The sequence below is a fragment of the Paenibacillus sp. TC-CSREp1 genome, from assembly GCF_050171015.1.
GTDB classification, from domain to species: domain Bacteria; phylum Bacillota; class Bacilli; order Paenibacillales; family Paenibacillaceae; genus Paenibacillus; species Paenibacillus silvae.
Genome location: NZ_JBNOKM010000028.1, coordinates 1 through 54,619, shown reverse-complemented (window position 1 = coordinate 54,619; position 54,619 = coordinate 1). Strand labels below are relative to the sequence as shown.

Here is a 54,619-nt window from a genome sequence, read left to right as displayed (position 1 = left end):
GCCCGTACCATCAAGGAAGGACTCAAACGTCTGCAGGAGCAGATGTTTATTGACAGACAGATGTAGGAACCGCCTGTATAGGCTTCTAATGGATGAGGTGAAACAACATGTTAACCAGATTCATTCCAAATCTCTTTACCCTGGGTAATCTGTTTCTTGGAATGCTGGCCATCTTGCTTGCAATCAACGAAAAATACAGCCTGGCTGCGATTTTGGTTATCATTGCGATGCTGCTGGATGGTCTGGATGGACGGGTAGCCCGGGCATTGAATGCGCAAAGCGAATTTGGCAAGGAGCTGGACTCCTTGTCGGATATGGTTTCTTTTGGTGCAGCACCGGCCCTGATTATTTTTATGGTGTCATTCCAGGATGCAACGCCCATCTTCGCCTGGATTGCAACGGCTGCTTTTCCAATCTGCGGAGCCATACGTCTGGCGAGATTTAATGTACGGCCGGGCATTCCCGGGTATTTCACAGGTTTACCGATTCCGGCCGCGGGTGGCGTACTTGCAACGCTCTCCCTTTTCCATAAGGATATCGGCCCCATCTCCATGATGATTGCTACGCTGCTGTTATCATATCTGATGGTAAGCTCGCTGAAATATCCCAATTTCAAAAAGGTCGGACTGCCTCGAAAGGCGATCTGGATCGCCCCGTGGGTTATACTGCTGGCGGTCGGGCTGGCTCTCCTTTTCCCGGATCAGCTGTCCAAGCTGATTTTTATTCCGCTCGTGCTGTATGCCTTGTATGGCATGAAGCACAGTGTACGAATCGCGGCTTCTCGCAATCGTGCCAAAAAACGCAAGGGAGAGAAATCTTCCCGCTCCGACAGCTAACTTATGCGAGTTGTACACGAGCTTAACAAATCACGAAACACAAAAAGCACGTACTTTTCCTGAACGGAGAGTACGTGCTTTTTGCTGTGTGCTTATGCTGATACATAACCAACCGAGTATATAATCATGGAGCTAAGACAAGTTGAACATGCCAAGCGTCGAACATTTCTGTGATTCGTGATTCACAACCTCTTCCATGTTAATGTCCAGCAGATTGCAGAGTGCAGACATATAGAACAGGTTCCGCCCTAATTCGGAACTGATGACCTCTTTGCAATTTTCACACAATTCACCTTCCACATGTGTTTCCAGCGAACCTTTGGCTTGAGATATACCACTTTCGGGGGCGTACTGCTGTTTGGTGGCGTGCAGCTCAATGCAGCCGCATTCGGTAATGGCTTTGGACACAGCGCGGTTAACAGAGGCTCCGGCTTGTCCCGTTTTGGACAGTACATCAATCAGGCTGCGATGGCGCAGCAGCAGTTCGGAAACTTGATCCTGAAAAGCCTGTAAACTTAGCGTACTCATTTTGCCACTCACCTCTGGATATGAATTGAATTCATTATATGCCAATAAAAGTCTTACTTTCAACTGACGAATGCAACATTTCCAAAAAGTTCTTGCGGACGGGATTAGCTTTTCGGGAATTGGATCATACTGGATATGAAGATAAAGATTGATTGAGGAGGTGCAGGAACTCATGTGGAGAAAAGGCATTTTAACTTTTACTGGATTGTGCGGCGCATGGTTCGGGTACACGGCTTATCATCTGGCAGGCAAATCTATTCCCTGGATGGCTGAATGGATTCAGTCAGCAGGATTGCTGGGGGCTGGTGTATCTACACTGCTGGGAGCGGTACTTTTTATGTCCGTATGTACGATTGGCGGCACCATGATGGCAAACAGACTGCATAGCGGGATTGATTCCCTGGCTAAAATACCGATGAACGAGCTGGCTGCTGGTGCGGCAGGCATCGTGGCCGGTCTTCTGGCTTCTTTGCTGCTGTATCCTTGCCTTGCCTGGCTGGGAACCGCAGGAGAGGTGCTGCAGGTGGGGCTGACTGCCATTGCTGCTTATTCAGGGTACAGTCTGGCTATGGCCAAGAAAGACGATCTGGGGGCATTCTGGAAGTCGGGACGATGGGGCCATCCTGAAGTGGACGAGGAACGACGCATGGAAGAGCATAAAATTTTGGACACCAGCGTCATCATTGATGGACGAATTGCGGATATCTGCAAGACCGGTTTCATTGAGGGAACGATTGTCATTCCTGAATTTGTGCTGGAGGAGCTGCAGCATATCGCGGATTCATCGGATCTGCTCAAGCGGAACCGCGGGCGGCGCGGACTGGACATTTTGAACAAAATCCAGAAGGAGCTTGATGTGCAGGTACTGATCTATGAAGGGGATTTTGAAGAAATTTCCGAGGTAGACAGCAAGCTCGTGAAGCTTGCCAAGGTGCTGCAGGGCAAGGTTGTGACCAACGACTTCAACCTGAACAAAGTGTGTGAGCTACAAGGTGTATCGGTGTTGAACATCAATGATCTGGCCAATGCGGTGAAGCCGGTAGTGCTGCCAGGAGAAGAGATTATGGTGCAGATTATCAAGGATGGCAAGGAGCACGGGCAAGGTGTAGCCTATCTGGACGATGGTACCATGATTGTGGTTGAAGGTGGACGGGAGTACATCGGCATGATGATGGAAGTGCTGGTGACCAGTGTGCTGCAGACATCTGCGGGACGAATGATATTTGCCAAGCCGAAACTGTTGGAAAAAGCCCAATAAAGGGGTATGATGAGTAGTGTATCGTAATGAGCTATAATAGGTGATGTATTATGAATTATAGACTCCAGACGATAAACTGACAGACAAGGCAGGGATTGCGGCATGGATAAAGGTTGGGGCGTTGTCATTGTAGCGGCAGGCCGGGGAACCCGTATGGGCACAACCGAGAGCAAACAATTTCTGCTGCTGCAGGACAAGCCCGTTTTCATACATACGCTTGAAGTATTTGCGGCGCTGGACGAGATTCGTGAGATGGTTCTGGTTACGGGTGCTGCAGATGTTGAACGATGCCTGGAATGGGTAAAAGAATACCAGCTGGAATCGCGTGTCCGCGTAATCCCCGGAGGGAAAGAGAGACAGCATTCGGTCCATGAAGGCCTGCGGGCGTTAGGAACCGATTGGGTGCTCGTTCACGACGGGGTACGTCCTTTTGTGCACCGTGAGCAGATCAGGGACTGCATGGCTGCCGCCGCTTCGGGCGGAGCAGCTGTGCTGGCCGTGCCGGTGAAGGATACGATTAAACAAGTGAATGCGGAAGGCATCGTTACAGCAACGCCGGACCGCAGCAGTCTGTGGAGCATTCAAACCCCGCAGGCTTTTCGTCTTTCTTCCTTGCTGGAGGCTTACGATACGGCAGAGCGGGACGGGTTTCTGGGAACGGATGATGCCATGCTGGCCGAGCGCCAGGGAATGTCGGTCAAGGTTGTGGAAGGCAGTTACACCAACATCAAACTAACGACGCCTGAAGATTTACAGTATGCCGCGTTTTGGCTTGGGGGAGAGAAGAAGCGATGATACGTGTAGGACAAGGATTTGACGTGCACCAGCTGGTGGAGGGAAGACCGTGCATTATTGGCGGGGTTACGATTCCTTATGAAAAAGGACTGCTGGGCCACTCGGACGCAGACGTGCTGCTGCATGCGATTAGTGATGCGATTCTTGGTGCACTTGCACTCGGGGATATCGGCAAGCATTTCCCGGATACCGATCCGGAATTTAAAGATGCGGACAGCTTGAAACTGCTGGAGCATGTATGGCAGCTCGCGAAGGATCGCGGCTATAAGCTCGGTAATATTGATTCAACGATTATTGCCCAGAAGCCCAAGATGGCACCTTATATTCCGCAGATGGCTGAAGTGATTGCGAAGGCGCTGGAAGCCGATGTGACACAAGTGAACGTGAAGGCAACAACGACAGAGCAGCTCGGGTTCCCTGGACGGGGAGAGGGCATTGCAGCCCAATCGGTTGTGTGCCTGGTACGTGTGTGATATCATCAACGAATTAGAGACGGAGGGGATCATATGAGCGCAGAAATTCGGGTGCGCTACGCACCAAGCCCAACGGGACACCTGCATATCGGGAATGCCCGTACGGCGCTGTTTAACTACTTGTATGCCAAACATAATAACGGTAAATTCATTATTCGTATCGAGGATACGGACGTGAAACGCAACATTGCGGGTGGCGAGGAAAGCCAGCTGAAATACTTGAAATGGCTCGGCATCGAGTGGGATGAGAGTATTGATGTAGGCGGGGACTACGGACCATACCGCCAGACGGAGCGTCTCGATCTGTATCGCAAATATACACAAGAGCTGCTGGACAAAGGTCTGGCATACCGCTGCTACTGCACGGAAGAAGAGCTGGAACAGGAGCGCGAAGAGCAGTCGGCGCGTGGAGAAACCCCGCGTTATTCCGGCAAGCACCGTGACCTGACACCGGAGCAGATTGCAGCATTTGAAGCGGAAGGCCGCGTGGCGAGCATTCGATTCCGTGTACCGGCAGACCGCACATATACATTCGACGACATGGTCAAAGGTACGATTTCGTTCAACAGCAAGGAATCAGGCGACTTTGTCATTGTGAAAAAGGACGGCATTCCCACGTACAACTATGCGGTTGCCGTGGACGATCACTTGATGAAGATCTCCCACGTGTTGCGGGGGGAGGATCATATCTCCAACACACCGCGTCAGCTGATGATCTATGAAGCGCTTGGCTGGGAGCCGCCGCAATTCGGTCATATGACGCTGATCGTGAACGAAAACCACAAAAAACTGAGTAAACGGGATGAATCCGTCATCCAGTTTATTGAACAGTATGATCAGCTGGGCTATCTGCCCGAAGCGATGTTCAACTTTATCTCCCTGCTTGGCTGGTCGCCGGAAGGAGAAGAGGAAATCTTTTCACAGGAGCAGCTGATCTCCATTTTCGATACAAAGCGTCTGTCCAAGAGCCCGGCTGTCTTTGATACACACAAGCTGGCGCATCTGAACAACCATTACATCAAACATGCTGATCCTGCGCGCATTGCCGAGATGGCGATCCCGCATCTGCAAAAAGCAGGACGTCTTCCTGCCGAGCTGTCCGCGGAGCAAAAAGAATGGGCGTATACGCTTGTACATCTCTATCAGGAGCAGATGAATGCAGCATCCGATATCGTAGAGTTGTCGGAAGTGTTCTTCCGTTCTGAGGTTGTGCTGGAGAGTGAAGGAGCTGCGGTGCTTGCTGAAGAGCAGGTACCAGCGGTGCTGAAGGCATTTGCTGACAAGGTAAAGGAGAGCGACGAATTTACACCGAGCAAAATGGCTGCGCTGATCAAGGAAGTGCAGAAGGAAACAGGCTTCAAGGGCAAACAGCTCTTTATGCCAATCCGTGTGGCCTTGACGGGACAGACTCATGGACGTGACCTGAATCAGACGATTGTATTGCTGGGCAGAGACACGGTCACCCAGCGCTTGTTGGCACAGGTGACAAGCGCGTAAATCGTGTAAATGTGAAACCTCATAAGTGGATATCATGAGTTACACGAAAACGGAGAGGACAGAAAAAAACTGGAAAAGCGGAGCTACAAGCTTTCTGCAAGAAAGCTGCATCGGAAGCATATGCTGTGCCTTTATCACCGGATTTTTCCCTTTGGAAAAGGGAATCAAAAAAATCTGGGGATAACAGCGATTGGAAGGTTATTCTGTCATTGGAGTGCTTGTGTGAATATTCATTAGCTCAACTTATGTAATTGGATTCTGCTGGTTGTCAGTGTGAAGGCTTTTCGCTATAATAGCAACACAAGGTTGAATTGTCATAATACGTTCATATAGAACAGCAAAGACCGGGAGAAGTAAGCTGACCCGGACAAATCCAGAGAGGATGGCCCCGCACGCCCGGACAGAGAACAGACCTGTTTGGCTAGCGGTGGCTGCGAGCCGTCCATTGTCCAGCAGTCTGAAATGCACCCGTGAGCTGCACCGTCGAATCCGGCCCCGCCTCAGTTAACAGTACAGAGGAGAACGTCAGGATAGATGGCGACGACTGGTTCCCGTTACCGAGCCGCCAGAGGGTTTGTTTTATTCAGGGATCATCATGAATGAACTAAACCAAGCAGAGTGGGACCGCGATTAACGCCTCTGCAGCTTCGTGCTGCAGAGGCGTTTTTTGTTTTGGCGAGTGCGCAGTACACTACCAAGGAACACGCCGTCCGGCATACCCGGAGGACGAGAACCGGAACAAGAGGGGAACGAGCATGTTCAAAAAGATCAGATCAGATATCCAGACGGTCTTTGAAAATGATCCAGCCGCCCGGAGTTGGTTTGAAGTTGTATTTACGTATTCAGGGCTGCATGCGATATGGGCCCATCGATTCGCGCACTATCTATACAAACGAAGATGGTACTCGCTTGCCCGGTTTATATCTCAGGTTAGCCGGTTTATGACAGGCATCGAGATTCACCCTGGAGCTACTATCGGTGATCGTTTGTTCATTGACCACGGAATGGGTGTTGTCATTGGAGAAACCTGTGAGATTGGCGACGATGTTGTAATCTATCAAGGCGTAACCCTGGGAGGGACAGGGAAAGAAAAAGGAAAGAGACACCCGACAATTGGCAATAATGTGGTTATCTCATCCGGTGCAAAGGTGCTGGGATCGTTTCGCGTAGGAGATCAAAGCAATATCGGTGCGAACTCCGTTGTTTTAAAGGAAGTGCCGGCGAACAGTACAGTCGTAGGTATTCCGGGACGAATCGTCAAGCAGGATGGCCGGCGTGTGGACCGTCTGAACCAGCAGCTGCCTGACCCGGTTGTTGATTCTCTGCGCAGCATGCAGCGTGAAATTGAACGGCTGCAGGAGGAAGTGCGCACAATGCAAAATACACGCGAATCCGAGAAATGCACATAAGATGATTGATGCACATTCGCTGATGCATGCACATTGAATAGGTATACAGTACAGCAGTTCAGGATGAAAGGAAAAGTGACCATGACGCTTCAGATTTATAATACGATGAGCCGTACCAAAGAGGATTTTGTTCCGCAAGAGCCCGGCAAGGTGAAAATGTACGTATGCGGACCAACCGTATACGACTACATTCATATCGGGAATGCCCGTCCAGTAATCTTTTTCGACACCGTTCGCGGGTATCTGGAGCAGACCGGACATGAAGTGAATTATGTCGTAAATTTCACGGATGTGGATGACAAGCTGATTCGCAAGGCCGAGCAGCTCGGCACTGACGTTCCGCATGTGGCAGAGAAATTTATTGCCGCGTATTACGAAGATTTGGAAGGGCTTGGCATTCCTAAAGCCAGCAGCAACCCGAGGGTAACCGAGAATATGCCGCTGATTATTGATTTTATAGGTGAACTTGTTGAAAAAGGTTTCGCTTACGAAAATGGCGGTGACGTATATTATCGAACAGGCAAGTTCGAGAAATACGGACAATTGTCGAAACAGAACCTGCAGGAGCTGCAGTTCGGTATCCGGATCGGTGTAGACGAGCGCAAGGAGCATCCGGAAGACTTCGTGCTTTGGAAGGCAGCTAAGCCTGGCGAAATTTTCTGGTCCAGTCCTTGGGGCGATGGTCGTCCTGGCTGGCATATCGAGTGCTCCGCCATGGCAAGGGAATACCTGGGGGATACACTGGATATTCACGGTGGAGGTCAGGATCTGCAGTTTCCTCACCATGAGTGCGAATGCGCGCAATCCGAAGCAATTACGGGCAAACCACTCGCAAATTACTGGATGCATAACGGGTTTATTCGCATTGATAACGAGAAAATGTCGAAATCTCTCGGTAACGGCGTTTTGGTGAAGGATCTGCGAAGCCAGTACAAGCGTGAAGCCATCCGTTACTTCATGTTGTCTACTCACTATCGTAACCCGCTCAATTTCACTGAGGATACGATGGAGCAGGCGCAGAACAGTGTGGATCGCATCGCCAATGCGGTAGGCAACCTGAAGCATCGCCTGGGTGCCGTGACCATAAATCAGCAGATTCCTGAAGAATTCGCAGCAAGGCTGGAAGGTATTCGACAGCAGTATCATGAAAAAATGCAGGATGACTTCAATACACCGGATGCAATTACGGCGCTGTTTGAATGGGCGGCAGAAGCGAACCAGCTGCTGCAGCAGGATGTGGTCAATGCCGCCGAGATTCATGCATTGCTGGAACTGTTCGATGAACTGAATGCGGTGCTGCGAATCTATACAGACGTGGAGCCGGAACTTTTGGACGAAGAGATTGAACATTTGATTCAAGAGCGCGTGGAAGCACGCAAATCCAAAAACTGGGCCCGCGCAGATGAAATTCGTGATGAATTGTCTGCTCAAGGCATCCTGCTGGAAGATACGGCTCAGGGAATGAGATGGCGGCGTAAATGAGCGAGGAAAAAGAGAATATTTTGTCTCAATCTGTCGAGAGAACAGCTAATGATGTGCAGAGTGAAGGGACGTATCAGATGAATGCGCAGGAGGGCGGATGGTTTCCTTATCCTCCTTCCCGGCCTGCACGGTTGATTCCGCCAATTGCACTGGCCTATATCGGTGATGCGGTATATGAGGTTGCGGTGAGGCAGTATCTGTTATCCAAAGCGAACATGCGTCCTAACCATCTGCACCGCAGTGCAACAAAGCTGGTATCTGCCAAGGCTCAAAGCCGCATACTGACAAGTATAGAGGCCGCATTGACGGAAGAGGAGCTGGACGTGGTGCGGCAGGGGCGCAATGCTAAGTCGGGCAGTGTTCCCAAAAATGCGGATGTGCTGGAGTACAGACACGCTACGGCGTTTGAATGTCTGATCGGTTATTTATACAGCAGCAGTCAGCATCATCGAATGATTGAGCTGATTGGGCTGGGGATTGAGCAGGCAGAACAGGCATCTGCATCAACGTCCAAATAGCTGCGGTGACTATTTTATATAACAAGCAATACAGAGAGGAACGAACAAGGATGGAAGAAGAATGGATTGCCGGTAAACACTCCGTAACGGAGGCGCTGCGTTCTGGCCGGACCATTAATAAAATATGGATTGCCGACACGGCGCAGAAACATCTGACGCAACCGATCATTGCGGAGGCCAAAAAACAAGGGATCGTCATTCAGCACGTGGACAAGCGTAAGCTGGATCAAACCGTTCCCGGTATTCAGCATCAAGGTGTTGTTGCCCAGGCAGCTCCGTATGCTTATGCTGAGGTTGAAGATATTTTGCAAGCAGCCAGATCCAAAAATGAACAACCGTTTATCCTTTTGCTGGATGAAATTGAAGACCCTCATAATCTGGGCTCCATCCTGCGTACGGCAGACTGCACTGGAGCTCACGGTGTCATTGTACCCAAGCGGCGTTCAGCTTCGGTAACGGCAACGGTATCCAAAACATCTGCAGGCGCAGCAGAGTATGTACCCGTTGCTCGGGTAAGCAATCTGGCGCAAACGATTGATCGTCTCAAAGAAGAGGGCGTATGGGTCGTGGGGACGGATGTTACTGCACGCGAGGCTGTCTTTGGCAACGGTGTATTTACAGGTCCTGTGGCCCTTGTTATTGGCAACGAAAACAAAGGCATGGGGCGCCTCATTCGTGAGAAATGTGACGTGTTGGTCAAACTGCCGATGCAAGGTCAGATTAATTCCCTGAACGCTTCCGTGGCAGCGGGGGTTGTCATGTATGAAGTGCTCCGTTCCCGCCAAGCGCAGGAATAGATGATATGGCTGATTCCCGTGATGTGCTTCTTGTAGACGGGTACAACATGATTGGCGACTGGCCGGAATTATCCAAATTGGCTGAAAGCGGGCTGGAAGAGGCGCGAAACAGACTGCTCTTTCGGCTTGCAGACTACCAGGCTTTTTCCGGCAGGCGTGTCATCGTTGTGTTTGACGCCTACCTTGTGCCAGGACTCGGTAAATCCTTTACACAGAGCAAAGTTCAAGTTCATTTTACAAAGGAAAAAGAGACGGCAGACGAATGCATTGAGAGACTCGTTCGGGAACTAAGCATGCGAAGACGCCAAATCTATGTAGCTACTAGCGATATGGTAGAACAACATGTTATTTTCGGCCAGGGAGCGCTGCGTGTATCTGCGAGAGAACTGCTGATTGAAGTGGAGCAGAATGAAAAGGAGCTTCAGCAGCGGCTTGCGGAGGATCAGGCGAGATCAACTCGCAATACAATCGGGGGGAAATTAAGCCCTGAAATTTTGAAGCAGTTTGAGCGCTGGAGACGAGGCTGACAGCGGATTTCTTACAAATTTTACAATATTGAAACTATTGACAATTATGTTATACCTGTTCTTTTTTAGGGATGGCGTGGTTGACGGTGGCAGGTACGATCATATATACTGTTCGTATATTTCATAGAGTAGAGTAACGGGGTACCTTGCGTTGCAGCCGGAGGGATTGTCTGTGAGTGTCGACCTCAAAGATATCATGTTATCAAAGTATGATTACCAAAGTGACGAAGACATTGTCGAAGCGGTCCGTGAAGGCGAGAGCGAAGCGCTGGAGTTTTTGATCAACAAGTATCGCAACTTTGTACGCGCCAAGGCAAGATCTTATTTTTTGATCGGAGCTGACCGGGAAGATATTATTCAAGAAGGAATGATTGGCCTTTATAAATCCATCCGTGATTTCAAAGGGGACAAGCTTGCTTCTTTCAAGGCGTTTGCCGAATTGTGCATTACAAGACAGATTATTACGGCGATCAAGACAGCCACACGACAGAAGCATATTCCGCTGAATTCTTACGTATCTCTGGACAAGCCCATTTATGATGAAGAGTCTGATCGTACGTTACTCGATGTGATTTGTGGAACACAGGTCAGTGATCCGGAAGAATTAATTATTAACCAGGAGGAGTTCGTTGGCCTGGAAGATAAAATGTCCGAGATTTTGAGTGACCTGGAACGTAAAGTGCTGATGTTGTATCTGGACGGAAGATCCTATCAGGAGATAGCAGTTGATCTGGATCGTCATGTGAAGTCCATTGATAATGCATTGCAGCGTGTGAAGCGCAAACTTGAAAAGTACCTGGAAGTTCGAGATAATTGAACAGAGGTTGTTGTCGTTGACGGAAAAGGCTCGGTGTTTGAGTCTTTTTTTATTGTCTGGAGTTTATATTGTTAAGGATTGATAAATACTAGTAATCGCTCGGTTCATGCCGGAGAATTGAAAAAATCAGAGATGAGAGACACGGTACGTGTAGTGCGGAATTAATACCCAATGATGAAAGGTTATTCTTTCATTGACATGCTTATACCCTTGTGATAAAGTGTTTTAGGTAGGCCTATTTTACGGCTTTTTTTTCAGGATCAATTTAGAGACTCTGCTCAGTGCGGAAGTCTTCGGGAGGTGTACATCATGCGGGTAATTATTACTTTGGCTTGTACAAACTGCAAACAAAGAAATTACACTACGACAAAAAACAAGCGTAATCACCCCGACCGCATGGAGATGAAGAAATTTTGCAAGTTTTGTAACGAGCAGACTTCTCATCGCGAAACCAGATAGTTTGTGGGAGGTGTAGTCGGCGTGAAACGTAGTTTCAAATCTCTGATTTCCTTTTTCTCTGAAAGCTGGGCTGAACTTAAAAAGGTTCGCTGGCCTAATCGTAAAGAGCTGACGAACTACACGTTAATCGTACTTGGTACTGTTGTGGTTATGACGCTGTTTTTTTGGGTCGTAGATATCGGCATCTCCGCTGTGATCGAAGCGATTATTTAAGAAGGGTCCCAGGTGGCTTGATATGGAAAAAAGATGGTACGTCGTTCATACCTACTCAGGGTATGAGAATAAGGTCAAAGCCAATTTGGAAAAACGCGTAGAGTCCATGGGCATGGAAGACAAGATTTTCCGCGTTCTTGTTCCGATGGAAGAAGAAGTGGTAAACAAAGACGGTAAGAAAAAGACCGTTATGCGTAAAGTTTACCCCGGATATGTCTTGGTCGAAATGGTTCAGACGGATGACTCTTGGTATGTTGTTCGCAATACGCCAGGTGTTACCGGATTTGTCGGCTCGACAGGTTCCGGCTCCAAACCAACAGCCTTGTTGCCAGAAGAAGTGGAACAAATTCTGAAGCACATGGGTATGGTTGAGCCTAAGCCTAAAATTGAATTCGATATTAAGGAATCCGTACGCATTAAAGTCGGTCCTTTTGCGAATTTTGTGGGCTCCGTGGAAGAGATTTTGGTAGACAAAAGCAAGCTGAAAGTACACGTCAACATGTTTGGACGGGAAACACCGCTTGAGTTGGAATATACGCAAGTGGAGAAGATATAGTTTCTTCAAGTTTCTTGTGGGAGGGCTGTGAGGCCCGTTAACCACTATTTTGCAAGGAGGTGTCAATCATGGCAAAAAAGGTAATCAAAATGGTAAAACTGCAGATTCCAGCAGGTAAAGCAAATCCAGCACCACCAGTAGGTCCGGCATTGGGTCAAGCGGGTGTCAACATCATGGCATTCTGTAAAGAATTCAACGCTCGTACAGCTGATCAAGCGGGATTGATCATTCCAGTTGAAATCTCTGTATTCGAGGACCGTTCCTTTACATTCATCACTAAAACTCCACCTGCAGCAGTTCTGTTGAAAGTGGCAGCGAAAGTTGAAAAAGGATCCGGCGAACCGAACAAGAAAAAAGTTGCTACCGTTAAACGTGATGCGGTACGTCAAATCGCGGAAACAAAAATGCCTGACCTGAATGCTGCTGACGTTGAGTCTGCAATGCGTATGGTCGAAGGTACTGCCCGCAGCATGGGTATCACCATCGAAGACTAATTTTCACACGAAACATGGCTTCGTAAAGCCGGCCGATTCGCGGCCGGTCAATGTGGGAGGTATATCCGCTAAAACCACAAAGGAGGAATAAAACATGGCTAAACACGGTAAAAAATACCTGGAAGCTGCCAAGCTGATCGACAGCGAAGCAACTTACGAGCCTTCAGAAGCGGTTGAGCTTGTGAAAAAGGCAGCTACTGCAAAGTTCGATGAGACTATCGAAGCAGCAGTTCGTTTGGGCGTAGACCCTCGTAAGCAAGACCAGGCAGTACGTGGTGTTGTTGTCCTGCCACATGGTACAGGTAAAACACAGCGCGTATTGGTATTTGCAAAAGGTGACAAAGCGAAAGAAGCGGAAGCGGCTGGCGCGGACTATGTTGGTGATGCAGACATGATCAACAAAATCCAACAAGGCTGGTTCGAATTCGACGTCTGCGTAGCGACACCGGATATGATGAGTGAAGTAGGTAAATTGGGCCGTCTGCTCGGCGGTAAAGGCCTGATGCCTAACCCTAAAGCCGGAACGGTAACTTTCGATGTAACTAAGGCTGTTCAAGAAATCAAAGCCGGTAAAATCGAATATCGTCTGGATCGTGCAGGTCAAATTCATGCACCGATTGGTAAAGCTTCTTTCTCTTCCGAGCAACTGAATGAGAACCTCAAAGCTCTCATGGACGCTCTGAACCGTGCTAAACCGGCGGCAGCAAAAGGTGTTTATCTGAAGAACGTAAGTCTTTCTTCTACGATGGGCCCTGGCGCACGCGTGAACGCAGCAGCTTTTAGATAATATCTCTTGACAAGGTTCTCCTTGTTCTGGTATGATATAAAAGTTGTGAGTCCGAGTGACTGACCGTTGACATTTGAATATGCTTGCCGTAGACAGTAGGTGCCATATGGCTTAATTTCCTACCGAGGTGTGATTATACAACTTGAAACGATGCAAATCGGTTGCGAGTATATATCAAGCCTTCGTGATTCTACGGAGGCTTTTCTTAATGGGATAAATTTGATCAGGAGGTGTACAGATTGGCAAACGCAAAAGTGATTCAAGCAAAACAAGAGTCCGTTGATGCAGTAACAGCAAAATTGCGCGAAAGCGCGACAACAGTTGTTGTTGACTACCGCGGATTGAACGTTGCCCAAGCTACTGAACTGCGCAAGCAGCTTCGTGAAGCTGGTGTAGAATTCCAAGTGCTGAAAAACACATTGCTTCGCCGTGCGACTGCTGCAGCAGAATTGACAGAACTCGATAGCGTTCTGACAGGCCCTACTGCAATTGCATTCAGCGGAGAAGATGCTGTAGCTCCAGCCAAAATTCTGAACGACTTCGCGAAAAAGAACGATGCACTGAAATTGAAAGGTGCTGTCGTAGAAGGTCGCGTAATTGGAGTAGAAGAAGTTAAAGCGTTGGCAGAACTGCCATCCCGCGAAGGTCTCCTCTCCATGCTCCTCAGCGTGCTTCAAGCCCCTATGCGCAACTTCGCGCTTGCGGTTAAAGCCGTTGCAGAAAAAGAAGAGCAAGGCGCGTAAGCTACTTGATCTGAATACTGCGTAGCAGTAATGAAATACAAAAAATAAAATTATATATGGAGGTTCAATCATGAGTAAAGAGCAAATCTTGGAAGCAATCAAAGGCATGACTGTACTGGAACTGAACGATCTTGTTAAAGCAATCGAAGAAGAATTCGGCGTAACTGCTGCAGCTCCAGTAGCTGTTGTAGGTGGCGGCGCAGCTGCAGCTGAAGCTGAGCAATCCGAATTCGACGTAATCCTGGCTAACGCTGGTGCTTCCAAAATCAACGTTATCAAAGCAGTTCGTGAAATCACTGGTCTTGGCTTGAAAGAAGCAAAAGAACTGGTTGACAACGCTCCAAAACCACTGAAAGAAAAAGTGGCTAAAGAAGAAGCAGACGCAATCAAAGCTAAGCTTGAAGAAGCTGGCGCTACAATCGAAGTTAAATAATTTAGCTTATCCAAGCTGAATGAACAAAACAACAAACCCCTTGACTTATATCAAGGGGTTTGTTGCTGTAAATGTAACTATGGAAAGTGAGTGAGGGCATGTCCAATCATTATTATTCGGACAAACCGCAAGCAGCACATGATCGCAAGGCCGCGGAAGCGGTGCTTCGTGGATTCAGTCTGCGACTGGTGACGGATGCTGGTGTTTTTTCCAAGAACGGAATCGACTATGGTAGCAGAGTGTTGATTGATGCGATGGAACTGCCGTCAGGCGCTCAGGTTCTCGATGTGGGATGTGGTTATGGGCCGATCGGGCTTACAGCAGCAAAACTTGTACCGGATGGACATGTCACCATGATCGATATCAACGAGAGAGCGGTTGAGCTTTCCAGGGAAAATGCTAAAGGCAATGGCGTTGCTAATGTTACGGTTATGCAAAGCAATCTACTAACTGAAGTGAAGCAGCGGGATTTCGATGTGATTCTGACTAATCCGCCTATACGAGCAGGCAAAGAAACGGTTCACACGATCTTTGAGCAGGCGTATGAGCATTTGAAGGTTGGCGGGGCGTTATGGATTGTCATTCAAAAGAAACAAGGTGCACCTTCTGCGAAAGCAAAGCTGGAATCGTTGTTCTCGCGAGTGGAAGAAGTGACAAAGGATAAAGGCTATCGGATCTTCAAAGCGGTAAAGGAAGAGTAGTGAAATCTATCAGAGGCTCTTTTGGATTTGTAAAGTAAGCAGGGGATCATTTTTTTTGCAATAGGACTATTGACTTGAAATTCAAGCCGTGGTATAGTTGTAAAATGTCAGTATTAAGATGCCCTACTTGGCTTTAGCTAACTAAAAATGTCAACCTTTTTTACGCCGAACCGGGCTTATTATGCCTATGTTTGGCGTATAATATGTACATTTTGGGCAAACTGGGGATATGAATGATTTGGAAAGACATCCGCCGATCAAAGTTGCTCTTTTATCGAACGACATTTCGAATAAGGGCTTTTCTTTATTTGCGGGTGCATTGCTTTGCTCTGTATGTGTACCATTATAAGGTTACAAACAGAGGTTCGCAACGAAATTTTTAAAGTGAGTAGACATTGAGGGGTGAGTTTAAGTTGGCAGGACATCTTGTTCAATATGGTCGACGCACTCGGCGCAGTTATGCACGAATTAACGAGATACTCGAAGTTCCGAACCTGATTGAAATCCAACAAAAATCGTACGACTGGTTTTTGGAGGAAGGGTTGCGCGAAATGTTCCAGGATATCTCGCCGATTCAGGATTTCACAGGCAACTTGATTTTGGAATTTATCGATTACAGTCTCGGAGAACCGAAGTATACAGTAGATGACGCGAAAGAGCGTGACGTTACTTATGCAGCACCGCTTCGGGTCAAAGTCCGGCTCATTAATAAGGAAACCGGAGAAGTCAAAGAGCAGGAAGTATTCATGGGAGATTTCCCGCTGATGACCAGCACCGGCACATTCATTATTAATGGTGCGGAACGGGTTATTGTCAGCCAGTTGGTTCGCTCTCCTAGCGTTTACTTCAGTACAAAAGTAGATAAGAACGCCAAAAAAACGTATACCGCTACAGTAATTCCTAACCGCGGCGCTTGGCTGGAGCTGGAGATGGATGCGAAGGACGTTGTTTATGTCCGGATCGACCGTACACGTAAAATTCCGGTTACGGTTCTCCTGCGTTCCCTTGGTTTTGGTACAGACGCTGAGATTCTGGATTTGCTCGGTAATGACGAATATATCCGTAACACGCTGGACAAAGACAACACGGACTCCACGGAGAAAGCACTCATTGAAATCTATGAGCGTCTTCGTCCGGGTGAGCCGCCAACGCTGGATAACGCGAAGAGCTTGCTCGTTGCACGTTTCTTTGATCCAAAACGTTATGACCTCGCAAACGTAGGTCGTTACAAAATCAACAAAAAGCTGCACATCAAAAACCGTTTGTTTAATCAGCGTCTCGCTGAGTCACTCATCGACGCTGAAACGGGTGAAATCATTGCAGAAGCAGGTCAAATGGTTGACCGTCGTTTGCTCGACGAAATCATGCCTTACCTGGAGAAAAGCGTTGGTTTCCGCACATATCATGTAGGTAACGGCGTTTTGGATGCCAATGATATCCCGATGCAAACGATTGATGTATTTTCACCAATTGAAGATGGTAAAGTGGTTAAGCTGATTGCCAATGGTGACATTGACAAGTCCGTAAAAAACATTACGCCAGCCGACATCATCTCCTCCATCAGTTACTTCCTGAACTTGCTGCATGGCATCGGTAGCACGGATGATATCGATCACTTGGGTAACCGTCGTCTGCGTTCCGTGGGTGAGCTTCTGCAGAACCAGTTCCGTATTGGTTTGTCTCGTATGGAGCGTGTGGTTCGTGAAAGAATGTCCATCCAGGATGCAAACGTCATTACACCACAGGCTTTGATCAACATTCGTCCAGTCATCGCGTCCATTAAAGAGTTCTTCGGAAGCTCCCAATTGTCACAGTTTATGGATCAAACCAACCCGTTGGGTGAGTTGACGCATAAACGTCGTCTGTCCGCACTCGGACCGGGCGGTTTGACACGTGAGCGTGCCGGCATGGAAGTCCGTGACGTCCATCCATCCCACTATGGCCGGATGTGTCCGATCGAGACACCGGAGGGACCAAACATCGGTTTGATCAACTCCCTGTCGACTTTTGCACGCGTGAACGAATATGGCTTTATCGAAGCTCCTTATCGTTGGGTTGATCCGAAAACCGGTGTCGTAACCGAGCAGATCGATTACCTGACAGCAGATGAAGAGGACAACTACGTTATCGCTCAGGCGAATGCGAAGCTGAATGAAGATAACACCTTTGCTGAAGATGCGATCATTGTACGTTACAACAAACAGTCGGATAACATCCTTACGATGCCGAGTGATCGAGTGGACTACATGGACGTATCGCCTAAACAGGTTGTATCTGTCGCTACAGCGCTTATTCCGTTCCTTGAGAACGATGACTCCAACCGTGCCCTCATGGGATCAAACATGCAACGGCAGGCGGTTCCGCTCTTGATTCCTAAAGCTCCGCTTGTAGGAACAGGTATGGAACACAAAGCCGCGAAAGACTCCGGTGTATGTATTGTTGCCGATTATGACGGAATTATTGAACGTTCTTCCGCGAACGAGATCTGGCTCCGTCGTGTAGAAGAGGTAGACGGTCAGGAAGTCAAAGGCGATATCGTTAAATATAAATTACACAAATTTATGCGTTCGAACCAAGGAACATGCATCAACCAACGTCCAATCGTGAAAAGAGGCGCTGTTGTCAAAGCTGGCGACATCCTTGCTGACGGTCCTTCGACGGAAATGGGCGAGCTTGCACTTGGACGTAACGTTGTAGTTGCCTTCATGACTTGGGAAGGTTACAACTATGAGGATGCGATCCTGCTCAGCGAAAAACTCGTTAAAGAAGATGTATACACATCTATCCATATCGAGGAATATGAGTCGGAAGCTCGGGATACCAAGCTCGGACCTGAAGAGATCACACGCGATATCCCTAACGTTGGGGAAGAAGCGCTGCGTAATCTGGATGAGCGCGGTATTATCCGCATCGGTGCTGAAATTGCAGCTGGCGACATTCTCGTTGGTAAAGTTACACCGAAAGGGGTAACTGAGCTGACTGCAGAAGAACGTCTCTTGCACGCTATCTTCGGTGAGAAAGCACGTGAAGTTCGTGATACTTCCCTGCGTGTGCCTCACGGTACAGATGGTATCGTCGTCGATGTGAAAGTCTTTACCCGTGAAAACGGAGATGAACTGCCACCAGGTGTGAACCAGCTCGTTCGTGTTTATATTGCCCAAAAACGGAAAATCTCCGAGGGTGATAAAATGGCGGGACGTCACGGTAACAAAGGGGTCGTGGCCCGCATCTTGCCGGAAGAAGATATGCCTTTCCTGCCAGACGGCACACCAGTTCAAATCGTTCTTAACCCGCTGGGCGTACCTTCTCGTATGAACATCGGTCAAGTACTCGAAGTTCACTTGGGTATGGCCGCAATGCAGCTTGGTATCCACGTAGCAACACCTGTATTCGACGGAGCGAAGGAGTATGACGTCTTCGATACGATGGAAGAAGCAGGTATGCAGCGTAATGGTAAAACTGTGCTGTATGACGGACGTACTGGTGAAGAGTTTGAACGTGAAGTTACTGTAGGTGTCATGCACATGATCAAACTGGCACACATGGTTGACGATAAAATCCATGCCCGTTCCACAGGTCCTTACTCACTTGTTACGCAACAGCCGCTGGGTGGTAAAGCCCAATTCGGTGGACAGCGTTTCGGGGAGATGGAGGTATGGGCGCTTGAGGCATACGGTGCCGCTTATACTCTGCAAGAAATCTTGACCGTTAAATCCGATGACGTTGTTGGTCGGGTGAAAACGTACGAGTCCATCGTCAAAGGGGAGAACGTCCCGGAGCCAGGTGTTCCTGAATCGTTCAAAGTATTGATTAAAGAGCTGCAAAGCTTGGGTATGGACGTTAAGATTTTGAGTGAAGATGAGCAAGAGATTGAAATGAAAGAAATGGACGATGAAGATGACGCTGCGAGCGATAAGCTCAGCCTCAACCTTGAGGGTGCAGAGGTCGGAGCTGAATAATTGCTTCGGGCGCATGATGACCGGCGTTTTTCATCAGGCTCACGTCTTGCTCCGGCTTCGGCCGGAGCGGGCGTAACCTAGAATACAGGAATTGGTTAAGGAGGGTTGCTCCTTGTTGGACGTCAACAATTTCGAATACATGAAGATCGGGCTTGCTTCCCCAGAGAAAATTCGTTCTTGGTCCCGCGGAGAAGTGAAAAAACCGGAAACGATCAACTATCGTACGTTGAAACCGGAAAAAGAAGGGCTGTTCTGCGAAAAGATTTTTGGCCCTACAAAAGACTGGGAATGTCATTGCGGTAAATACAAACGCGTTCGTTATAAAGGCGTTGTCTGTGACCGCTGTGGCGTTGAAGTAACACGTGCGAAAGTCCGTCGTGAACGGATGGGCCATATTGAGCTTGCTGCTCCGGTATCGCATATCTGGTACTTCAAAGGTATTCCGAGCCGTATGGGTCTCGCTTTGGATATGTCTCCGAGATCTCTCGAAGAGATTATTTATTTTGCATCTTATGTTGTAACTGATCCAGGAGAAACTCCACTGGAGAAAAAACAGCTGCTGTCCGAAAAAGAATACCGCAGCTACCGTGAAAAATACGGTTATGGCTTCCAAGCTGGCATGGGTGCAGAAGCAGTTAAAAAATTGCTTCAAGACCTTGACGTGGAGAAAGAGCTTGAATTCCTGAAAGAAGAGCTCCGTACTGCACAAGGACAACGCCGCAACCGTGCAATCAAACGTCTGGAAGTGATTGAAGCTTTCCGTAACTCTGGCAATAACCCGGAGTGGATGATCATGGATGTACTTCCTGTCATTCCGCCGGAGCTTCGTCCGATGGTACAGCTGGATGGTGGACGTTTCGCTACGTCTGACTTGAATGATCTGTATCGCCGTGTAATTAACCGGAACAACCGTCTGAAACGTCTGCTTGACCTGGGCGCGCCAGATATTATCGTGCAAAATGAAAAACGGATGCTGCAAGAAGCGGTTGACGCTTTGATTGATAACGGTCGTCGTGGACGTCCTGTTACAGGTCCGGGTAACCGTCCTTTGAAATCTCTCAGCCACATGCTGAAAGGTAAACAAGGTCGTTTCCGTCAAAACTTGCTCGGTAAACGTGTTGACTACTCCGGTCGTTCCGTTATCGTTGTCGGACCTTACCTGAAAATGTATCAGTGTGGTCTGCCAAAAGATATGGCACTTGAGCTGTTCAAGCCTTTTGTTATGAAAGAGCTTGTGAATAAAGGGCTTGCCCACAATATCAAGAGCGCGAAACGTAAAGTTGAGCGTGTAAGTCCTGAAGTATGGGATGTTCTTGAAGAAGTCATCAAGGAGCATCCGGTTCTTCTGAACCGTGCCCCTACGCTTCACCGTCTCGGGATCCAGGCGTTCGAACCGATCCTGGTTGAAGGTAAAGCGATTCGTCTTCACCCGCTCGTATGTACGGCGTACAATGCCGACTTTGACGGTGACCAAATGGCCGTGCACGTTCCGTTGTCTGCTGAAGCTCAAGCGGAAGCACGTATCCTGATGCTGGCATCAGGCAACATTTTGAACCCGAAAGACGGTAAACCGGTTGTAACTCCTTCTCAGGATATGGTTCTTGGTTCTTACTATCTGACCATGGACAACAAGGAAGAGAAGGGTACAGGTATGGTTCTGCGTACGGTCAATGAGGCTGTATCTGCATACCAACGGGGTACTGCTGGACTGCATGCACGTGTAGCTATTCCGGTTAAGGCACTTGGTAAAACAAGTTTCACCGAAGAGCAGCAAAAAGGCATGCTGTTAACAACAGTGGGTAAAATTATCTTTAACGAAATTTTCCCTGCAAGCTTCCCTTATATCAATGACGCGACTCGTGCAAACCTGTATCAAGGTACTGCTGATCACTTCTTTGTATATGAAAAAGGGGCTGACCTGAGAGAAGCAATCATGAATGCTCCTCAAGCAGGCGGTGTCGGCAAAGAATATCTGGGTTCCATCATCGCACGCTGCTTTGAAATTTATCACACAACCGAAACAGCGGTTATTCTCGATAAAATCAAACAGCTTGGGTTCACATACTCTACACGAGCAGGTATTACTGTAGCCGTGGCTGACGTTGTCGTTCCAGATGAGAAAACAGAGATTCTGAAACAGTCCGAGGAGAAAGCACAAATCGTTACGAATCAGTACCGTCGTGGTCTGATTACGAATGAAGAGCGCTATGACCGCATCATTGATATCTGGTCAAAATCCAAAGATGACATCACGGACATCCTGATGAAATCCATGGATCGTTACAACTCGATTATGATGATGGTTGACTCCAAAGCCCGGGGTAACAAATCACAAATCACTCAATTGGGCGGTATGCGTGGTCTGATGGCCAACCCGTCTGGTCGAATTATCGAACTCCCAATCAAATCGAACTTCCGTGAAGGTCTGACAGTACTCGAGTACTTTATTTCCACTCACGGTGCGCGTAAAGGTCTTGCAGATACAGCCCTGCGTACAGCCGACTCAGGTTACCTGACTCGTCGTCTCGTAGACGTTGCCCAAGACGTAATCGTGCGTGAGGACGATTGTGGTACAGATAAAGGCTTCACCGTTAGCCGTATCCAGGATGGTAAAGAGGTTATTGAGGATCTCTATGACCGTATTGAAGGCAGATATTGCTTCGAGACTGTTCGTCATCCGGAAACAAAAGAAATTATCGCTGGCCGCAATGAACTGATCGATTCTGACAAAGCAGAAGCGATTATCAAAGCTGGCGTAACCAAATTGCAAATTCGCTCCGTTCTCAGCTGCCGTGCAAGCCATGGTGTCTGCAAGAAGTGTTATGGTCGCAACCTTGCGACAGGTAAACACGTGGAGATTGGTGAAGCAGTTGGTATCATTGCAGCACAATCCATTGGTGAGCCGGGAACACAGCTGACGATGCGTACGTTCCATACCGGTGGTGTAGCCGGAGACGATATCACGCAAGGTTTGCCGCGTATCCAGGAGCTCTTTGAGGCTCGTAATCCTAAGGGTCAAGCGACAATCAGTGAGATTGATGGTGTGGTTAAAGAAATTCGCGAAGCGAAAGACCGTCGTGAAATCGAAATTCAAGGTGAAGCAGAATCCAAAGTGTACTCCGTTACTTACGGTTCCCGTGTACGCGTAAGCGAAGGCATGGAAATTGAAGCGGGTGACGAGTTGACAGACGGTTCTATCGATCCAAAAGAAATGCTGCGCATCAAAGGCGTACGCGGCGTACAGAACTACATTTTGCAGGAAGTACAGCGCGTATACCGTAACCAGGGTGTAGAAATCAATGATAAACACGTTGAAGTTATGATTCGTCAGATGCTGCGTAAAATCCGTATCGTGGATGCGGGAGATACAACGCTGCTGCCAGGATCATTTGTTGATACGTATGAGTACGAAAGAGCGAACAAAATTGCGATTCTTAGTGATAAAGAGCCAGCGGTTGCCAAACCAATCCTGCTCGGTATTACAAAAGCATCCCTTGAAACAGACTCCTTCCTCTCTGCGGCATCGTTCCAAGAAACGACACGTGTATTGACAGATGCAGCGATCAAAGGTAAGGTAGACCAATTGCTGGGTCTGAAGGAAAATGTTATCATTGGTAAATTGATTCCTGCAGGTACGGGTATGAACCGTTATCGCAGTATCAAGTTTGCTGAGCCGGAGGATGGCCAATCTTCGGTAGAAGAACTGGAACCAGTTTCGGTAGACTAACATCAACTCTTTTGATCTGAAATGATTAAGGATGTGTATGTCTGGGCGCTTCGCTAGTGTCAAACTGGTGGAGTAACCCTGGCATACACAAACTTTTTAAAATCTTTTAGGATTAGCATTGACAATGCTTGCGCTAGATGCTAATATATCAAAGGTGCGTGGGCAGCTGATTGTAAATGGTCCTATTCGGAGGAATGTATGATGTCTAATGAAAAAGGCTTGCAAGATGCTCATGTCAAGATTGGTACCAAACAGACCATGCGGACGGTGCAGACAGGAATGGCTTCTGAAGTCTATGTCGCAGAAGATAGTGATCCGCAGCTCACTTCCAAAATCATTGCCTTGTGTGAACAGCACAATGTAAAGTACACGAAAGTGGACACAATGAAAAATCTCGGCAAAGCTTGCGGGATTGGAGTGGGGGCAGCAATGGCTGCTGTCGTAAAATGATAGGGTAAGGAACGTTTTTGTCCGAGAACATTTAATGGATTCTCCAAGGCAAAAACTTTTCATTTGTCTTTTTATGAACCGCCTGGGTCTGTGGGCTTAGCGTATAAGGTTTATAAAGAAACATGAATAATTGAGGAAGGGGGTGGCAATCACATGCCAACTATTAACCAACTGGTTCGTAAAGGACGTCAAGCAAAAGTTGAAAAGTCTAAATCACCAGCTTTGCAAAAAGGGTTCAACGCTTTGAAACGTGAATCCACTAACATCAGTGCCCCACAAAAACGTGGTGTCTGCACTCGTGTAGGTACAATGACGCCTCGTAAACCGAACTCTGCACTTCGTAAATATGCCCGTGTTCGTTTGACGAACCGTCTCGAGGTTACTGCTTATATCCCGGGAATCGGACATAACCTTCAAGAGCACAGTGTGGTATTGATCCGTGGAGGTAAAGTAAAAGACCTTGCAGGGGTTCGTTATCACATCGTTCGTGGAGCACTCGATACTGCAGGTGTTAACAACCGTATGCAAGCTCGTTCTAAATACGGCGCGAAACGTCCAAAAGCTAAAAAAGCCTAAATCACTATAAGCAGGTAGCCTGATAGCCTTCTGGCTTAGGTCTGGAAGGTACAGGGTCTGCTGAACAAGAAAGAAAGGGGGATATCCATGCCACGCAAAGGTCCAGTTACGAAAAGAGACGTGTTGCCAGATCCGGTATACAACTCCAAGTTGGTTACTCGTTTGATCAACCGCATCATGCTCGACGGAAAACGCGGTGTTGCTCAAAGCATTCTGTATAATGCGTTCAAGTTGATTCAAGAACGTACGGGTAATGACCCGATGGAAGTATTTGAAGCAGCAATCAAGAATATCATGCCAGTCCTGGAAGTTAAAGCTCGCCGTGTCGGCGGTGCCAACTACCAAGTACCAATCGAGGTAAAACCAGAGAGACGTACTTCTTTGGGATTACGTTGGCTCGTGAACTACTCCCGCAACCGCGGTGAGAAAACAATGGAAGAGCGTTTGGCGGCTGAGATCATCGACGCTTCCAACAACACAGGCGCTTCCGTTAAGAAACGCGAAGATACACACAAAATGGCTGAAGCGAACAAAGCGTTTGCTCACTACCGTTGGTAGGATTCAGTTCACAATAAAAAACTTCAATTTTGAAGGGAGACCCATTTCATGGCTAGAGAGTTCTCCTTGAAAAATACACGTAATATCGGGATCATGGCTCATATTGATGCGGGTAAAACCACGACAACTGAGCGGATCTTGTTTTACACAGGACGTACGCACAAAATCGGTGAAGTTCACGAAGGCGCTGCGACAATGGACTGGATGGAACAGGAACAGGAGCGCGGGATTACAATCACTTCCGCTGCGACTACCGCTGCTTGGAAAGGTCACCGCGTAAATATCATTGATACCCCGGGACACGTTGACTTCACTGTTGAAGTTGAACGTTCCCTTCGTGTATTGGACGGAGCAGTAGGTGTATTCAGTGCGAAAGAAGGCGTTGAGCCTCAGTCTGAAACTGTATGGAGACAGGCTGACAAGTACGGCGTACCTCGTATCGCATATGTAAACAAAATGGATATCATCGGTGCTGACTTCCTGAACGTTGTATCCGACATGCGTGATCGCCTTCAAGCGAACGCTGTTGCGATTCAGCTTCCAATCGGCGCTGAAAATGATTTCAAAGGTATCATTGATATCGTTGCTCAAAAGGCTCATATGTACAAAGATGACCTGGGACAAGATATCGAAGTTACCGAAATTCCTGCGGAATTTGCAGATCAAGTTGAAGAACTCCGCAATGAATTGATTGAGCGTGTTGCAGAACTCGACGAAGATTTGACTATGAAATACCTGGAAGGCGAAGAGATCACTGAAGATGAGATCAAAGCGGCTCTCCGTAAAGGTGTAGTAGAAGTTAAAATCTTCCCGGTTATCTGTGGTTCCTCATACCGCAACAAAGGTGTTCAACTGATGTTGGACGCTGTAATCGACTACTTGCCAGCTCCTATTGACGTTCCAGCGATCAAGGGTATCCTTGAAGATGGAACTGAGGCAGTTCGTAAGTCTTCCGATGAAGAGCCATTCTCTGCATTGGCCTTCAAAATCATGACTGACCCTTACGTTGGTAAATTGACATTCTTCCGCGTATACTCCGGTGTACTTCAATCCGGTTCTTATGTATTGAATGCAACTAAAAACAAACGTGAGCGTATCGGTCGTATCCTTCAAATGCACGCAAACAGCCGTCAAGAGATCACTGAAGTTTACTCCGGTGATATCGCAGCAGCTGTTGGTTTGAAAGATACAGGTACAGGTGATACACTATGTGATGAGAAACACCCGGTTATCCTGGAATCGATGAACTTCCCTGATCCGGTAATCGAAATCGCTGTTGAACCTAAAACCAAAGCTGACCAAGATAAAATGGGTGTGGCTCTCGGTAAGTTGACAGAAGAGGATCCAACTCTTCGCGCTCATACTGACGAAGAAACAGGCCAAACAATCTTGGCAGGTATGGGTGAGCTTCACCTTGATATCATCATCGACCGTATGCGTCGTGAGTTCAAGGTAGAAACTACTGTGGGTAAACCACAAGTAGCTTACCGTGAAACATTCCGTAACCCAGCGCGCGTTGAAGGTAAATTCGTACGTCAATCCGGTGGTCGTGGTCAATACGGTCACGTATGGGTTGAATTCGAACCTCTCGAGCCGGGCACAGGCAGTCAGTTCGATAGCAAGATTGTCGGTGGTTCCGTACCAAGAGAATACATTCAGCCTGCACTGTCAGGAATTGAAGAGCAAATGAAAAACGGTGTACTTGCGGGCTTCCCGCTGGTAGACGTTAAGGCTACAATCGTAGACGGATCTTACCATGATGTCGATTCCAACGAGATGGCATTTAAAATTGCCGGTTCGATGGCGCTCAAAGCAGCAAAAGACAAATGTGGTCCGGTTCTGCTTGAGCCGATCATGAAAGTAGAAGTAACAGTTCCGGAAGAGTACATGGGCGACGTTATGGGTATGTTGAACTCCCGTCGTGGCCGCATCGAAGGTATGGATTCCCGTAGTGGAGCTCAAATCATCCGTGCTAAAGTACCTTTGTCTGAAATGTTCGGTTACTCTACAACTCTTCGCTCCGGTACTCAAGGCCGCGGCGTGTTCTCCATGGAACTCTCCCACTATGAAGAAGTTCCTAAGAGCATCGCTGAAGAGATCGTTGCCAAAACAAAAGGCACCGAGTAGTTTTCTCACACTGAATGCTTGTGCTTGAAACCTGGTTTGAAGCACCGCATTCAGTGAAAACATAAAATTATAAATTCTAAGGAGGCCACGTTCAAATGGCAAAGGCTAAATACGAACGTACTAAACCACACGTTAACATTGGTACTATTGGTCACGTCGACCATGGTAAAACAACTCTGACTGCTGCAATCACAACTGTATTGTCCAAAACTTACGGTGGTGCTGCTGTAGCATTCGACCAAATCGACAAAGCTCCAGAAGAGCGCGAGCGCGGTATCACAATCTCCACAGCACACGTTGAGTACGAAACTGACACTCGTCACTACGCTCACGTAGACTGCCCAGGTCACGCCGACTATGTTAAAAACATGATCACTGGCGCGGCACAAATGGACGGAGCAATCCTGGTTGTATCCGCAGCTGACGGCCCAATGCCACAAACTCGTGAGCACATCCTGCTCTCCCGTCAAGTAGGCGTACCATACATCGTTGTTTTCTTGAACAAATGTGATATGGTTGAAGACGAAGAGTTGTTGGAATTGGTTGAGATGGAAGTTCGCGACCTTCTGAACGAATACGAATTCCCAGGTGATGACACTCCAATCACTCGTGGTTCCGCTCGTGAAGCTCTGCAAAACCCTGATGGTGAGTGGGCTCAAAAAATCGTTGAGATGTTCAAAGAAATCGACACTTACATCCCACTGCCTGAGCGTCAAACTGACAAGCCTTTCTTGATGCCTGTCGAGGACGTATTCTCCATCACTGGTCGTGGTACCGTTGCTACAGGTCGTGTAGAGCGTGGTACTGTTAAAGTCGGCGAAGAGGTTGAGATCGTTGGTATCGTAGAAGAAACTAAAAAATCCGTAGTTACGGGCGTTGAGATGTTCCGTAAATTGTTGGATTCCGCACAAGCGGGTGACAACATCGGTGCGTTGCTGCGTGGTGTTGATCGTACTCAAATCGAGCGTGGTCAAGTACTTGCTAAACCGGCATCTGTTAAACCACACACAGAATTCACTGCACAAATCTACGTTTTGACTAAAGAAGAGGGTGGCCGTCACAAGCCTTTCTTCACTGGATACCGTCCACAGTTCTACTTCCGTACAACTGACGTAACTGGTATCATCAACTTGCCAGAAGGTACTGAAATGGTAATGCCTGGTGACAACATCACGGTTACTGTTCAACTGATCTCTCCAATCGCGATCGAAGAAGGAACTAAGTTCTCTATTCGTGAAGGTGGACGTACAGTTGGTGCGGGTTCCGTAGCAACAATCCAAAAATAATTTGGCTGTAGCCAATTATCTATAAGCAACAGTGTACTGGAACGAGTAACATTGTATTGTAACGAAGCTTCGGAAGAGTTCTTTATCCGACATCGGATAGAGAACTCTTTTATTATGTCAACGTTTCGGAACCTGCGTCATCTAAAATGGACAAAATTCATTTTATAGATTGATAGGTTAGGCAGCCTGGATATTTCAAAAACATCGTACTAAACAGCGTCTTTTCATTAGAAAAGATTTGTTTATATGTTTTTTTTAAATATGCTTGCAATACGCCCATCTTTTCTATATAATAATGAATGTTGTTCTTGTGACGTTGCGATGATGTGAGAGGTTACTGACACACCCGGCCCCTTTGCCATGGGAGAGTGGTCAGAAAATTTTCACGGAGTATGTCCGATAAAAAATTGGGCGATAGAAGGAGGGACTAAAATGGCAAAGCAAAAAATTCGTATTCGTTTGAAAGCTTACGACCACAGAATTCTTGATCAATCCGCGGAGAAAATTGTTGAAACAGCAAAACGTTCCGGTGCTGGTGTATCCGGTCCGATTCCGCTTCCTACTGAAAAACAAATCATTACTATTCTTCGTGCGGTGCACAAGTACAAGGATTCTCGGGAGCAATTCGAGCAACGCACTCACAAGCGTTTGATCGACATCGTTAACCCGACTCCACAAACTGTGGATGCCTTGATGCGCTTGGATCTGCCGTCCGGTGTAGATATCGAAATCAAACTGTAATATATAGCAACAAACAAGACCACGTATAAAGGAAAAGAGGTGTCAACATGAAAGGTATCTTAGGAAAAAAACTTGGAATGACTCAAGTGTTTACCGCTGAAGGTAACGTAGTTCCAGTAACGGTTATCGAAGCAGGCCCTTGTGTTGTTTTGCAAAAGAAAGATCTTGAGAACGATGGCTACGAAGCAGTTCAAATCGGTTTCTCCGATAAGAAAGAGAAAAATGCTAACAAGCCAGAAGCAGGACACGCTAAAAAAGCGAATACTGCACCTAAGCGCTACGTTCGTGAGCTTCGCGGCATCAACATCGCGGAATATGAAGTTGGCCAAGAACTGAAAGCTGACATTTTCGCTGAAGGCGAATTCGTTGACGTAACGGGTATTTCTAAAGGTAAAGGTTTTGCCGGCGTAATCAAACGTTGGGGACAAAGCACTGGACCTATGTCTCACGGTTCGCGTTACCACCGTGGCCCGGGTTCGATGGGTTCGATTCAAGCTAACCGCGTTCCTAAAGGCAAACACTTGCCAGGACACATGGGACATGAAACAGTTACAATCCAACGTCTTGAAGTTGTAAAAGTAGACGCTGAACGTAACGTAATTCTTGTTAAAGGTTCCATCCCTGGTGCGAAAAACAGCCTTGTAAAAGTTAAAGAAACGGTGAAAAAATAACCACTGAAGAAAGGAGGAACACAAAATGCCAAAAGTATCAGTTTACAATGTAGATGGTAGCCAAGTGGGTGAAGTTGAACTGAATGATGCTGTATTCGGAATTGAGCCGAATCAACACGTTCTGTACGATGCAGTTCTTATGCAACGCGCTTCCCTTCGTCAAGGTACCCACAAAGTAAAAGGACGTTCTGAAGTACGTGGCGGTGGACGTAAGCCTTGGAAACAAAAAGGTACAGGTCGCGCTCGTCAAGGTTCGATTCGTTCTCCACAATGGAAAGGCGGCGGTATCGTATTTGGTCCGACTCCACGGAGCTATGCGTACAAACTGCCTAAGAAAGTTCGCCGTCTGGCGATCAAATCAGCACTTTCTTCCAAAGTGCAAGACAATGACATTATCGTTTTGGATGCTCTGACTCTGAGCGCTCCTAAAACTAAAGAATTTGCAGCTATCTTGAATAACCTCAAAGTAGGCCGCAAAGCTTTGATCGTAGCACCTAGCTATGATGATAATGTAGCTCTTTCCGCACGGAATATTCCTGGCGTGAAATTCGTAGCTGCTGACGGCATTAATGTTCTTGACGTGCTTGGGCACGACAAACTGATCATTACGAAAGAAGCAGTTCAGAAGGTAGAGGAGGTGCTCGCGTAATGAAGGATCCTCGTGATATTGTTAAACGTCCGATTATTACGGAACGTACTGCTGACATGATGAACGACTTGAAATATGTATTTGAAGTCGATATCCGTGCAAACAAAACCGAGATCAAAAAAGCGGTTGAAGCTATTTTCGGCGTAAAAGTGAAAAACGTGAACACTCTTCGTGTTCCAGCTAAACCGAAACGGTACGGTCGTTATTCCGGATATACAAGCGAATGGAAAAAAGCGTTTGTAACGCTGACACAAGACAGTAAAGCGCTTGAGTTCTTTGAAACTGTATAATTGAAATTTTTGAAGTAAGGAGGGAAAACTAGTGCCAATCAAAAAGTATAAACCAACATCCCCGGCAAGACGGAACATGTCCGTTTCTACATTTGAGGAAATCACCACAGATAAGCCGGAGAAATCGTTGTTGGCCCCGCTGAGCAAACAAGCAGGCCGCAACAACCAAGGTAAAATTACAGTTCGTCACCACGGTGGTGGACATAAACGTAAATACCGTATCATCGACTTCAAACGTACTAAAGATGGAATACCGGGCCGCGTTGCTACAATCGAGTATGACCCGAACCGTACTTCCAACATTGCATTGATTCACTATGCTGATGGTGAGAAACGTTACATCATCGCTCCTAAAGGTCTGAAAGTTGGAGATCAAGTATTCTCCGGTCCTGACGCAGACATCAAAATCGGTAACGCACTGCCACTTGAAAACATTCCAGTAGGTACCGTTATCCACAACATCGAGTTGAAACCAGGTAAAGGCGGACAATTGGTTCGTGCAGCTGGTACAGAAGCTCAATTGCTTGGTAAAGAAGAAAAATACGTTTCCGTTCGTCTCTCTTCCGGAGAAGTTCGTCGTATTCTGAAAGTTTGCCGCGCAACAATCGGATCTGTTGGTAACCAAGACCACGAGCTCATCAAAATCGGTAAAGCCGGTCGTAGCCGTTGGTTGGGTCAACGTCCTGAGGTTCGTGGTGTGGTAATGAACCCTAACGATCACCCTCACGGTGGTGGTGAAGGTCGTGCTCCTATCGGACGTAAATCGCCAATGTCACCATGGGGTAAACCTACTCTTGGTTACAAAACGCGTAAGAAAAATAAAGCTTCTGATAAATACATCATCCGTCGCCGCACGAAGTAATACACACTGTGCATAACTTCGTGAGGCATCTACGGATGCATAAAAGCTATGTTTGAAGGGAGGATCTCCACATGAGTCGCAGTTTGAAAAAAGGGCCATTCATTGATGGCTACATGCTCAAGAAGGTAGAAGAGATGGAAGCATCAGGCAAGAAGAACGTTATCAAAACCTGGTCCCGTCGTTCTACAATTTTCCCACAATTCATCGGACACACATTTGGCGTTTACGACGGTCGTAAACACGTGCCAGTGTATGTAACTGAGGACATGGTCGGACACAAACTGGGTGAGTTCGCTCCAACCCGTACGTACAAAGGCCATACTGATGATGACAAGAAAACTAGAAGATAAATGAACATCTCTAATGTTTGAGAGGAGGTTACACAATGGAAGCAAAAGCACATGCTAAGTTTATCCGGATTGCTCCTCGTAAAGTTCAACTCGTTGTTGACTTGATTCGCGGCAAGCAAGTAGGTGAGGCGGTTGCCATTCTCCGTCACACTCCGAAATCCGCTTCTCCAGTTGTTGAGAAGTTGCTTAACTCCGCTATTGCGAATGCGGAACATAACTATTCTTTGGATGTTAATAACTTGGTGATCTCGCAAGTTTACGTAAACCAAGGACCAACGATGAAACGTTTCCGCCCTCGTGCAATGGGACGTGCAAGTCGTATTAACAAACGTACTAGCCACATCACTTTGGTGGTATCTGAAAAGTAGAAGGAGGGAAAACGTGTGGGCCAAAAGGTAAATCCAGTCGGACTTCGTGTCGGAGTTATCCGTGACTGGGAGTCTAAATGGTATGCAGGCAAAGACTTCGGTGATCTTTTGATGGAAGACGTGAAAATTCGTGAATTCCTCAAAAATAAATTGAAAGACTCCGCTGTATCTCGTGTAGAAATTGAGAGAGCAGCTAACCGCGTAAACGTAACGATTCACACTGCGAAACCAGGCATGGTAATCGGTAAAGGTGGATCTGAAGTTGAAAATCTTCGTAACCAAATTACGAAAATTGCTGGCGGCAAAAAAGTACACATCAACATCTCTGAAATTAAAAACCAAGACCTGGACGCGATCCTGGTAGCAGAAAGCATTGCACAACAATTGGAACGTCGTGTTTCTTTCCGTCGTGCGTTGAAACAAGCTATTCAAAGAACTATGCGCTCCGGTGCTAAAGGTATTAAAACTCAAGTAGGCGGACGTCTTGGCGGTGCTGAGATTGCACGTTCTGAAGGCTACAGCGAAGGAACTGTTCCACTGCACACACTGCGTGCTGATATCGACTATGGTACAGCAGAGGCACATACAACTTACGGACGTATCGGCGTAAAAGTATGGATCTATCGTGGAGAGGTTCTTCCTACGGCTAAGAAACAAGCTGTTAAGGAAGGAGGCAACTAATCATGTTGGTACCAAAACGCGTAAAACACCGTAAGCAACAACGCGGACATATGAAAGGCCAAGCTAAGGGCGGAACTACACTGAACTTTGGCGAATACGGTCTGCAAGCTACGGAACCGGCTTGGATTACGAACCGTCAGATCGAAGCGGCTCGTATCGCGATGACTCGTTACATCAAACGTGGTGGTAAAGTCTGGATCAAAATTTTCCCTGACAAACCAATCACTCAAAAGCCTCTCGAGGTTCGGATGGGTAGCGGTAAAGGTAACGTAGAAAAATGGGTTGCAGTAGTGAAACCAGGTAAGATCATGTTTGAACTTGCTGGTGTACCGGAGGATGTTGCTCGCGAAGCAATGCGTCTTGCCGCTCACAAACTGCCAATCAAAACGAAGTTCGTGAAACGTGAAGAATTGGGTGGTGAAGCAAATGAAAGCTAGTGAATTTCGCAACCTAACCTCTGCTGAAATCGAGCAAAAGATTGCCGGATTTAAAGAAGAACTCTTTAACCTCCGCTTTCAACTCGCTACCGGTCAGCTGGATAACCCGACTCGAATCCGTGATGTGCGGAAAGAAATAGCTCGTGCTAAAACCATCATCCGTGAAAGAGAACTGGGAATCGGTTAATCAGAGGTCGGATATATTCCGTCCGTAATCAGGAAGGAGGCCAACAATGAGCGAAGAACGTAACGCACGTAAAGTGCAAATCGGTAAAGTGGTCAGCGATAAAATGGACAAAACGATCGTTGTTGCTGTAGAAACCTACAAAAAACACGACTTGTACCATAAACGTATCAAGTACACTAAAAAATTCAAAGCGCATGACGAAGAAAACACTGCGAAAATCGGTGACACGGTGAAAATCATGGAAACTCGTCCGCTTTCGAAAGATAAACGCTGGAGACTTGCTGAAGTCGTAGAAAAAGCGGTTATCATCTAATGCATTAGCAGCATAGCTGAAAGGAGGAATTCTAAATGATTCAACCATTTACACGTTTGGCTGTAGCCGACAACTCCGGTGCGAAGGAACTGATGTGTATTCGCGTACTGGGCGGAACGGGACGTCGTACAGCACAAATCGGTGATCTAATCGTTTGTTCTGTAAAACAAGCAACACCAGGCGGCGTTGTCAAAAAAGGTGATGTAGTAAGAGCGGTTGTCGTTCGTACGAAACGTTCTGTACGTCGTAAAGACGGTTCCTACATCGGTTTTGATGAAAATGCAGCTGTTGTTGTAAAAGACGACAGAAGCCCACGTGGAACACGTATTTTCGGACCTGTTGCTCGTGAACTTCGCGAGAAAGACTTCATGAAAATCGTTTCCTTGGCCCCAGAGGTTATCTAATAGATTAAGCTCGTGATGTTTAGAAACAGGAGGTGTACGAAATGCCAAAAGTGAAAAAAGTTCTGGAATCCCATAACAACAAACTTCACGTTAAAAAGGAAGATACGGTTATGGTGATCAGCGGTAAAGACAAAGGCAAAAAAGGCCGTGTCATCGCTGCTTATCCTCGTGAAAACCGCGTCCTTGTGGAAGGTGTTAACATGGTGAAAAAACACCAGAAGCCTAACCAGCAAAACCCGCAAGGCGGCATTATCGAGAAGGAAGCTCCGATTCACGTTTCCAACGTGATGCACATCGATCCAAAGAGCGGAAAAGTAACCCGTATCGGTTACAAAGTGTTGGATAACGGAAAGAAAGTGCGCGTTGCAAAACGTTCCGGAGAAATTATCGACTAATTGAACCGAATGAGAAAGGAGGGCTATGATTCATGGCATCAAGAATGAAAGAACGTTACCTGCAAGAAATCGCTCCTGCTTTGATGCAGAAGTTTAACTATACAACGGTAATGCAAGTGCCGAAAATCGAGAAAATCGTTATCAACATGGGTGTGGGCGACGCTGTCCAAAACTCCAAAGTGTTGGATTCCGCAGTAAACGATTTGCAACTGATCGCAGGTCAAAAACCTGTAATCACTCGTGCAAAAAAATCTATCGCAGGTTTCAAACTGCGTGAGAACATGCCTATCGGTGTGAAAGTAACATTGCGCGGCGAGCGTATGTACTACTTCCTCGATAAATTGTTCAACGTTACACTTCCACGTGTACGTGACTTCCGTGGTGTATCGAGCAAAGCGTTCGATGGTCGCGGTAACTACACTCTGGGTCTGAAAGAGCAATTGATCTTCCCAGAGATCGAGTATGATAAAGTAGACAAAGTCCGCGGTATGGATATTGTCATCGTAACAACGGCGAAAACAGACGAAGAGTCCCGCGAGTTGCTCACGCAACTGGGAATGCCTTTCGTTAAATAATGTTGGCATAAACGTTCCGGGTGTCTGGAAAGACTCCCTTTTCTCCGAAATTATTTAGGAGGTGTCAGGCTAAAGTGGCAAAAACTTCGATGAAAGTTAAACAACAACGTACACCAAAGTTTAAAGTACGTGCTTATACACGCTGCGAGCGTTGCGGTCGTCCACATTCGGTACTGCAAAAGTTCAAAATTTGCAGAATTTGCTTCCGTGAATTAGCTTATAAAGGCCAGATTCCTGGCGTGAAAAAAGCAAGCTGGTAAAAAGTCCTGAACGGGAAGGAGGTTAACTCACAATGACTATGTCTGATCCAATTGCAGATATGCTTACTCGTATTCGTAACGCGAACACAGTTCGTCACGAAACGGTAGAAATGCCTGCTTCGACAATGAAAAAACAAATCGCCGATATCTTGAAGCGTGAAGGTTTCATCCGTGACGCTGAATTTATCGAAGATAACAAACAAGGGATTATCCGTGTTTTCCTGAAATACGGTCAAAATAACGAGCGCGTTATCACTGGTCTGAAAAGAATCAGTAAACCTGGTCTTCGTGTTTACACGAAAAGCAATGAAGTACCTCGCGTACTTGGCGGCCTGGGTATCGCGATCATCTCGACATCCAAAGGTGTTATGACGGACAAAGAAGCTCGTCAAGCAAAATCCGGCGGAGAAGTCGTTTGCTACGTTTGGTAATATAACGTCACAAGATAGGAGGTGCAACACATGTCTCGTATTGGTCGCAAACCAATTACAGTACCAAGTGGTGTAGACATCACTTTGGACAATTCCGTTATTACGGTAAAAGGACCAAAAGGAACTTTGACTCGTGAGCTTCATAAAGACATGAAGGTTACAGTTGAAAACAACGAAATTACAGTTGTGCGTCCTTCCGATAACAAAACTCACCGTTCTTTGCACGGTACAACACGCAGCGTTGTCAGCAATATGGTGAGCGGCGTAACTGAAGGATTCGCAAAATCTCTGGAGCTGGTTGGGGTCGGATATCGTGCAAGCAAATCCGGAGATAAAATCGTTCTGAACGTTGGATACTCTCACCCGGTTGAAATTACACCGGAAGCGGGAATTGAGTTCGAAGTACCTTCGAACACTAAAATCATCGTTCGCGGTATCGATAAAGAGCGCGTAGGTGCTTACGCTGCTAAAATTCGTTCCGTTCGTGAACCTGAGCCGTACAAAGGTAAAGGTATCAAATATGAAGGCGAGCGTATCATCCGTAAGGAAGGTAAAGCCGGTAAGAAGAAATAAGATTTCTCTTACCGCCTTTTCGCGGCTTTCGGCTTGCTTGCTTCGTGTGTTTCTAATATACCCCGTGGCTTCCGGTTTGAAGCCAGCGAGGTAACCTGAAAGGAGTGAATCCCTGAGATGATTACGAAACAGGATAAAAACAAGGCTCGTCTGAAAAGACACTTGCGCGTTCGTAAAAAAATCCAAGGAACGGCAGCACGTCCTCGTTTGAACGTATTCCGTTCTGGTAAACATATGTACGCTCAAATCATCGATGATGTAGCTGGTGTAACGATCGCTTCCGCGTCTACTGTGGACAAAGAATTGAGCGGCGACATCAAAAACGGTGCATCTGTTGAATCTGCTCGCAAAGTTGGCGAACTCGTTGCTAAACGTGCGAAAGACAAAGGTGTTTCCAACATCGTATTTGACCGTAGCGGATATCTGTACCATGGTCGTATCGCAGCATTGGCTGAAGCGGCTCGTGAAGCAGGACTTGAGTTTTAAGATATTTTTCAAAAGGAGGTTAACGACTTGCGTGTAGATCCGAATACTTTGGAACTGTCTGAAAGAGTAGTAAACATTAATCGCGTAGCTAAAGTAGTAAAAGGCGGACGCCGTTTCAGCTTTAGCGCACTGGTTGTAGTCGGCGACGGCAACGGCTGGGTTGGAGCGGGTATCGGTAAAGCGGGCGAAGTACCTGATGCAATTCGCAAAGGTATTGAAGATGCTAAGAAAAACCTTGTACACGTTCCACTCGTAGGAACTTCGATTCCTCACTTGGTAACAGGTAAGTTCGGCGCAGGACGCGTTCTGCTGAAACCAGCATCTGAAGGTACTGGTGTTATCGCTGGTGGTCCTGTACGTGCGGTTCTCGAACTTGCTGGTGTGGGTGACATTTTGACAAAATCTCTGGGTTCTTCGAATTCCATGAACATGGTCAATGCGACTTTGGAAGGTTTGTCCCGTTTGAAACGTGCTGAAGACGTGGCTAAACTGCGCGGAAAATCCGTCGAAGAGCTTCTGGGTTAGGAGGGAATTCTCATGGCTAAATTAGAAATTACCCTCGTCCGCAGCTTGATCGGACGTCCGGAGACGCAAAGAACAACTGTGAAAACATTGGGTTTGCGCAAAATCAACAGCAAAGTGATTCAAAACGATAATCCAGCCATCCGTGGTATGATTAACAAAGTGAGTCACTTGGTATCTGTTAAAGAAGTAGAAGCTTAATAAACGGGAATAATCCCACAAATCTTTAAGGAGGTGCAACGAACGATGAAGTTACATGAGCTTTCACCATCTCCTGGATCGCGTAAAGAACGCAAACGTGTTGGTCGCGGTCCAAGTAGTGGTACGGGTAAAACATCAGGTCGCGGTCATAAAGGACAAAACGCTCGTTCTGGCGGTGGTGTTCGTCCAGGCTTCGAAGGTGGACAAAATCCACTGTATCGTCGCTTGCCGAAACGCGGTTTCGTAAACCCAACTCGCAAAGAATATGCAGTTGTTAATATCGAAGACCTGAACAGTTTGCCTGCGGGTACTGAAGTAACTCCAGAATTCTTGATGACGAATGGCGTTGTTAAAAACGCTAAATCCGGAATCAAAATCCTGGGTAACGGTGAAGTCACTGTGAAGCTGACTGTTAAAGCTAATAAGTTTTCTCAATCTGCGGTAGAGAAAATCGAGGCTGCCGGCGGTACAACCGAGGTGATTTAATGTTCAAGACCCTAAAGAATATCTGGCGGGTTGAGGATCTGCGCAAAAGGGTATTATTTACCCTTTTTGTACTGATCATTTACCGCATCGGCTCCTTTGTTCCCGTTCCGGGAGTTAACAAAGATGTGTTCGAAGCGACAAATTCTGCGGGTAAAGAAGTTTTTGGACTTCTCAATACGTTCTCGGGTGGAGCGCTGTTTCAGTTCTCGATATTTGCACTCGGGATCGTACCTTACATCACTGCGTCTATCATAGTACAGTTGCTTTCCATGGACGTTATTCCTAAACTAGCGGAGTGGGCAAAGCAAGGTGAACAAGGTAAGAAAAAATCAGCACAGTTGACTCGTTATTTAACCATCGGGTTGGCATTGATTCAAGCGTTTGGTACGTCGATCGGATTCAACCGCTTGTACAATACAGAGATGGTTCCTAACGCAACATTTGCAGATTATATCTTGATCGCGATTGTACTTACGGCCGGTACTTCATTCCTGATGTGGCTTGGTGAGCAGATCACCGAGAAGGGCATCGGAAACGGAATCTCGATTTTGATCTTTGCAGGTATCCTGGCAACAGTGCCTAACATTATCAAACAAACCATCGAGTCTGACTTCATTCAACCTGATCAGTTGTTTATGAATATCCTCAAAGCTGTAATCATTGCGATTGTCATCGTACTGATTATCATCGGGGTCATTTACATCCAACAGGCGATTCGGAAAATTCCGGTACAGTACGCTAAACGTGTCGTAGGTAACAAAATGTACGGTGGACAGAACACACATATCCCGCTGAAGATTAATGCAGCTGGTGTTATCCCTGTCATCTTCGCATCATCGCTGTTGATGTTCCCAACGATTATCGCCAACTTCTGGGCTAATCAAGGTTGGGCACAGTGGATCGGTCAAAACTTGACTACACACAAACCACTTGGTATGGTGCTGTATGTTGTGATGATCTTCGGATTCACATTCTTCTATACTTTCGTACAGATGAATCCTCAGCAGATGGCTGATAATATGAAAAAGAACGGCGGTTACATCCCAGGCATTCGCCCGGGTAAAGCAACCGAGAAATATCTGACCCGTGTCATGACTCGTTTGACAATGGCCGGAGCCATCTTCTTGGCAGTCATTTCCGTTCTGCCTGTATTCTTAGGGGCACTTTCTGGTTTGCCTCAATCAGCGCAAATTGGAGGAACATCCCTCCTGATCGTTATCGGTGTAGCGCTGGATACGATGAAGCAAATCGAAAGCCAATTGATCAAACGCCACTACAAAGGTTTTATCAATAAATAGGCAATAGGTTCCGGTTGAGTAAAGATTTACTTGCCGGCACCTATTGTGCTGTTTGTTGATGTAGGGTAGTCTTGGAGGGAGTGACATAACGTGAACATCCTATTCATGGGCCCTCCGGGGGCAGGAAAAGGTACGCAAGCAGACGTCATTGTGAAAGAGTTCGGTATTCCCCATATTTCAACAGGCGATGCATTTCGTCTCGCGATTAAACAGGGAACTCCCATTGGCCTGAAAGCCAAGGAATATATGGATCAAGGATTACTTGTACCAGATGATGTAACCATCGGCATCGTTGAAGAACGTTTGCAGCAAGCGGACTGCAGAGAAGGTTTCCTTTTGGATGGATTTCCAAGAACCCTGTCTCAAGCAGAAGCGCTGGATGGTATCCTGGCACGACTGAACTCAGGTCTTGATCATGTCATCAACCTGAAAGTGGATCGCAACAAATTGCTCGCTCGTTTGACGGGTCGTCGCATTTGTAAAAACTGTGGTTCCACGTATCATGTCGTATTTAATCCACCGAAGCAGGAAGGTATCTGTGATAAATGCGGCGGCGAGCTGTATCAGCGCTCTGATGATAATGAAGAGAGCGTAGGCACTCGTTTGGACGAATATATCAACAAAACAGCACCACTCCTCACGTTCTACGAAACTAAAGGCCTTCTTCGTCAAATCGACGGAGAACAGGATATCGATCAAGTTTCTAAAGAAATCGTGTCCTTGTTGAGAGGTTAATTGATGATCATTGGTAAGTCCGAAACGGAACTGGGTTTGATGAGGGAAGCAGGGAGAATTGTTGCGGAAACGCATCGTCTCTTGGCAGAGCATATCGCTCCCGGTATTACGACTGGTGAACTTGACCATATGGCTGATCAATATATCCGCAGTCAAGGAGCTGTGCCGTCTTTCAAAGGTTATAACGGTTTCCCTGCCAGTGTGTGCGCTTCAGTAAATGAAGAGTTGGTACATGGATTTCCCGGCAAACGCAAGTTGAACGAGGGCGATATCGTTACGTTTGACATTGGCGCGCAGTACCAGGGGTATCATGGAGATTCTGCCTGGACCTATCCAGTCGGCCGTATTTCCGAAGAAGCCCGTCGTCTTCTGGACGTCACCGAGGCTTCGTTATACGCAGGTCTGGCGCTGGTAAAACCAGACGTTCGCTTGTTTACAATATCTCATGCAATTCAGAAATATATCGAAGATGAGGGGTTCTCCGTCGTTCGTGAATATGTCGGTCACGGCATTGGAGCGGATCTGCACGAGGAGCCATCAATTCCGAACTATGGTCTTCCTGATCGTGGTCCAAGGTTAAAGGCTGGTATGGTGCTGGCCATTGAACCGATGGTTAACGCAGGCAGACGGTATGTGAAAACGTTGGAAGATAACTGGACTGTCGTTACAGTTGATGGATCGTTATGCGCCCACTTTGAACACACCGTAGCAGTTACACCTGAGGGTATGGAAATTTTCACAAAACTGAATGCGTAGGTGATGAGGCATGAACAATCAGTCGAATCCGCAGCTCGGTCAACTTGTGAAGATCCGTAAAGGCCGCAACGCGGACCAAGCCGCAGTAATTGTTGCTATAGTGGACAGTAGGTTCGTATATATAGCGGATGGAGACAAACGAAAGTTTGACCAACCCAAGAAGAAGAACATTCTTCATCTTGAACTTCAGCCCATGATTAGCAGTGAGGTTGTAAACAGTTTAAACGAGAGTGGTCGGGTGACAAACGGAAAGCTCCGCTATGCGGTTCATTCGTTTCTGGAATCCACCAACATTCAAGCTGAAGAGAAAGGAGACTGACTAATGGCCAAGGAAGATGTCATTGAAGTGGAAGGTACGGTTCTTGAACCGCTACCGAATGCAACGTTCAAGGTTGAGCTTGAGAATGGTCATCAAATTCTCGCTCACGTTTCCGGAAAATTGCGGATGCACTTCATCCGTATCCTGACTGGAGACAAAGTAGTTGTTCAGTTATCGCCTTATGATCTAACAAAAGGTCGTATAACTTACCGTAAATAGTAGTAGACAGTTGCAATGAACTGTGAAGCTTATGAAGCGGGTTTTGCCCGGCAAAACTTGCGAAAGCTTCGAAGCCGGTTTTACAATAGTAGAACAAGGTCAATGCTTACGAAGAGAGTTTTGCTAAGCAGAACTTTGAGGAGGTAATTCACATGAAGGTAAGACCTTCGGTCAAGCCGATTTGCGAAAAATGCAAAGTCATTCGCCGCAAAGGGAATGTAATGGTTATCTGTGAAAATCCGAAACACAAACAAAAACAAGGTTAATGAAGGGGGTGTAGCGTAAAATGGCACGTATAGCTGGTGTGGATTTGCCACGTGATAAGCGCGTTGAGATCGCCTTGACTTATATTTTCGGAATCGGTAAAACGACTTCCCAGAAAATTCTGAGCTCTACAGGCATCAATCCGGACACTCGTGTTCGTGATTTGACGGAAGATGAAGTCAGCAAATTGCGTGAAAGTATCGACAAAGAGGTCAAAGTAGAAGGTGACCTGCGTCGTGAAATCTCTTTGAATATTAAACGTTTGACGGAGATCGGTTGTTACCGTGGAGTTCGTCATCGTCGTGGTCTGCCTGTTCGTGGACAACGTACGAAAACGAATGCTCGTACTCGTAAGGGTCCTCGTCGTACTGTAGCGAACAAGAAGAAATAATAAGGGGGGATAAGAGAAAATGGCTAAACCGAAAAAAGTCGTACGTACTAAACGTCGTGACCGTAAAAATATTGAATCTGGCGTGGCACATATCCGCTCCACTTTCAATAACACTATCGTTACTATTACGGACCCTCACGGAAATGCGATTTCGTGGGCAAGCTCCGGCGGCCTCGGATTCAGAGGTTCCCGTAAATCGACTCCGTTTGCTGCACAAATGGCTGCTGAGACTGCTGCCAAAGCTGCAATGGAACATGGGATGAAATCCGTTGAGGTTATGGTTAAAGGACCAGGCGCAGGCCGTGAAGCAGCGATCCGCTCTTTGCAAGCTGCTGGTCTTGAAGTTAACCTGATCAAAGACGTAACTCCAGTCCCGCATAACGGATGCCGTCCTCCAAAACGTCGTCGTGTCTAATGAGATTTGCCCCTGCGTGTGGTATACTTCCGGCACAATCTGCTAATAATGGTTGTTTAGGCATACTACTACATGTTTTCGCAAGAGAAGGTAAATGTTTCATAGAGGACCGACGTTTTGAAGGAGGGGTATTGCAGTGATAGAAATCGAAAAGCCGAAAATTGAGACGGTAGACGTCAACGATGATGGCACCTATGGGAAATTCGTAGTAGAACCGCTAGAGCGCGGATACGGTACGACGCTTGGAAACTCGCTTCGCCGAATCCTGCTCTCGTCACTGCCGGGTGCGGCAGTGTCTTCGGTTCAAATCGATGGCGTTCTGCATGAATTTGCTACAGTTCCTGGCGTAATGGAAGACGTTACAGAGATTATCCTTAACCTGAAAGCTTTGTCGCTCAAAATTCACTCTGATGAGGAGAAAGTGCTCGAGATTGATGCTGAAGGCGAAGGAGCAATCACGGCTGGAGATATTCGTGCTGATTCCGATGTTGAAATCCTTAACCCGGATCTTCACATTGCTACGCTTGGACCAGGTTCGAGACTTCACATGCGTATTTTTGCCAATCGCGGTCGCGGCTACGTCCAGGCAGATCGGAATAAACGCGATGACCAGCCGATCGGCGTCATCCCTGTCGATTCCATCTTCACCCCGATCAGCCGCGTAAACTACGCTGTGGAAAATACGCGTGTAGGCCAAGTAACCAACTATGACAAGCTCACGTTGGAAGTTTGGACTGACGGAAGTATTCGTCCTGAAGAGGCTGTGAGCCTCGGCGCTAAAATTTTGACCGAGCATCTGATGCTCTTCGTGGGTCTTACAGACGAAGCGAAGGACGCAGAGATCATGGTTGAAAAAGAAGAAGACAAAAAAGAAAAAGTACTCGAAATGACGATCGAAGAGCTGGATCTCTCTGTTCGTTCCTACAACTGCCTCAAACGTGCTGGTATTAATACCGTACAAGAGCTGACAACGAAAACGGAAGAAGACATGATGAAAGTCCGTAACCTCGGACGCAAGTCTTTGGAAGAAGTTCAAGAGAAGCTTGAGGAACTGGGATTGGGACTTCGTACAGAAGAATAGACAGCTGAGTGCTTGAAGTGAAGGAGGGAAAACAATGGCATACCAAAAGTTGGGCCGTAATTCCAGCGCACGTAAAGCTTTGTTCCGTGACCTGGTAACCGACCTGTTCTTATACGAGCGCATTCAGACAACTGAAGCGAAAGCAAAAGAGGTTCGCTCTATTGCTGAAAAACTGATCACTAAAGCGAAAAAGGGAGATCTTCATGCCCGTCGCCAAGTGGCAGCTTACGTTCGCCGCGAAACAATCGATGGTGAGCAAGATGCAATCCAAAAACTGTTTAGCGAATTGTCCGGTCGTTACGCTGAGCGTCCAGGTGGATACACTCGTATCCTGAAACTGGGACCTCGTCGTGGTGACGCAGCGCCTATGGTTTACTTGGAACTGGTAGACCGCGCGTAAAACAGATGAGATGAGGAAAGGGGACAGAGTCTAACGATTCTGGATCAACCCTTTTTTTCTCTTCATTTCGGAATTCGTGCTGTAAATGAAGCTCCGTAAGGGGCTTCTTTTGCTGTTCGGGATAGGCTTATGTATAGTATGGAACAAAGGTGTGGTAATATGCGCAACTTATGTATGACGGTCACTTACGATGGAACGGCCTACTACGGCTTTCAAGTACAGCCAGGAGGCAATACCATCCAGGATCATCTTGAGGATGCCATTCGTGCTTTGACAGGTGAGAGCGTTAAAATCACGGGTTCAGGCCGAACGGATGCAGGCGTTCACGCTCGCAGACAAATCTTCAATTTTCCTACAGCTTCACAGATTCCGGTGGAACGCTGGTGTATTGCACTCAATTCGAGACTGCCATCCGATATTGTTGTTATTGATGCGATTGAGGTACCGCTAGATTTCCATTCTCGTTACGCGGCGAAAAAGAAAACCTATCGATACACGATCAATGCAAATCAATTCCCGGATGTGTTTAACCGAAGATTGCAGCATCATCATCATGCCAAGCTGGACATCGCTGCTATGGAAGAAGGCCTGCGTCATTTCATAGGCACATATGACTTTACTTCCTTTGCTTCACGCAAGTCGCAGAAAGAGAATCATGTACGTTCGGTATACGAAGCATGGATAGAAGTGGACCGTTCAATGTGCAGAGACCATCCGCGCGATCAAGGCGTCATTCACATCTACGTGAGTGGTAACGGCTTTTTGCAGCACATGGTAAGGATCATTGTAGGAACGCTGCTGGAGATCGGAGAGGGCAAACGGAAAGCCTCTGATGTGCCGAATATGATTGCTGCATGCAATCGTTCTGCCGCAGGACCTACTGCGGTTAGCTGCGGTTTGATGCTCTGGGATCTTGAATACAAAAAAGATTAAACTTGGTGAGTAAAAAGCTTAATTTATACTTGCGATTTGATCGCCTATCATGTAATATAAAAGTTGTGTTTTCTTAATGGCTTTCCCACAGCCCCAATTAAGATGTTCACATCGCAACAACTATCCATCAACACCTAAAGTTATCACTTAACGAATGAAGATAAATGAAAAATGATGATTTTGAACATTTAAGGAGGAACTTTTCATGCGTACTACGTACATGGCGAAGCCTAACGAAGTTGAGCGCCAATGGCACATCATTGATGCTGAAGGCAAAACCCTCGGACGTTTGGCGAGCGAAGCAGCTGCTTTGATCCGCGGCAAACATAAGCCACAATTCACTCCACATGTGGACACTGGCGATTTCGTTGTTATCATCAATGCAGAGAAAATTGTATTGACTGGTAAAAAAATGCAAGGTAAAAAATACTACCGTCACTCGATGCACCCAGGTGGTTTGAAAGTAACTACTGCAGAAGAGATGGTTAAAAACAAACCTGAACGTATGTTGGAATTGGCTGTTCGCGGTATGCTTCCTAAAACTCGCATGGGCGAGAAAATGAAGCTGAGACTTAAAGCGTACAGAGGCACTGAGCATCCACACGCAGCACAAAAACCAGAAGTTTACGAACTTCGCGGTTAATTAAAAGGAGGACAGTTTCATGGCACAAGTACAATACTATGGGACAGGTCGTCGTAAACATTCGGTAGCACGTGTTCGCCTTGTACCGGGTGAAGGACGCATTGTCATCAATAAACGTGATATTAATGAATACTTCGGTTTGGAAACACTCAAACTGATCGTAAAACAACCACTGACTTTGACAGAAACGCTCACTAACTATGACGTTTTGGTTATCGCTCATGGTGGCGGTATCTCCGGTCAAGCCGGCGCGATCCGTCATGGTATCTCTCGCGCTCTGCTTAAAGCAGATCCGGAATACCGTGCATCCCTGAAAAAAGCAGGATTCCTGACTCGTGACCCACGTATGAAAGAGCGTAAAAAATACGGTCTTAAAGCGGCTCGTCGCGCACCTCAGTTCTCCAAACGTTAAGATTTTCAAAAGCTCTTGGCCCTCGGTCAAGAGCTTTTTTTATGGCTTTAGCCAATTGAGTACGTGAAACGCGCGAAAATCAGGACCACCCGTGCAACGGGTGGTCCTGATTACTAAAGCGGTCAGCTCAGTCAGGTCATAGACCTCGAGTGAGACATCCAGGTGCACATTGTACATTAGTCAGCAATTCAGTCAGAACGTCAGTCCGTAGGAGCTTGCGTAAGAGCCTCCGTATGTAAATTGAATTGCACATCGATGAAATAATGCACACATCTGTCAATACAACAAGAAATACATTAGGTTTCTTCACAAGCGACATACATCACTTCATGCTTATCAGTCTTTCTTATGGATATGATAAAGGCCTCTTACATTTGAAAACGTGCTTCGCATCCATCTTCAGGTAGAGAATGGAAACTGCACCTCTTTTCTTTTACGTGCTAAGATTTTATGTAAGGCTTGTTTGAATATACTGATGAGCTTGGAAATCCAGCAATAGCAACGGTTTAAGCCATCTTGCGAACTATTGAGTATTCGCTATCGACCATCTCATTTTCAGATGATTTTGTCTCAAGATGATGGAGTTGCCTAAATGATACTAAAAAGTAATGTAATCTTACCCGTTAATTAGAGGTTTCAATCGCTGTATTTTACCATCTGGGCAGGCATTGACATACCGAGTGAAAGATTTATACTATACATAATTCATATTAGATTAGTCGGCTTTTACTGGTTTTGAGATCATGAATGGGGGAAATGAAACAATGAACTTGTTGGAAAAGGAAGAACTGGCTCGTACAAAAGCAGAGGAACTGGAGCAAGCAAGTCCTGAAGATATTATTCGATATGCAATTGAAACATTCCCGAACATTACTTTTGCGTGCAGCTTCGGCGCAGAGGATGTTGTGCTCGTAGATATGCTTCAAAAAATCAGTCCGTCTACGGATATTTTTTATCTGGATACTGATTTTCATTTTCAGGAAACGTATGATACACGTGATCGGATGCAGGAAAAATACAATCTGGATTTCGTGAGAGTGTCACCGAAAATTACACCAGAAGAACAGGCTGCCCAGCATGGGGAAGAGTTGTGGAAATCCGATCCTAACGCTTGTTGCAACATTCGCAAGGTAGAGCCTCTAACGCGTATTCTTTCTCAGTATGATGCATGGATTACAGGTATTCGCAGAGATCAGGCTCCAACACGTGCGAATGCGAAGAAGGTTGAGTACGATACAAAGTTTGGCCTGATGAAATTCAACCCGATTGCACATTGGACGAGTGAGGATGTGTGGGAATATATTCGCGCCAATAACGTAATCTATAACCCGCTGCATGATCAGAACTATCCAAGTATCGGTTGCGAGTACTGTACACGTCAGGTGATGCCTGGTGAAGATCCACGTGCAGGACGCTGGTCTGGCAATGATAAAACGGAGTGCGGTCTGCATAAATAAGGACCCAAGGATAGGATGACGCAAATGACGTTTTCTGTATCCTACAGCATTGGATATATAAGCGCATGGCCTCACTATAAACGAATGCATATATAAGGAGCTGACAAGATGACTTCGATTCTGCCTCATGGAGGTACGCTGGTGCAGCGTGTCGTACAAGGAGAAGAACGTGAACGTTTACTGCAGGATAGCAAGAGCCTTTCTTCACTGCGCATTAATACCTGGACGATTTCCGACCTCGACCTGATCGGTGTAGGTGCCTTCTCGCCGCTTGAAGGATTTATGAACGAGGAGGATTATCAATCGGTTGTATCCCGGATGCGTTTGGCCAATGGTACGGTATGGAGCATACCGATTACACTTGCTGTTGATGATCAACAAGCGGCTGCCCTTCGCAAAGGAGAAACCGTATCCCTTGTTGGTGAAGATGATGGGGTGACATACGGACTGCTAGAAGTTCAAAGCATCTATCAGGTGGATCAGGGTGAGGAAGCGCGTCGTGTATTCAAAACCGATGATCCGGAGCATCCGGGTGTGAAAAAGCTGCTGGAGCGCCCTGCAACCTATGTAGGAGGTCCAATACAGGTATTAAATCGACCGAAGCCGGCAAAGTTCGAAGACTTCTATTACGACCCGGCAGAGACACGCAGTATTTTTCAGGAGAAGGGTTGGAAAACGGTTGTTGGTTTTCAGACTCGTAATCCTGTGCACCGTGCGCATGAGTATATTCAGAAAAGTGCGATGGAGATCGTGGATGCACTCTTCCTGAATCCGCTGGTCGGCGAAACAAAGTCTGATGATGTACCTGCTGATGTACGGATGAAAAGTTATCTGGTGCTGCTGGAGAACTATTACCCTGCGGATCGTGCGTTTCTGGGTGTGTTCCCGGCGGCGATGCGGTATGCTGGACCACGGGAAGCGATTTTCCATGCGATGGTACGTAAAAATTATGGCTGCACCCACTTTATCGTAGGTCGCGATCATGCGGGTGTAGGTGATTACTACGGCACCTATGAAGCGCAGGAGATCTTCTCTAACTTTACAGCTGAAGAACTCGGAATTACACCGCTGTTCTTTGAGCACAGCTTTTTCTGCACGAAATGTGGAAACATGGCTTCCAGCAAAACATGTCCACATGGCAAGGAGCACCATCTGACGCTGTCAGGTACCAAAGTACGTGCACTGCTGCGCGATGGTCAGTGTCCGCCTCCTGAATTCACTCGTCCTGAGGTTGCTGAAGTGCTGATCGAGGGTATGGCAGAGCAAGTCCATTCGTAAGGGTATATTTGTCCATCTTGTCCCATATAGATGATTAGAGTCATTTATAGGGACGAGGTGGTTTTTTTATGCGCAAAAACATGGGGAAACATCTGGTGGTCTGGATCAGATTAAAGACAGTGAAGAGGGTTATGCTGAGTCTGTGTTTGCTGGCTATGTTTGTGGCAGTTGTTTCGTATGAGATGCCTTCTGCCAAAACGTCGGGTTATTGGAGTCTGCCTTTGGCGGGCAAGGTAATAGCCATCGATGCAGGACATGGGGGACCGGATGGCGGTGCTGTAAGCAAACAGGGGATTATCGAGAAGGATATCAACTTGTCTATTGCACTGTATGTGAGAGACTTTCTGCAGCAGGCTGGTGCACTTGTCGTCATGACTCGTGAGATGGATAAAGACCTGGCGGAGGAAGGCACAAGGGGATATTCCAAGCGCAAAACGGAGGATCTCAAGCAAAGAGTACGGCACATTGAAGATAAACAGGCAGATCTGTTTATCAGCATTCATATGAACAGTGTACCTTCAAATCGCTGGAGCGGCGCACAGGTGTTCTACACCCCGAATCACCCTGATAATGAAGGACTCGCAAATTTGCTGCAGGCTGAAATGATTCGTAATCTGGAAAACACAGACCGGGTCGCCAAAACGGTGAATACCGTTTATCTGCTGCAGGCGCTGAAAATTCCGTCAGCACTCGTTGAAGTTGGCTTTTTGTCGCATCCTCAGGAAGCGCGTATGCTAGCCGATGAAACGTATCAACGAAAGGTAGCGGCATCCATATATAACGGGATCCTCAGGTATTCCGCAGGAGAACGTCCGAAAAGTTAGTCATAAGAAGAAAGGTAGTGCTATAATTGGAACAGCATACCTAATACATGCCAATAGATAAAACCGAGGTGCTGTCTGATGTTATCCAAAGAACAGATACTTGAAATTTTACAGCCATTGCAGGAACCGCAGCTTGGACAAAGCCTGGCGGAGCTGGGATGGATTCGTGACATTATGGTGAAAGAGCATCATGTGGCATTAAGTATGGTGACTCTGGAGAATCGACCGGAAGATGCAACCGCTTTAACAGATGCTGCGCGCAATCTGCTTGCTCAGCATGGTGTGAAGGATGTACACGTTCGCACACGAGCAGCGTCTGAGCATGACCGTGAGAGTCTGAACACAGGACAAGCCGATCAGGCCCAGGATCAGGATGAAGTGCTTGTAAAGGGGCATGCAGCAGGTCTGGATGGGCATGAGCTGCTAAGTCCCGAGTCAGGGGTTCGTTATATTGCTGTGGCGAGTGGTAAAGGCGGGGTAGGGAAATCCACCGTTACCGTTAACCTGGCGGCAGCCTTGGCTCGTCAAGGGAAAAAGGTTGGCCTCATTGATGCCGACATTTATGGGTTCAGTGTGCCTGATATGATGGGCATTGAGGAGTACCCGGTTGTTGAAGACGGCGTCATTCAGCCGGTGGAACGTTTTGGTGTCAAAGTCATGTCGATGGGGTTCTTTATTCGGGAAAATAACCCTGTCATTTGGCGCGGACCGATGCTCGGCCGTATGCTGCGTCAGTTCTTCACCGATGTTCAATGGGGAGAACTGGACTATATGCTGCTGGATTTGCCACCAGGAACAGGCGATGTAGCTCTTGATGTGCATCAGATGCTGCCGCAGAGTAAAGAAATCATCGTGACAACTCCGCATGCTACAGCAGCCTTTGTTGCAGCGCGAGCTGGGGCTATGGCGATTCAGACGGAACATGAGCTGCTTGGTGTTATCGAGAATATGGCTTATTACGAATGTGGCAGCTGTGGAGAGAAGGATTATGTCTTTGGACGCGGTGGCGGTGGGCGGTTGGCGGAGAGTCTGCATACCGTCTTGCTTGCCCAGATTCCATTGGGTGCACCGGACAACCATCCTTCCGAGCCGGATTTCTCTCCTTCCGTATACAAGGCAGAAACATCCATTGGCGCGATTTATGATGAGGTTGCCCGTAACATTGAGTCAAAATTTTAACGAGAATACAGACAAAAGCCTGCGTCCTTTAGATGGGATGCAGGCTTATTATCATCTTTGATTGGCATTGTCGGATGGCTTGGCGAAGCCGTAGAGTGCATTTTATGAGCTGCCACCACCGCCGGAGTTTCCTTGCCCGCCACCGCCTCCATCACCACTGCCACCATCTCCACCGTCCTGACCACCGGATTCCTGCCCCTTTTGCCCGCCACCGCTTTCCGTTTTAGGCTGAAGCTCTTCTTGTACAACTTTTTTCAACAAAGTGAGCACTTCCATGCGGAACAGAGGATTCTGCATCACTTCCTGCATAACGGTCATCGTCTGTTTGCGATATTCCGGCGTTTTGGTCATATCCATAAACATTTTGGACACCTCGGGTGATTTCATAATGTCCGCTATGGATTTCTGATATGTGGGGTCTTTGATCAGCTGCATATGGAGCTGTTTGCTTTGCGCATTGATCGCTTTGGCGAATTCACCCGCAAATTGCGGATCGGTCATAATTTTCTCGAATTCCTTCTGGTATTCAGGTGAGGTGATGGTATCTTTTACGGCAATACGTATTTGTTCCGAAGATTGCATAGGCATTAACATTTTCATCCCGACTGTTCCTGATCCACCGCCGGATCCTCCGCCTCCTTCTGAGCCGCCACCCCCACCAGAAGAGCTTTGACCCGTCAGAGCCTCTTCTACAGCTTTTTTTCCTTCGTCACTTTTCAAAATATCAACAACCATCGTTTTCATCTCTTTATAACTGCCCTGAGGAGGCGAAGAACTTTGATCTGAACCGCAGCCGGCAAGCATGACGGACAGCCCGAGCAAGATACAGCACAGCTGCCATATAGGCCGTTTCATGTGTACAATCCCTCCTTGATTAGATACTGGATGTAGTATGTGATGGGAAAGGGGGAAATATGTTGAGCAATGATGGTTTTTTGCTGTGAAGGTTGGTAAAATAAACTCTCGGGGGTGGAAAACATTTGAATTTGCGTAGATGGTTTTTCCTGTTTTGGACAGCCTTGCTGATTGGCGCTGCAGGCGCGTTAGCAACGGGGTTGATTATGATGCTGGTAAACGGGGAGAAAACAAACGGAATAGCTGACTTTATGCTGTATCTTCTGATTTTGTTTGGCTCCGGAGTGATGATTAGCGTATATTCACAAATGGGTTTCTTTGCATATCTCATATTAAATTATATGGGGAAAGGTGTATTTCCAAAACGCGGGTGGCAGATTGTTCAGATTGTGCTTACTGTGCTTGCGCTGCTGGATGTTATGTTTTTACGTCTCTTTGTCGGTGGTGAGCGGGAGCGCATCTCGGATATCGTACTTGGACTGCTCATTTTGGCGGCCGCAGTTGTTACCGCTTACGTGAAAGTAAAGCAAACACATATCTCTGCGCTGGTACCCACGCTCTTTTTTATGATAGCCGTTACTGCTGTGGAGACGATCGGTGTATTGCGTATTGATGTCAATGCGGCAACGATCTTTATTGTGGTCCCTTTGCTGTTATGTAATGCATACCAGATGCTGATTCTGCACAAACTGGTCGATAATTCAGAAGAGCGATCGGCTGAGCCTGCGGGCAAGTCCATGAAGGAGAGCAGGGCATAAGAGACACTAGAAGCGTCAATACGGATAAGGCGTTATCTTTGAAAAATAAACACCAAAAGAGCTAACCATGTTAGCTCTTTTCAATTTTTTACTTGTTTTGTCGTACGCTATTGTCCGCTGGCTTGGTCACGGACTTCTTTACCCTCTACACTGGAGTGGCTTAGCAATTCGGATACGGTCACAAACTCATATCCCTGATTTTTCAACTTGTCAATGATGACGGGCAGGGCTTCATGCGTTTGTTTTGAAGAGTCGCTGGCATGCAGCAGCACGATATCACCCGGATGGGCTTTGCTGACAACACGATCTACAATCGTTTGTACGCCTGGGTTTTTCCAATCCATAGAGTCAGTATCCCACTGCACGACCTGATAGTTGAGGCTGTTAGCAACCTGGAGCACGCGCTTATCAAAGTCTCCATTAGGCAGACGCAGCAATTTCGGTTCTTTTCCCGTTAAATCGGTTAAAATGCTGTGAGCTGTCGAAATTTCTTTACGTATTTGCTCTTCGGTCAAGCTGCTGTAATTTTCATGTCTGTGGCCGTGACTGCCAATCTCATATCCTGCCTCCTTGATGGCGGTAACAATCTCAGGGTGGGTTTTGCTCCAGGGTGAAGAGAGGAAGAAGGTGGCCTTCTGCACTTTATTTTCCTGAAGCACCTTCAGGATCGGCTCAGTCCGTTTATCACCCCAGCTAATATCAAAGGTAAGAGCTATCACCTTCTTTTCGGTTGGAACACTGTAAACGGCGGAAGGTGCTTCCTCCGAAAATACAGACACGTTGCCGCTTTCCAGATAGATAATACCGATTGCAAAGATGGCAGCAACGAGCACAATCAGGTTACGTTTGATTTTTTTGCCGCTGAATACATAGAACGAGTTCATTTCGCTAAGCGCCCCTCTCCCAATAAAAAATGGCTTGTTTCGTTTCGATAGGAAAATGCTTGTTTACTTTTCAATGTATGCTCGTACGGCTCAGTTATTCGTTTTACATCATTGATTGTCCATCATTTCGTTAACCAGGAGGTTATTATGTTAAAATTCAGCGCATTCATGAGAGACATGAGCAAAATAAGGACAGCATTAATCTGGGCCTTCCTACTGTTTGCTGTTGGAATCGGGGCTGGATGGGTGAGTACAGGACCCTTAGAGCAGCTGATGCTGAACCAGATTGAAGGAATACGTCAGGTGAGTCAACAGTTGGAGCAAGGAGGAAATGTGCAATGGAATTTTTTCCTGTTTATTTTTTTTAACAACGCCATCAAGAGTGTATTGGTCATTTACGCAGGTGTTTTCTTCGGCATCTTACCCATTATATTTTTGCTAATTAACGGGATGGTGCTGGGATTTGTCGTTCATGCAACGATGAATAATGGAGCAAGTTTTTTCGATATCGTTGTTAAGGGATTGCTTCCTCACGGAATTATCGAGATCCCGGTAATTATCATCGCATGTGCGTTTGGATTAAAGTTTGGCGGTTTAACGATAAGCAGTCTTGCCCAATTAGGGGGAGAGAAGAGAGCGTTGATCGGGACACGTTGGAGGGAGTTTGTGAAAATGACGTTAACAGCAAGCTTCTGGGTAGTCATCCTGCTTTTCATTGCCGCAATTATCGAAAGCACACTTACCTATGCGCTTGTAAGAGGATAAATGTTTTGTGAAAATTATGATACCCAGCATTCATAATTTCCCAGAAAGTTGACCATAACAATAAAACGGGTTTCAGCAATCAGGAGATCAAAACGCTTTTTAACGAATCCCGTTGCTGAAAAACGCGAGTGTGACTATAGAGGATATGCACAAAAAGGAGAACTCTTAATGCTGGGTATGCTATTTAACGAGAAGGAATGCAAAGAGCTGGACTATGTATTACGCAAAGAATTGGATGAAATGCTGTTCGATCTGAGTGATCAGCGTCTTGACCAGGAGATAAAACATGCTATCGCGAGTCGGTACAAGACGGTATTCCGCATGTATGCACGGTTTGCCCCGCCTAAAGAGTTATCCAAGTATGCAAGAGGTGGGAAGTTGAAGAAGTCCAGGCCGTGAAGTAAGGCTGAATATATAAACCAGTTCAAAGTGATAAGAGGTGGGGCAATCCATATAGTGCTCACACCTCTCATTCATTTCATGTGTAAAAAGAAATATTTCGCATTAAACAAAAAAGAATCAGCGTTTTTGTCGAAATAGGGTTGACCTTTCTAATATGATATGGTAAATTAATTTTCGTTCCTTTTTTAAGGAGCTGGTCACTAAATCAAGCTGTTTTGATATCTGGATTGAAAGTTATCAAAAAAAGGCTTGCAAGGATAATGTGAATGTGATACATTATAAAAGTCGCCGCTGAAACGACGACAAGATGAAAAACAACACATTAATTTGAATGTTTGATCTTTGAAAACTGAACAACGAGTGAGTACTGATCTTGCTTGCAAGATCAACAATGAGATTTTTAATCTCGTCAGATTCAAAATGAGCTTATCGCTCTTTTCAATACTTTATTGGAGAGTTTGAT

71 protein-coding genes and 1 other annotated feature (1 of these 72 cut by a window edge) are annotated in these 54,619 nt (G+C 46.8%); of the genes, 68 read left to right on the top strand and 3 right to left on the bottom strand.

Features of this window, described 5'->3' with window-relative positions:
• Both disA and pssA read left to right on the top strand, forming a co-directional pair.
• Nucleotides 1-66, top strand: the 3' portion of a protein-coding gene (disA, locus tag ACQSGY_RS28220) for a DNA integrity scanning diadenylate cyclase DisA (RefSeq protein WP_145406600.1). 1,011 nt of this gene lie to the left of the window's left edge; only the last 66 of its 1,077 coding nucleotides appear in the window; the start codon falls outside the window, past its left edge; the stop codon is at nt 64-66.
• Nucleotides 67-107: 41 nt separating this feature from the next.
• Nucleotides 108-836: a CDP-diacylglycerol--serine O-phosphatidyltransferase gene (pssA, locus tag ACQSGY_RS28215; RefSeq protein ID WP_145406601.1), complete on the top strand. Its 729-nt coding sequence runs from the start codon at nt 108-110 to the stop codon at nt 834-836.
• A 132-nt stretch (nt 837-968) separates the two neighbouring features.
• Here the strand turns inward: pssA and ACQSGY_RS28210 are convergent, their stop codons facing one another.
• Nucleotides 969-1,364, bottom strand: coding sequence for a DUF1573 domain-containing protein (locus tag ACQSGY_RS28210; protein WP_110899262.1), 396 nt, complete (start codon nt 1,362-1,364; stop codon nt 969-971).
• Between the two features lie 172 nt (nt 1,365-1,536).
• On the opposite strand from ACQSGY_RS28210, the gene ACQSGY_RS28205 reads away from it, so the two are divergent.
• The 63 genes from ACQSGY_RS28205 to ACQSGY_RS27895 all read left to right on the top strand — a co-directional run bounded on the left by ACQSGY_RS28205 (nt 1,537) and on the right by ACQSGY_RS27895 (nt 50,492).
• On the top strand, nt 1,537-2,622 hold the full coding sequence (locus ACQSGY_RS28205) for a PIN/TRAM domain-containing protein (protein WP_216520692.1): 1,086 nt from the start codon (nt 1,537-1,539) through the stop codon (nt 2,620-2,622).
• Between the two features lie 102 nt (nt 2,623-2,724).
• A complete protein-coding gene (gene ispD / locus ACQSGY_RS28200) occupies nt 2,725-3,417 on the top strand; it encodes a 2-C-methyl-D-erythritol 4-phosphate cytidylyltransferase (protein ID WP_289376732.1) in 693 nt (230 codons plus the stop codon).
• Complete coding sequence (gene ispF, locus ACQSGY_RS28195; protein ID WP_427181861.1) at nt 3,414-3,890, top strand: 2-C-methyl-D-erythritol 2,4-cyclodiphosphate synthase; 477 nt, start codon at nt 3,414-3,416, stop codon at nt 3,888-3,890. The genes ispD and ispF overlap by 4 nt, the downstream gene beginning before the upstream one ends.
• 33 nt (nt 3,891-3,923) lie before the next feature.
• Nucleotides 3,924-5,387, top strand: coding sequence for a glutamate--tRNA ligase (gene gltX, locus ACQSGY_RS28190; RefSeq protein ID WP_427181860.1), 1,464 nt, complete (start codon nt 3,924-3,926; stop codon nt 5,385-5,387).
• A 755-nt stretch (nt 5,388-6,142) separates the two neighbouring features.
• The gene (gene cysE / locus ACQSGY_RS28185; RefSeq protein ID WP_111271012.1) at nt 6,143-6,796 is read left to right on the top strand and encodes a serine O-acetyltransferase; all 654 of its coding nucleotides are present in this window, start codon (nt 6,143-6,145) and stop codon (nt 6,794-6,796) included.
• An 81-nt stretch (nt 6,797-6,877) separates the two neighbouring features.
• Complete coding sequence (cysS, locus tag ACQSGY_RS28180; protein ID WP_427181858.1) at nt 6,878-8,278, top strand: cysteine--tRNA ligase; 1,401 nt, start codon at nt 6,878-6,880, stop codon at nt 8,276-8,278.
• A 77-nt stretch (nt 8,279-8,355) separates the two neighbouring features.
• Entirely contained in the window at nt 8,356-8,796 is a 441-nt protein-coding gene (locus ACQSGY_RS28175) for a Mini-ribonuclease 3 (RefSeq protein ID WP_111271044.1), read from the top strand.
• 50 nt (nt 8,797-8,846) lie between these two features.
• Nucleotides 8,847-9,593 carry a 23S rRNA (guanosine(2251)-2'-O)-methyltransferase RlmB gene (gene rlmB / locus ACQSGY_RS28170; RefSeq protein ID WP_111271014.1) on the top strand — a complete coding sequence of 249 codons (747 nt, stop codon included), beginning with the start codon at nt 8,847-8,849 and terminating at the stop codon, nt 9,591-9,593.
• A gap of 5 nt (nt 9,594-9,598) precedes the next feature.
• Complete coding sequence (locus tag ACQSGY_RS28165) at nt 9,599-10,120, top strand: NYN domain-containing protein (RefSeq protein ID WP_145406606.1); 522 nt, start codon at nt 9,599-9,601, stop codon at nt 10,118-10,120.
• A 172-nt stretch (nt 10,121-10,292) separates the two neighbouring features.
• The gene (gene sigH / locus ACQSGY_RS28160) at nt 10,293-10,937 is read left to right on the top strand and encodes an RNA polymerase sporulation sigma factor SigH (protein ID WP_024633601.1); all 645 of its coding nucleotides are present in this window, start codon (nt 10,293-10,295) and stop codon (nt 10,935-10,937) included.
• A gap of 309 nt (nt 10,938-11,246) precedes the next feature.
• Complete coding sequence (gene rpmG / locus ACQSGY_RS28155) at nt 11,247-11,396, top strand: 50S ribosomal protein L33 (protein WP_072735843.1); 150 nt, start codon at nt 11,247-11,249, stop codon at nt 11,394-11,396.
• Between the two features lie 21 nt (nt 11,397-11,417).
• Nucleotides 11,418-11,609, top strand: coding sequence for a preprotein translocase subunit SecE (gene secE / locus ACQSGY_RS28150; RefSeq protein ID WP_024633600.1), 192 nt, complete (start codon nt 11,418-11,420; stop codon nt 11,607-11,609).
• Nucleotides 11,610-11,631: 22 nt separating this feature from the next.
• Entirely contained in the window at nt 11,632-12,165 is a 534-nt protein-coding gene (nusG, locus tag ACQSGY_RS28145) for a transcription termination/antitermination protein NusG (protein WP_024633599.1), read from the top strand.
• A 68-nt stretch (nt 12,166-12,233) separates the two neighbouring features.
• A complete protein-coding gene (gene rplK, locus ACQSGY_RS28140) occupies nt 12,234-12,659 on the top strand; it encodes a 50S ribosomal protein L11 (RefSeq protein WP_017692062.1) in 426 nt (141 codons plus the stop codon).
• 94 nt (nt 12,660-12,753) lie between these two features.
• On the top strand, nt 12,754-13,446 hold the full coding sequence (gene rplA, locus ACQSGY_RS28135; protein WP_090924686.1) for a 50S ribosomal protein L1: 693 nt from the start codon (nt 12,754-12,756) through the stop codon (nt 13,444-13,446).
• A 68-nt stretch (nt 13,447-13,514) separates the two neighbouring features.
• Nucleotides 13,515-13,662: a sequence feature (ribosomal protein L10 leader region), on the top strand.
• Nucleotides 13,663-13,685: 23 nt separating this feature from the next.
• On the top strand, nt 13,686-14,189 hold the full coding sequence (rplJ, locus tag ACQSGY_RS28130) for a 50S ribosomal protein L10 (protein ID WP_110899271.1): 504 nt from the start codon (nt 13,686-13,688) through the stop codon (nt 14,187-14,189).
• A gap of 70 nt (nt 14,190-14,259) precedes the next feature.
• On the top strand, nt 14,260-14,622 hold the full coding sequence (gene rplL / locus ACQSGY_RS28125; protein WP_216520685.1) for a 50S ribosomal protein L7/L12: 363 nt from the start codon (nt 14,260-14,262) through the stop codon (nt 14,620-14,622).
• Between the two features lie 98 nt (nt 14,623-14,720).
• Entirely contained in the window at nt 14,721-15,323 is a 603-nt protein-coding gene (locus ACQSGY_RS28120) for a class I SAM-dependent methyltransferase (RefSeq protein WP_216520696.1), read from the top strand.
• Between the two features lie 413 nt (nt 15,324-15,736).
• On the top strand, nt 15,737-19,282 hold the full coding sequence (rpoB, locus tag ACQSGY_RS28115; RefSeq protein WP_111271019.1) for a DNA-directed RNA polymerase subunit beta: 3,546 nt from the start codon (nt 15,737-15,739) through the stop codon (nt 19,280-19,282).
• 112 nt (nt 19,283-19,394) lie between these two features.
• Nucleotides 19,395-23,009, top strand: a complete 3,615-nt coding sequence (gene rpoC, locus ACQSGY_RS28110; protein ID WP_111271020.1) for a DNA-directed RNA polymerase subunit beta' — start codon at nt 19,395-19,397, stop codon at nt 23,007-23,009.
• 201 nt (nt 23,010-23,210) lie between these two features.
• Complete coding sequence (locus tag ACQSGY_RS28105; protein WP_090924680.1) at nt 23,211-23,459, top strand: ribosomal L7Ae/L30e/S12e/Gadd45 family protein; 249 nt, start codon at nt 23,211-23,213, stop codon at nt 23,457-23,459.
• 153 nt (nt 23,460-23,612) lie between these two features.
• Nucleotides 23,613-24,035, top strand: a complete 423-nt coding sequence (gene rpsL, locus ACQSGY_RS28100; protein ID WP_017692070.1) for a 30S ribosomal protein S12 — start codon at nt 23,613-23,615, stop codon at nt 24,033-24,035.
• Between the two features lie 87 nt (nt 24,036-24,122).
• On the top strand, nt 24,123-24,593 hold the full coding sequence (gene rpsG / locus ACQSGY_RS28095) for a 30S ribosomal protein S7 (RefSeq protein ID WP_007432586.1): 471 nt from the start codon (nt 24,123-24,125) through the stop codon (nt 24,591-24,593).
• A 48-nt stretch (nt 24,594-24,641) separates the two neighbouring features.
• Nucleotides 24,642-26,720, top strand: coding sequence for an elongation factor G (gene fusA / locus ACQSGY_RS28090; RefSeq protein ID WP_427181852.1), 2,079 nt, complete (start codon nt 24,642-24,644; stop codon nt 26,718-26,720).
• A gap of 95 nt (nt 26,721-26,815) precedes the next feature.
• Nucleotides 26,816-28,006 (top strand): elongation factor Tu, encoded by a 1,191-nt coding sequence (tuf, locus tag ACQSGY_RS28085; RefSeq protein WP_184190221.1) that lies wholly within the window; start codon nt 26,816-26,818, stop codon nt 28,004-28,006.
• 432 nt (nt 28,007-28,438) lie between these two features.
• Entirely contained in the window at nt 28,439-28,747 is a 309-nt protein-coding gene (rpsJ, locus tag ACQSGY_RS28080; RefSeq protein ID WP_017692074.1) for a 30S ribosomal protein S10, read from the top strand.
• A 47-nt stretch (nt 28,748-28,794) separates the two neighbouring features.
• Nucleotides 28,795-29,418 (top strand): 50S ribosomal protein L3, encoded by a 624-nt coding sequence (gene rplC, locus ACQSGY_RS28075; protein ID WP_184190219.1) that lies wholly within the window; start codon nt 28,795-28,797, stop codon nt 29,416-29,418.
• A 25-nt stretch (nt 29,419-29,443) separates the two neighbouring features.
• Nucleotides 29,444-30,067: a 50S ribosomal protein L4 gene (rplD, locus tag ACQSGY_RS28070; RefSeq protein ID WP_111271025.1), complete on the top strand. Its 624-nt coding sequence runs from the start codon at nt 29,444-29,446 to the stop codon at nt 30,065-30,067.
• Entirely contained in the window at nt 30,067-30,357 is a 291-nt protein-coding gene (gene rplW, locus ACQSGY_RS28065; RefSeq protein WP_110899281.1) for a 50S ribosomal protein L23, read from the top strand. Before rplD ends, rplW begins: the two co-directional genes overlap by 1 nt.
• A gap of 31 nt (nt 30,358-30,388) precedes the next feature.
• Nucleotides 30,389-31,219 (top strand): 50S ribosomal protein L2, encoded by an 831-nt coding sequence (gene rplB / locus ACQSGY_RS28060; RefSeq protein WP_076292169.1) that lies wholly within the window; start codon nt 30,389-30,391, stop codon nt 31,217-31,219.
• Nucleotides 31,220-31,290: 71 nt separating this feature from the next.
• Nucleotides 31,291-31,569 carry a 30S ribosomal protein S19 gene (gene rpsS / locus ACQSGY_RS28055; RefSeq protein WP_056697694.1) on the top strand — a complete coding sequence of 93 codons (279 nt, stop codon included), beginning with the start codon at nt 31,291-31,293 and terminating at the stop codon, nt 31,567-31,569.
• Between the two features lie 35 nt (nt 31,570-31,604).
• Nucleotides 31,605-31,937, top strand: a complete 333-nt coding sequence (gene rplV, locus ACQSGY_RS28050) for a 50S ribosomal protein L22 (RefSeq protein ID WP_110899282.1) — start codon at nt 31,605-31,607, stop codon at nt 31,935-31,937.
• 15 nt (nt 31,938-31,952) lie between these two features.
• The gene (gene rpsC, locus ACQSGY_RS28045; protein ID WP_184190217.1) at nt 31,953-32,618 is read left to right on the top strand and encodes a 30S ribosomal protein S3; all 666 of its coding nucleotides are present in this window, start codon (nt 31,953-31,955) and stop codon (nt 32,616-32,618) included.
• Between the two features lie 2 nt (nt 32,619-32,620).
• Nucleotides 32,621-33,055 (top strand): 50S ribosomal protein L16, encoded by a 435-nt coding sequence (gene rplP, locus ACQSGY_RS28040; RefSeq protein ID WP_024633581.1) that lies wholly within the window; start codon nt 32,621-32,623, stop codon nt 33,053-33,055.
• On the top strand, nt 33,045-33,242 hold the full coding sequence (gene rpmC / locus ACQSGY_RS28035) for a 50S ribosomal protein L29 (RefSeq protein ID WP_017692083.1): 198 nt from the start codon (nt 33,045-33,047) through the stop codon (nt 33,240-33,242). Before rplP ends, rpmC begins: the two co-directional genes overlap by 11 nt.
• A gap of 46 nt (nt 33,243-33,288) precedes the next feature.
• Nucleotides 33,289-33,555 carry a 30S ribosomal protein S17 gene (gene rpsQ, locus ACQSGY_RS28030; RefSeq protein WP_184190215.1) on the top strand — a complete coding sequence of 89 codons (267 nt, stop codon included), beginning with the start codon at nt 33,289-33,291 and terminating at the stop codon, nt 33,553-33,555.
• 35 nt (nt 33,556-33,590) lie between these two features.
• On the top strand, nt 33,591-33,959 hold the full coding sequence (gene rplN / locus ACQSGY_RS28025; RefSeq protein WP_090905289.1) for a 50S ribosomal protein L14: 369 nt from the start codon (nt 33,591-33,593) through the stop codon (nt 33,957-33,959).
• Between the two features lie 41 nt (nt 33,960-34,000).
• Nucleotides 34,001-34,354 (top strand): 50S ribosomal protein L24, encoded by a 354-nt coding sequence (rplX, locus tag ACQSGY_RS28020; RefSeq protein ID WP_427181849.1) that lies wholly within the window; start codon nt 34,001-34,003, stop codon nt 34,352-34,354.
• Nucleotides 34,355-34,386: 32 nt separating this feature from the next.
• On the top strand, nt 34,387-34,929 hold the full coding sequence (rplE, locus tag ACQSGY_RS28015) for a 50S ribosomal protein L5 (protein WP_111271027.1): 543 nt from the start codon (nt 34,387-34,389) through the stop codon (nt 34,927-34,929).
• Nucleotides 34,930-35,003: 74 nt separating this feature from the next.
• Entirely contained in the window at nt 35,004-35,189 is a 186-nt protein-coding gene (locus ACQSGY_RS28010; protein ID WP_013312154.1) for a type Z 30S ribosomal protein S14, read from the top strand.
• Between the two features lie 32 nt (nt 35,190-35,221).
• Nucleotides 35,222-35,620, top strand: a complete 399-nt coding sequence (gene rpsH, locus ACQSGY_RS28005) for a 30S ribosomal protein S8 (protein ID WP_110899286.1) — start codon at nt 35,222-35,224, stop codon at nt 35,618-35,620.
• A gap of 30 nt (nt 35,621-35,650) precedes the next feature.
• On the top strand, nt 35,651-36,193 hold the full coding sequence (gene rplF / locus ACQSGY_RS28000) for a 50S ribosomal protein L6 (RefSeq protein ID WP_110899287.1): 543 nt from the start codon (nt 35,651-35,653) through the stop codon (nt 36,191-36,193).
• A 117-nt stretch (nt 36,194-36,310) separates the two neighbouring features.
• Nucleotides 36,311-36,679 carry a 50S ribosomal protein L18 gene (rplR, locus tag ACQSGY_RS27995; RefSeq protein ID WP_184190213.1) on the top strand — a complete coding sequence of 123 codons (369 nt, stop codon included), beginning with the start codon at nt 36,311-36,313 and terminating at the stop codon, nt 36,677-36,679.
• A 27-nt stretch (nt 36,680-36,706) separates the two neighbouring features.
• Nucleotides 36,707-37,204: a 30S ribosomal protein S5 gene (gene rpsE, locus ACQSGY_RS27990; protein WP_024633574.1), complete on the top strand. Its 498-nt coding sequence runs from the start codon at nt 36,707-36,709 to the stop codon at nt 37,202-37,204.
• Nucleotides 37,205-37,216: 12 nt separating this feature from the next.
• Nucleotides 37,217-37,402 (top strand): 50S ribosomal protein L30, encoded by a 186-nt coding sequence (rpmD, locus tag ACQSGY_RS27985; RefSeq protein ID WP_111271028.1) that lies wholly within the window; start codon nt 37,217-37,219, stop codon nt 37,400-37,402.
• A gap of 45 nt (nt 37,403-37,447) precedes the next feature.
• A complete protein-coding gene (gene rplO, locus ACQSGY_RS27980) occupies nt 37,448-37,888 on the top strand; it encodes a 50S ribosomal protein L15 (protein WP_110899289.1) in 441 nt (146 codons plus the stop codon).
• Nucleotides 37,888-39,186, top strand: coding sequence for a preprotein translocase subunit SecY (gene secY, locus ACQSGY_RS27975; protein ID WP_216520681.1), 1,299 nt, complete (start codon nt 37,888-37,890; stop codon nt 39,184-39,186). Before rplO ends, secY begins: the two co-directional genes overlap by 1 nt.
• A gap of 90 nt (nt 39,187-39,276) precedes the next feature.
• Entirely contained in the window at nt 39,277-39,921 is a 645-nt protein-coding gene (locus ACQSGY_RS27970) for an adenylate kinase (RefSeq protein ID WP_111271031.1), read from the top strand.
• Nucleotides 39,922-39,924: 3 nt separating this feature from the next.
• Entirely contained in the window at nt 39,925-40,677 is a 753-nt protein-coding gene (map, locus tag ACQSGY_RS27965; protein ID WP_111271032.1) for a type I methionyl aminopeptidase, read from the top strand.
• Between the two features lie 10 nt (nt 40,678-40,687).
• Entirely contained in the window at nt 40,688-40,996 is a 309-nt protein-coding gene (locus ACQSGY_RS27960; RefSeq protein ID WP_111271033.1) for a KOW domain-containing RNA-binding protein, read from the top strand.
• 3 nt (nt 40,997-40,999) lie between these two features.
• A complete protein-coding gene (gene infA, locus ACQSGY_RS27955; protein WP_017692098.1) occupies nt 41,000-41,215 on the top strand; it encodes a translation initiation factor IF-1 in 216 nt (71 codons plus the stop codon).
• Between the two features lie 152 nt (nt 41,216-41,367).
• The gene (gene rpmJ, locus ACQSGY_RS27950; protein ID WP_003333770.1) at nt 41,368-41,481 is read left to right on the top strand and encodes a 50S ribosomal protein L36; all 114 of its coding nucleotides are present in this window, start codon (nt 41,368-41,370) and stop codon (nt 41,479-41,481) included.
• 20 nt (nt 41,482-41,501) lie between these two features.
• A complete protein-coding gene (gene rpsM, locus ACQSGY_RS27945; protein ID WP_095293406.1) occupies nt 41,502-41,870 on the top strand; it encodes a 30S ribosomal protein S13 in 369 nt (122 codons plus the stop codon).
• Between the two features lie 19 nt (nt 41,871-41,889).
• Nucleotides 41,890-42,285: a 30S ribosomal protein S11 gene (rpsK, locus tag ACQSGY_RS27940; protein ID WP_068537278.1), complete on the top strand. Its 396-nt coding sequence runs from the start codon at nt 41,890-41,892 to the stop codon at nt 42,283-42,285.
• A 136-nt stretch (nt 42,286-42,421) separates the two neighbouring features.
• A complete protein-coding gene (locus ACQSGY_RS27935) occupies nt 42,422-43,366 on the top strand; it encodes a DNA-directed RNA polymerase subunit alpha (RefSeq protein ID WP_024633566.1) in 945 nt (314 codons plus the stop codon).
• A 34-nt stretch (nt 43,367-43,400) separates the two neighbouring features.
• A complete protein-coding gene (gene rplQ, locus ACQSGY_RS27930; RefSeq protein WP_017692102.1) occupies nt 43,401-43,766 on the top strand; it encodes a 50S ribosomal protein L17 in 366 nt (121 codons plus the stop codon).
• Between the two features lie 159 nt (nt 43,767-43,925).
• Nucleotides 43,926-44,699 carry a tRNA pseudouridine(38-40) synthase TruA gene (gene truA / locus ACQSGY_RS27925; RefSeq protein WP_184190209.1) on the top strand — a complete coding sequence of 258 codons (774 nt, stop codon included), beginning with the start codon at nt 43,926-43,928 and terminating at the stop codon, nt 44,697-44,699.
• A 205-nt stretch (nt 44,700-44,904) separates the two neighbouring features.
• Nucleotides 44,905-45,342 carry a 50S ribosomal protein L13 gene (gene rplM / locus ACQSGY_RS27920; RefSeq protein WP_024633564.1) on the top strand — a complete coding sequence of 146 codons (438 nt, stop codon included), beginning with the start codon at nt 44,905-44,907 and terminating at the stop codon, nt 45,340-45,342.
• A gap of 19 nt (nt 45,343-45,361) precedes the next feature.
• On the top strand, nt 45,362-45,754 hold the full coding sequence (gene rpsI / locus ACQSGY_RS27915) for a 30S ribosomal protein S9 (RefSeq protein ID WP_090924661.1): 393 nt from the start codon (nt 45,362-45,364) through the stop codon (nt 45,752-45,754).
• A 764-nt stretch (nt 45,755-46,518) separates the two neighbouring features.
• Nucleotides 46,519-47,211, top strand: coding sequence for a phosphoadenylyl-sulfate reductase (locus ACQSGY_RS27910; RefSeq protein ID WP_216520680.1), 693 nt, complete (start codon nt 46,519-46,521; stop codon nt 47,209-47,211).
• A 108-nt stretch (nt 47,212-47,319) separates the two neighbouring features.
• Nucleotides 47,320-48,489, top strand: a complete 1,170-nt coding sequence (gene sat, locus ACQSGY_RS27905) for a sulfate adenylyltransferase (RefSeq protein WP_427181845.1) — start codon at nt 47,320-47,322, stop codon at nt 48,487-48,489.
• A gap of 68 nt (nt 48,490-48,557) precedes the next feature.
• Nucleotides 48,558-49,313, top strand: coding sequence for an N-acetylmuramoyl-L-alanine amidase CwlD (cwlD, locus tag ACQSGY_RS27900; protein ID WP_427181843.1), 756 nt, complete (start codon nt 48,558-48,560; stop codon nt 49,311-49,313).
• A 78-nt stretch (nt 49,314-49,391) separates the two neighbouring features.
• A complete protein-coding gene (locus ACQSGY_RS27895; protein ID WP_427181842.1) occupies nt 49,392-50,492 on the top strand; it encodes a P-loop NTPase in 1,101 nt (366 codons plus the stop codon).
• 102 nt (nt 50,493-50,594) lie between these two features.
• On the opposite strand, the gene gerD is transcribed toward ACQSGY_RS27895, so the two are convergent.
• Nucleotides 50,595-51,347 carry a spore germination lipoprotein GerD gene (gerD, locus tag ACQSGY_RS27890; RefSeq protein WP_427181840.1) on the bottom strand — a complete coding sequence of 251 codons (753 nt, stop codon included), beginning with the start codon at nt 51,345-51,347 and terminating at the stop codon, nt 50,595-50,597.
• A 125-nt stretch (nt 51,348-51,472) separates the two neighbouring features.
• On the opposite strand from gerD, the gene ACQSGY_RS27885 reads away from it, so the two are divergent.
• Nucleotides 51,473-52,105, top strand: a complete 633-nt coding sequence (locus tag ACQSGY_RS27885) for a KinB-signaling pathway activation protein (RefSeq protein WP_216520671.1) — start codon at nt 51,473-51,475, stop codon at nt 52,103-52,105.
• 107 nt (nt 52,106-52,212) lie between these two features.
• Here the strand turns inward: ACQSGY_RS27885 and pdaB are convergent, their stop codons facing one another.
• On the bottom strand, nt 52,213-52,989 hold the full coding sequence (gene pdaB / locus ACQSGY_RS27880; RefSeq protein WP_427181839.1) for a polysaccharide deacetylase family sporulation protein PdaB: 777 nt from the start codon (nt 52,987-52,989) through the stop codon (nt 52,213-52,215).
• Between the two features lie 147 nt (nt 52,990-53,136).
• On the opposite strand from pdaB, the gene ACQSGY_RS27875 reads away from it, so the two are divergent.
• On the top strand, nt 53,137-53,754 hold the full coding sequence (locus ACQSGY_RS27875) for a stage II sporulation protein M (protein WP_427181837.1): 618 nt from the start codon (nt 53,137-53,139) through the stop codon (nt 53,752-53,754).
• A 168-nt stretch (nt 53,755-53,922) separates the two neighbouring features.
• Nucleotides 53,923-54,153, top strand: coding sequence for a hypothetical protein (locus ACQSGY_RS27870; RefSeq protein ID WP_427181835.1), 231 nt, complete (start codon nt 53,923-53,925; stop codon nt 54,151-54,153).
• The last annotated feature ends 466 nt before the right edge of the window (nt 54,154-54,619 follow it).

Excerpts from the sequence above, each read along its gene's own strand:
- rplQ (WP_017692102.1), top strand. The coding sequence starts at position 43,401 with ATGGCATACCAAAAGTTGGGCCGTAATTCCAGCGCACGTAAAGCTTTG.
- ACQSGY_RS27910 (WP_216520680.1), top strand. The coding sequence starts at position 46,519 with ATGAACTTGTTGGAAAAGGAAGAACTGGCTCGTACAAAAGCAGAGGAA.
- ACQSGY_RS27875 (WP_427181837.1), top strand. The coding sequence starts at position 53,137 with ATGTTAAAATTCAGCGCATTCATGAGAGACATGAGCAAAATAAGGACA.
- rplK (WP_017692062.1), top strand. The coding sequence starts at position 12,234 with ATGGCAAAAAAGGTAATCAAAATGGTAAAACTGCAGATTCCAGCAGGT.
- gerD (WP_427181840.1), bottom strand. The coding sequence starts at position 51,347 with ATGAAACGGCCTATATGGCAGCTGTGCTGTATCTTGCTCGGGCTGTCC.
- rpsQ (WP_184190215.1), top strand. The coding sequence starts at position 33,289 with ATGAGCGAAGAACGTAACGCACGTAAAGTGCAAATCGGTAAAGTGGTC.
- infA (WP_017692098.1), top strand. The coding sequence starts at position 41,000 with ATGGCCAAGGAAGATGTCATTGAAGTGGAAGGTACGGTTCTTGAACCG.
- rpmG (WP_072735843.1), top strand. The coding sequence starts at position 11,247 with ATGCGGGTAATTATTACTTTGGCTTGTACAAACTGCAAACAAAGAAAT.
- rpmD (WP_111271028.1), top strand. The coding sequence starts at position 37,217 with ATGGCTAAATTAGAAATTACCCTCGTCCGCAGCTTGATCGGACGTCCG.
- rplR (WP_184190213.1), top strand. The coding sequence starts at position 36,311 with ATGATTACGAAACAGGATAAAAACAAGGCTCGTCTGAAAAGACACTTG.
- map (WP_111271032.1), top strand. The coding sequence starts at position 39,925 with ATGATCATTGGTAAGTCCGAAACGGAACTGGGTTTGATGAGGGAAGCA.
- cwlD (WP_427181843.1), top strand. The coding sequence starts at position 48,558 with ATGCGCAAAAACATGGGGAAACATCTGGTGGTCTGGATCAGATTAAAG.
- tuf (WP_184190221.1), top strand. The coding sequence starts at position 26,816 with ATGGCAAAGGCTAAATACGAACGTACTAAACCACACGTTAACATTGGT.
- ACQSGY_RS28105 (WP_090924680.1), top strand. The coding sequence starts at position 23,211 with ATGTCTAATGAAAAAGGCTTGCAAGATGCTCATGTCAAGATTGGTACC.
- pssA (WP_145406601.1), top strand. The coding sequence starts at position 108 with ATGTTAACCAGATTCATTCCAAATCTCTTTACCCTGGGTAATCTGTTT.
- pdaB (WP_427181839.1), bottom strand. The coding sequence starts at position 52,989 with ATGAACTCGTTCTATGTATTCAGCGGCAAAAAAATCAAACGTAACCTG.
- rpmJ (WP_003333770.1), top strand. The coding sequence starts at position 41,368 with ATGAAGGTAAGACCTTCGGTCAAGCCGATTTGCGAAAAATGCAAAGTC.
- rpsG (WP_007432586.1), top strand. The coding sequence starts at position 24,123 with ATGCCACGCAAAGGTCCAGTTACGAAAAGAGACGTGTTGCCAGATCCG.
- rplX (WP_427181849.1), top strand. The coding sequence starts at position 34,001 with ATGCCAAAAGTGAAAAAAGTTCTGGAATCCCATAACAACAAACTTCAC.
- rplM (WP_024633564.1), top strand. The coding sequence starts at position 44,905 with ATGCGTACTACGTACATGGCGAAGCCTAACGAAGTTGAGCGCCAATGG.
- rplP (WP_024633581.1), top strand. The coding sequence starts at position 32,621 with ATGTTGGTACCAAAACGCGTAAAACACCGTAAGCAACAACGCGGACAT.
- cysS (WP_427181858.1), top strand. The coding sequence starts at position 6,878 with ATGACGCTTCAGATTTATAATACGATGAGCCGTACCAAAGAGGATTTT.
- rplO (WP_110899289.1), top strand. The coding sequence starts at position 37,448 with ATGAAGTTACATGAGCTTTCACCATCTCCTGGATCGCGTAAAGAACGC.
- rplE (WP_111271027.1), top strand. The coding sequence starts at position 34,387 with ATGGCATCAAGAATGAAAGAACGTTACCTGCAAGAAATCGCTCCTGCT.
- ACQSGY_RS28205 (WP_216520692.1), top strand. The coding sequence starts at position 1,537 with ATGTGGAGAAAAGGCATTTTAACTTTTACTGGATTGTGCGGCGCATGG.
- ACQSGY_RS28165 (WP_145406606.1), top strand. The coding sequence starts at position 9,599 with ATGGCTGATTCCCGTGATGTGCTTCTTGTAGACGGGTACAACATGATT.
- rplV (WP_110899282.1), top strand. The coding sequence starts at position 31,605 with ATGGAAGCAAAAGCACATGCTAAGTTTATCCGGATTGCTCCTCGTAAA.
- rpsL (WP_017692070.1), top strand. The coding sequence starts at position 23,613 with ATGCCAACTATTAACCAACTGGTTCGTAAAGGACGTCAAGCAAAAGTT.
- rlmB (WP_111271014.1), top strand. The coding sequence starts at position 8,847 with ATGGAAGAAGAATGGATTGCCGGTAAACACTCCGTAACGGAGGCGCTG.
- gltX (WP_427181860.1), top strand. The coding sequence starts at position 3,924 with ATGAGCGCAGAAATTCGGGTGCGCTACGCACCAAGCCCAACGGGACAC.
- nusG (WP_024633599.1), top strand. The coding sequence starts at position 11,632 with ATGGAAAAAAGATGGTACGTCGTTCATACCTACTCAGGGTATGAGAAT.
- ACQSGY_RS28120 (WP_216520696.1), top strand. The coding sequence starts at position 14,721 with ATGTCCAATCATTATTATTCGGACAAACCGCAAGCAGCACATGATCGC.
- ispF (WP_427181861.1), top strand. The coding sequence starts at position 3,414 with ATGATACGTGTAGGACAAGGATTTGACGTGCACCAGCTGGTGGAGGGA.
- rplW (WP_110899281.1), top strand. The coding sequence starts at position 30,067 with ATGAAGGATCCTCGTGATATTGTTAAACGTCCGATTATTACGGAACGT.
- sat (WP_427181845.1), top strand. The coding sequence starts at position 47,320 with ATGACTTCGATTCTGCCTCATGGAGGTACGCTGGTGCAGCGTGTCGTA.
- truA (WP_184190209.1), top strand. The coding sequence starts at position 43,926 with ATGCGCAACTTATGTATGACGGTCACTTACGATGGAACGGCCTACTAC.
- ACQSGY_RS27870 (WP_427181835.1), top strand. The coding sequence starts at position 53,923 with ATGCTGGGTATGCTATTTAACGAGAAGGAATGCAAAGAGCTGGACTAT.
- rpmC (WP_017692083.1), top strand. The coding sequence starts at position 33,045 with ATGAAAGCTAGTGAATTTCGCAACCTAACCTCTGCTGAAATCGAGCAA.
- ispD (WP_289376732.1), top strand. The coding sequence starts at position 2,725 with ATGGATAAAGGTTGGGGCGTTGTCATTGTAGCGGCAGGCCGGGGAACC.
- ACQSGY_RS28210 (WP_110899262.1), bottom strand. The coding sequence starts at position 1,364 with ATGAGTACGCTAAGTTTACAGGCTTTTCAGGATCAAGTTTCCGAACTG.
- rpsJ (WP_017692074.1), top strand. The coding sequence starts at position 28,439 with ATGGCAAAGCAAAAAATTCGTATTCGTTTGAAAGCTTACGACCACAGA.
- rplL (WP_216520685.1), top strand. The coding sequence starts at position 14,260 with ATGAGTAAAGAGCAAATCTTGGAAGCAATCAAAGGCATGACTGTACTG.
- secY (WP_216520681.1), top strand. The coding sequence starts at position 37,888 with ATGTTCAAGACCCTAAAGAATATCTGGCGGGTTGAGGATCTGCGCAAA.
- rpsK (WP_068537278.1), top strand. The coding sequence starts at position 41,890 with ATGGCTAAACCGAAAAAAGTCGTACGTACTAAACGTCGTGACCGTAAA.
- rpsM (WP_095293406.1), top strand. The coding sequence starts at position 41,502 with ATGGCACGTATAGCTGGTGTGGATTTGCCACGTGATAAGCGCGTTGAG.
- ACQSGY_RS27895 (WP_427181842.1), top strand. The coding sequence starts at position 49,392 with ATGTTATCCAAAGAACAGATACTTGAAATTTTACAGCCATTGCAGGAA.
- rpsS (WP_056697694.1), top strand. The coding sequence starts at position 31,291 with ATGAGTCGCAGTTTGAAAAAAGGGCCATTCATTGATGGCTACATGCTC.
- fusA (WP_427181852.1), top strand. The coding sequence starts at position 24,642 with ATGGCTAGAGAGTTCTCCTTGAAAAATACACGTAATATCGGGATCATG.
- rpsH (WP_110899286.1), top strand. The coding sequence starts at position 35,222 with ATGACTATGTCTGATCCAATTGCAGATATGCTTACTCGTATTCGTAAC.
- rplD (WP_111271025.1), top strand. The coding sequence starts at position 29,444 with ATGCCAAAAGTATCAGTTTACAATGTAGATGGTAGCCAAGTGGGTGAA.
- ACQSGY_RS27960 (WP_111271033.1), top strand. The coding sequence starts at position 40,688 with ATGAACAATCAGTCGAATCCGCAGCTCGGTCAACTTGTGAAGATCCGT.
- rplC (WP_184190219.1), top strand. The coding sequence starts at position 28,795 with ATGAAAGGTATCTTAGGAAAAAAACTTGGAATGACTCAAGTGTTTACC.
- ACQSGY_RS28175 (WP_111271044.1), top strand. The coding sequence starts at position 8,356 with ATGAATGCGCAGGAGGGCGGATGGTTTCCTTATCCTCCTTCCCGGCCT.
- rpsI (WP_090924661.1), top strand. The coding sequence starts at position 45,362 with ATGGCACAAGTACAATACTATGGGACAGGTCGTCGTAAACATTCGGTA.
- rplA (WP_090924686.1), top strand. The coding sequence starts at position 12,754 with ATGGCTAAACACGGTAAAAAATACCTGGAAGCTGCCAAGCTGATCGAC.
- cysE (WP_111271012.1), top strand. The coding sequence starts at position 6,143 with ATGTTCAAAAAGATCAGATCAGATATCCAGACGGTCTTTGAAAATGAT.
- rplN (WP_090905289.1), top strand. The coding sequence starts at position 33,591 with ATGATTCAACCATTTACACGTTTGGCTGTAGCCGACAACTCCGGTGCG.
- rplF (WP_110899287.1), top strand. The coding sequence starts at position 35,651 with ATGTCTCGTATTGGTCGCAAACCAATTACAGTACCAAGTGGTGTAGAC.